General features: G+C 71.1%; 40 protein-coding genes and 4 tRNA genes. 34 read left to right on the plus strand and 10 right to left on the minus strand.

The window, feature by feature from the left end:
* A partial coding sequence (locus tag VE546_RS13680; protein ID WP_324922045.1) for a sensor histidine kinase occupies nt 1-770 on the minus strand: 770 nt, incomplete at its 3' end.
* 233 nt (nt 771-1,003) lie between these two features.
* On the opposite strand from VE546_RS13680, the gene VE546_RS13685 reads away from it, so the two are divergent.
* From VE546_RS13685 to htpX, 11 genes are all read left to right on the plus strand, one after another.
* A complete protein-coding gene (locus VE546_RS13685) occupies nt 1,004-1,375 on the plus strand; it encodes an NADH-quinone oxidoreductase subunit A (RefSeq protein ID WP_324922047.1) in 372 nt (123 codons plus the stop codon).
* Nucleotides 1,366-2,016, plus strand: a complete 651-nt coding sequence (locus VE546_RS13690) for an NADH-quinone oxidoreductase subunit B family protein (protein ID WP_324922049.1) — start codon at nt 1,366-1,368, stop codon at nt 2,014-2,016. The genes VE546_RS13685 and VE546_RS13690 overlap by 10 nt, the downstream gene beginning before the upstream one ends.
* Complete coding sequence (locus tag VE546_RS13695) at nt 2,013-3,104, plus strand: NADH-quinone oxidoreductase subunit C (RefSeq protein ID WP_324922050.1); 1,092 nt, start codon at nt 2,013-2,015, stop codon at nt 3,102-3,104. Before VE546_RS13690 ends, VE546_RS13695 begins: the two co-directional genes overlap by 4 nt.
* Nucleotides 3,101-4,063, plus strand: coding sequence for a complex I subunit 1 family protein (locus VE546_RS13700; RefSeq protein WP_324922102.1), 963 nt, complete (start codon nt 3,101-3,103; stop codon nt 4,061-4,063). The genes VE546_RS13695 and VE546_RS13700 overlap by 4 nt, the downstream gene beginning before the upstream one ends.
* Nucleotides 4,063-4,638, plus strand: a complete 576-nt coding sequence (locus VE546_RS13705; RefSeq protein ID WP_324922052.1) for an NADH-quinone oxidoreductase subunit I — start codon at nt 4,063-4,065, stop codon at nt 4,636-4,638. Before VE546_RS13700 ends, VE546_RS13705 begins: the two co-directional genes overlap by 1 nt.
* Nucleotides 4,635-5,204, plus strand: coding sequence for an NADH-quinone oxidoreductase subunit J (locus tag VE546_RS13710; RefSeq protein ID WP_324922054.1), 570 nt, complete (start codon nt 4,635-4,637; stop codon nt 5,202-5,204). The genes VE546_RS13705 and VE546_RS13710 overlap by 4 nt, the downstream gene beginning before the upstream one ends.
* Nucleotides 5,204-5,617, plus strand: a complete 414-nt coding sequence (gene nuoK / locus VE546_RS13715) for an NADH-quinone oxidoreductase subunit NuoK (protein ID WP_324922055.1) — start codon at nt 5,204-5,206, stop codon at nt 5,615-5,617. Before VE546_RS13710 ends, nuoK begins: the two co-directional genes overlap by 1 nt.
* On the plus strand, nt 5,614-7,635 hold the full coding sequence (locus VE546_RS13720) for an NADH-quinone oxidoreductase subunit L (RefSeq protein ID WP_324922057.1): 2,022 nt from the start codon (nt 5,614-5,616) through the stop codon (nt 7,633-7,635). Before nuoK ends, VE546_RS13720 begins: the two co-directional genes overlap by 4 nt.
* A 27-nt stretch (nt 7,636-7,662) precedes the next feature.
* Nucleotides 7,663-9,231 carry a complex I subunit 4 family protein gene (locus VE546_RS13725; RefSeq protein ID WP_414720478.1) on the plus strand — a complete coding sequence of 523 codons (1,569 nt, stop codon included), beginning with the start codon at nt 7,663-7,665 and terminating at the stop codon, nt 9,229-9,231.
* Nucleotides 9,228-10,772 carry an NADH-quinone oxidoreductase subunit N gene (locus tag VE546_RS13730; protein WP_324922060.1) on the plus strand — a complete coding sequence of 515 codons (1,545 nt, stop codon included), beginning with the start codon at nt 9,228-9,230 and terminating at the stop codon, nt 10,770-10,772. Before VE546_RS13725 ends, VE546_RS13730 begins: the two co-directional genes overlap by 4 nt.
* A gap of 140 nt (nt 10,773-10,912) precedes the next feature.
* A complete protein-coding gene (gene htpX / locus VE546_RS13735) occupies nt 10,913-11,776 on the plus strand; it encodes a zinc metalloprotease HtpX (protein WP_324922061.1) in 864 nt (287 codons plus the stop codon).
* Nucleotides 11,777-11,828: 52 nt separating this feature from the next.
* Here htpX and VE546_RS13740 read toward each other — a convergent pair whose 3' ends face one another.
* The 3 genes from VE546_RS13740 to VE546_RS13750 form a co-directional block, all read right to left on the minus strand.
* Nucleotides 11,829-12,683 carry a restriction endonuclease gene (locus VE546_RS13740; protein ID WP_324922062.1) on the minus strand — a complete coding sequence of 285 codons (855 nt, stop codon included), beginning with the start codon at nt 12,681-12,683 and terminating at the stop codon, nt 11,829-11,831.
* A gap of 125 nt (nt 12,684-12,808) precedes the next feature.
* Nucleotides 12,809-13,204: a hypothetical protein gene (locus VE546_RS13745; protein WP_324922064.1), complete on the minus strand. Its 396-nt coding sequence runs from the start codon at nt 13,202-13,204 to the stop codon at nt 12,809-12,811.
* 312 nt (nt 13,205-13,516) lie between these two features.
* Entirely contained in the window at nt 13,517-14,005 is a 489-nt protein-coding gene (locus tag VE546_RS13750; protein ID WP_324922065.1) for a YajQ family cyclic di-GMP-binding protein, read from the minus strand.
* Between the two features lie 178 nt (nt 14,006-14,183).
* On the opposite strand from VE546_RS13750, the gene VE546_RS13755 reads away from it, so the two are divergent.
* Nucleotides 14,184-14,265, plus strand: a tRNA-Tyr gene (locus VE546_RS13755).
* A gap of 85 nt (nt 14,266-14,350) precedes the next feature.
* Here VE546_RS13755 and VE546_RS13760 read toward each other — a convergent pair.
* Entirely contained in the window at nt 14,351-15,031 is a 681-nt protein-coding gene (locus tag VE546_RS13760) for an NAD(P)H-binding protein (protein WP_324922067.1), read from the minus strand.
* A 30-nt stretch (nt 15,032-15,061) separates the two neighbouring features.
* Complete coding sequence (locus tag VE546_RS13765) at nt 15,062-16,336, minus strand: hydrolase (RefSeq protein ID WP_324922069.1); 1,275 nt, start codon at nt 16,334-16,336, stop codon at nt 15,062-15,064.
* 212 nt (nt 16,337-16,548) lie between these two features.
* Here VE546_RS13765 and VE546_RS13770 point away from each other — a divergent pair.
* The 6 genes from VE546_RS13770 to VE546_RS13795 all read left to right on the plus strand — a co-directional run bounded on the left by VE546_RS13770 (nt 16,549) and on the right by VE546_RS13795 (nt 19,187).
* Nucleotides 16,549-16,621: transfer RNA gene (locus VE546_RS13770), tRNA-Thr, on the plus strand.
* Between the two features lie 47 nt (nt 16,622-16,668).
* A tRNA-Met gene (locus VE546_RS13775) sits at nt 16,669-16,741 on the plus strand.
* 87 nt (nt 16,742-16,828) lie between these two features.
* Complete coding sequence (rpmG, locus tag VE546_RS13780; protein WP_125496543.1) at nt 16,829-16,993, plus strand: 50S ribosomal protein L33; 165 nt, start codon at nt 16,829-16,831, stop codon at nt 16,991-16,993.
* Nucleotides 16,994-17,144: 151 nt separating this feature from the next.
* Entirely contained in the window at nt 17,145-17,618 is a 474-nt protein-coding gene (locus VE546_RS13785; protein WP_324922072.1) for a MaoC family dehydratase N-terminal domain-containing protein, read from the plus strand.
* Between the two features lie 5 nt (nt 17,619-17,623).
* On the plus strand, nt 17,624-18,058 hold the full coding sequence (locus tag VE546_RS13790) for a MaoC family dehydratase (RefSeq protein ID WP_324922074.1): 435 nt from the start codon (nt 17,624-17,626) through the stop codon (nt 18,056-18,058).
* A gap of 73 nt (nt 18,059-18,131) precedes the next feature.
* Nucleotides 18,132-19,187, plus strand: coding sequence for a UDP-N-acetylmuramate dehydrogenase (locus tag VE546_RS13795; protein WP_324922076.1), 1,056 nt, complete (start codon nt 18,132-18,134; stop codon nt 19,185-19,187).
* Here the strand turns inward: VE546_RS13795 and VE546_RS13800 are convergent.
* Nucleotides 19,153-20,253 (minus strand): adenosine deaminase, encoded by a 1,101-nt coding sequence (locus VE546_RS13800; protein WP_324922077.1) that lies wholly within the window; start codon nt 20,251-20,253, stop codon nt 19,153-19,155. The two genes, VE546_RS13795 and VE546_RS13800, sit on opposite strands and share 35 nt — an antisense overlap.
* Nucleotides 20,254-20,385: 132 nt before the next feature.
* On the minus strand, nt 20,386-21,624 hold the full coding sequence (locus VE546_RS13805; RefSeq protein ID WP_324922078.1) for a pyridoxal phosphate-dependent aminotransferase: 1,239 nt from the start codon (nt 21,622-21,624) through the stop codon (nt 20,386-20,388).
* Between the two features lie 222 nt (nt 21,625-21,846).
* Between VE546_RS13805 and VE546_RS13810 the strand changes: the two genes are divergently transcribed.
* The 16 genes from VE546_RS13810 to VE546_RS13885 all read left to right on the plus strand — a co-directional run bounded on the left by VE546_RS13810 (nt 21,847) and on the right by VE546_RS13885 (nt 41,284).
* Nucleotides 21,847-21,919 (plus strand) — tRNA-Trp (locus VE546_RS13810).
* Nucleotides 21,920-22,031: 112 nt separating this feature from the next.
* Nucleotides 22,032-22,313 (plus strand): preprotein translocase subunit SecE, encoded by a 282-nt coding sequence (secE, locus tag VE546_RS13815; RefSeq protein ID WP_324922080.1) that lies wholly within the window; start codon nt 22,032-22,034, stop codon nt 22,311-22,313.
* A gap of 74 nt (nt 22,314-22,387) precedes the next feature.
* Nucleotides 22,388-23,245 (plus strand): transcription termination/antitermination protein NusG, encoded by an 858-nt coding sequence (gene nusG, locus VE546_RS13820; protein WP_324922081.1) that lies wholly within the window; start codon nt 22,388-22,390, stop codon nt 23,243-23,245.
* A 174-nt stretch (nt 23,246-23,419) separates the two neighbouring features.
* Nucleotides 23,420-23,851: a 50S ribosomal protein L11 gene (gene rplK / locus VE546_RS13825; protein ID WP_324922082.1), complete on the plus strand. Its 432-nt coding sequence runs from the start codon at nt 23,420-23,422 to the stop codon at nt 23,849-23,851.
* A gap of 121 nt (nt 23,852-23,972) precedes the next feature.
* Nucleotides 23,973-24,692 carry a 50S ribosomal protein L1 gene (gene rplA, locus VE546_RS13830; RefSeq protein ID WP_324922084.1) on the plus strand — a complete coding sequence of 240 codons (720 nt, stop codon included), beginning with the start codon at nt 23,973-23,975 and terminating at the stop codon, nt 24,690-24,692.
* 124 nt (nt 24,693-24,816) lie between these two features.
* Entirely contained in the window at nt 24,817-25,725 is a 909-nt protein-coding gene (locus VE546_RS13835) for a hypothetical protein (protein ID WP_324922085.1), read from the plus strand.
* A 339-nt stretch (nt 25,726-26,064) separates the two neighbouring features.
* Nucleotides 26,065-26,616 (plus strand): 50S ribosomal protein L10, encoded by a 552-nt coding sequence (gene rplJ / locus VE546_RS13840; RefSeq protein ID WP_324922087.1) that lies wholly within the window; start codon nt 26,065-26,067, stop codon nt 26,614-26,616.
* A gap of 96 nt (nt 26,617-26,712) precedes the next feature.
* Entirely contained in the window at nt 26,713-27,102 is a 390-nt protein-coding gene (gene rplL, locus VE546_RS13845) for a 50S ribosomal protein L7/L12 (protein WP_324922089.1), read from the plus strand.
* 472 nt (nt 27,103-27,574) lie between these two features.
* Nucleotides 27,575-31,060, plus strand: coding sequence for a DNA-directed RNA polymerase subunit beta (gene rpoB, locus VE546_RS13850; RefSeq protein ID WP_324922091.1), 3,486 nt, complete (start codon nt 27,575-27,577; stop codon nt 31,058-31,060).
* Nucleotides 31,061-31,201: 141 nt separating this feature from the next.
* Nucleotides 31,202-35,101 (plus strand): DNA-directed RNA polymerase subunit beta', encoded by a 3,900-nt coding sequence (locus tag VE546_RS13855; protein ID WP_324922093.1) that lies wholly within the window; start codon nt 31,202-31,204, stop codon nt 35,099-35,101.
* Nucleotides 35,102-35,354: 253 nt separating this feature from the next.
* Nucleotides 35,355-35,831, plus strand: a complete 477-nt coding sequence (locus VE546_RS13860; protein WP_324922104.1) for a DUF1707 and DUF4190 domain-containing protein — start codon at nt 35,355-35,357, stop codon at nt 35,829-35,831.
* 387 nt (nt 35,832-36,218) lie between these two features.
* Nucleotides 36,219-36,590, plus strand: a complete 372-nt coding sequence (gene rpsL / locus VE546_RS13865) for a 30S ribosomal protein S12 (protein WP_003948652.1) — start codon at nt 36,219-36,221, stop codon at nt 36,588-36,590.
* A gap of 2 nt (nt 36,591-36,592) precedes the next feature.
* A complete protein-coding gene (gene rpsG, locus VE546_RS13870; RefSeq protein ID WP_031510640.1) occupies nt 36,593-37,063 on the plus strand; it encodes a 30S ribosomal protein S7 in 471 nt (156 codons plus the stop codon).
* A 38-nt stretch (nt 37,064-37,101) separates the two neighbouring features.
* Nucleotides 37,102-39,222, plus strand: a complete 2,121-nt coding sequence (gene fusA, locus VE546_RS13875) for an elongation factor G (protein WP_324922095.1) — start codon at nt 37,102-37,104, stop codon at nt 39,220-39,222.
* 226 nt (nt 39,223-39,448) lie between these two features.
* Nucleotides 39,449-40,642, plus strand: a complete 1,194-nt coding sequence (gene tuf, locus VE546_RS13880) for an elongation factor Tu (protein WP_324922097.1) — start codon at nt 39,449-39,451, stop codon at nt 40,640-40,642.
* Nucleotides 40,643-40,825: 183 nt separating this feature from the next.
* The gene (locus tag VE546_RS13885) at nt 40,826-41,284 is read left to right on the plus strand and encodes a hypothetical protein (protein ID WP_324922098.1); all 459 of its coding nucleotides are present in this window, start codon (nt 40,826-40,828) and stop codon (nt 41,282-41,284) included.
* A 234-nt stretch (nt 41,285-41,518) separates the two neighbouring features.
* Here VE546_RS13885 and VE546_RS13890 read toward each other — a convergent pair whose 3' ends face one another.
* Nucleotides 41,519-42,073 carry a PIN domain-containing protein gene (locus VE546_RS13890; RefSeq protein ID WP_324922099.1) on the minus strand — a complete coding sequence of 185 codons (555 nt, stop codon included), beginning with the start codon at nt 42,071-42,073 and terminating at the stop codon, nt 41,519-41,521.
* 3 nt (nt 42,074-42,076) lie between these two features.
* Nucleotides 42,077-42,287: helix-turn-helix domain-containing protein (locus VE546_RS13895; RefSeq protein WP_324922101.1), on the minus strand; the 211-nt coding region annotated here is incomplete at its 5' end.

Raw genomic sequence — 42,287 nt, forward strand, 5'->3', positions numbered from 1 at the left:
AGGAGTTTCTCCTTGGCCAGGCCGAGGTCCATGGCGAGGGCGACCAGGCGGGCCTGGGCGCCGTCGTGGAGGTCGCGTTCGATGCGGCGCAGGTCGGCGGAGGCGGTGTCGGTCACCGTCCGCCGGTCCGACTCCAGCTCCGCGATGCGCCGCTCCAGCTCGTCCGACGGCGACAGCAGCCCGCGCACCATCGCCCGGTCCACGCTGGCCAGCCCGCGCGCCAGCCACGGCAGGAGGGGCCAGGCGACGAAGAGGGAGACGAAGGTGACGGTGAAGGTGGTGATGCCCCAGGGGAGGCGGATGAAGGAGTAGAGCGCGTTCCGCCAGCCGACCGGGTCCTTCAGGCTCGTCCACAGCCAGGGGAAGAAACCGCCGTGCACCCGGTGCCGGATCGGCGTCGGCTCCTCGATCCGCACCCCGAGCAGCGCCCGGGCGCGGGCCCGCTCCAGCTTGCCGAACTGGCGGCACCCGACCAGGCCGAGCGCCAGCACCGGCAGGCCGACCACCGTCACCGACAGCAGCGCGCCGCAGTAGACCCACACGCAGACGTAGACGAAGCCGATGATGTCCGCCGGCATGTTGAGCAGGAGGTGCGCGATCTCCTTCCAGGTCGCGGCGCCGAGCGGGGGCCGCGGCGGGGGCAGCCGGTCGCGGCCGTCGCCGGACCTGGCGGACCCGGCGGATTCGCCGGGGCGGGAGGCGGGTGCGTCGTGCCGGGTGGGCGGGCCGTCGTGCGAGGTGCGGCCGGAGGTCGGGGGACTCGCGGTCATGGGCCCAAGACTGCCGGGCGCCGGGGTCCGCCGCCATGGGGTGTGTGGGTGGGGTGGAGGGGGGTTAACCCCACCCTCGGGCCGGACGGGCGGTTCCGGGGCCCGGGGCCGCCGCACCCACCGCCGGACCGCCGACCGCGTTCGGCCTCTGAGCACACCAGGACCACTCGTCTAGACTCCCCTTCCGAACGGAGCGTCGTACTGATGCGAACACCACACAGCGAGGGACGGACGTGCCGGACTACTTCCACGGCTATGCGGTCGTCGGGCTGGTGGCGGTCGTCGGGGTGCTCTTCGTGGCCGTGGCCTTCGGTGCCGGGCGGCTGCTGCGGCCGGTGGTGCCCACCCCGGAGAAGCTGCTGACGTACGAGTGCGGGGTCGACCCCGTCGGCGAGGGCTGGGCGCACACCCAGGTCCGCTACTACGTGTACGCCTTCCTCTACGTCGTCTTCGCCGTCGACTCGATCTTCCTCTTCCCGTGGGCGACGGTCTTCGCCGCGCCGGGTTTCGGCGGGGTGACACTGGTGGAGATGTTCGTCTTCCTCGGTTTCCTGGCCGTGGGACTGCTCTACGCCTGGAAGAAGGGCGTCCTGACATGGACGTGACCCCCCGCACCACCCCGCCCGCCGCTCCCTCACCGCCCCCGGCGGACCTGCCGGAGCCCCGCCGCCTGGGCGCGCTGGCCCGGCTGGCCCCGGAGCCGATGAAGGTGATCCTGAACTGGGGCCGCCGCTACAGCCTGTGGGTCTTCAACTTCGGGCTCGCCTGCTGCGCGATCGAGTTCATCGCCGCGTCGATGTCCCGCCACGACTTCATCCGCCTCGGCGTCATCCCCTTCGCGCCGGGCCCGCGCCAGGCCGACCTGATGGTCGTCTCGGGCACGGTCACCGACAAGATGGCCCCCGCGGTCAGGCGGCTCTACGAGCAGATGCCCGAGCCGAAGTACGTGATCTCCTTCGGCGCCTGCTCCAACTGCGGCGGCCCCTACTGGGACTCGTACTCCGTCACCAAGGGCGTGGACCAGATCATCCCGGTCGACGTCTACGTGCCCGGCTGCCCGCCGCGGCCCGAGGCGCTGCTCCAGGGCATCCTCAAGCTCCAGGAGAAGATCGCCCACGAGTCGCCGGCCGAGCGCTACGGGCACGGCACGGCCCCGGCCGCCCCCTCGGCCCCGTCGACGGCCGCCCTGACCAGCGGCCTGGTCGCCCCGCCGCCGGGGCGGACCGGAGAGGAGGGCGGCGCATGACCGGGCCCACCCCGCCCACCCCGTCCGCGGCCGGCTGGCTGCCCCGGCCGCCCGAGGAGCTCTTCGGCGAGGGCGCGAGCGCCGAGGAGGCGTACGGGCTGCTGACCGTCGACGTGCCGGCCGGGCGCTGGATCGAGGCGCTGACGGCCGCCCGCGACGGGCTGGGCTGCACGTACTTCGACTGGCTGAGCGCCGTGGACGAGCCGGGCACGGGCTTCCGCGTCTGCGCGCACCTGGCCGCGCTGGGCACGCCGGTGCGGCGGCTGCTGCTGCGGACCACCGTGCCGCACGAGGCGCCCGAGCTGCCCACCGCCACCGGGGTGTACGCGGGGGCGTCCTGGCACGAGCGGGAGACGCACGAGATGTTCGGCGTCGTCTTCACCGGCCACCCGAACCCGGCGCCGCTGCTGCTCCCCGACGGCTTCGAGGGGCATCCGCTGCGCAAGGACTTCGTGCTGGCGGCCCGGGTCGCCAAGGCGTGGCCCGGCGCCAAGGAGCCCGGCGAGCCCGCCGGCGGCGGACCCAAGCGGCGGCAGACGCTGCCGCCCGGGGTGCCCGACCCCAACGAGTGGGGTCCGCTCAAGGGCCAGCTTCCCCCGGCGCCCGCCCGTCCGGCCCGCGGCCGCGCGGCGGCGGGCGAGGCGGGCGAGAGGCCGCGCCGGATGCGCAGCGCGAGCGCCGGATCGGCGAGCCAGCGGGCGGCGGAGGGCGCCGCCCCCGAGCGCCCGGCCCGGCCGCCGCGCCGGATGCGCAGCGCCTCGCAGGGCTCGGCCAGCCAGCGCGCCGCGGCCGAGCCCGGCCGCCGCAGCACCGACGCCCCCTGGCACCAGCCGAAACCGGACGCCGGAGGCCCGGAGGCCGGGACGCCGGCGGACGAGACGTCGGCCGACGCCGCCCGCCGTGTGCACGAGCGGGACGAGCGGGCCGGTACGCCGCTCGCCGAGGGCGGCGGCGCCTCGGTGGCGAATGCCCCCGAGGCCCCCGAGGCGCCCGAGGCGCCCGAGGAGGACGCCCCGGAACCGGACCGCGGAACCCGCGGGACCGGCGGCGCCGGCGACCGGGACGGAACGACGGGAGGCGGCGCCTGATGGACGTGCTCGACGTCGCCTGGCGGCTGCTGGCCGTGCTGCTCGCCTTCCTCCTGCTGCCCCTGCTGGTGGGCCAGGCCGAGCACAAGGTGATGGCCCACATGCAGGGCCGCGTCGGACCGATGTACGCCGGCGGCTTCCACGGCTGGGCCCAGCTCGTCGCCGACGGCGTGAAGTTCGCGCAGAAGGAGGACGTCGTACCGGCGGGCGCCGACCGCAGGGTCTTCCAGCTCGCGCCCGCCGTCGCCCTCATCCCCTACCTGCTGGTGCTGGTCGCGATCCCGGTCGGGCCGGACGGCATGGTGGGCCAGGCCGTCGACGCGGGGATCTTCTTCGTGCTCGCCGTGATGGGCGTCGGCGTGCTCGGCTCCCTCATGGGCGGCTGGGCCTCGGCCAACAAGTTCTCCCTGCTCGGCGGTCTGCGGACCGCCGCCCAGCTCATGGCGTACGAGCTGCCGCTGCTGCTGGCCGCCGCCTCCGTCGCCATGGCCGCCGGGACGGTCTCGCTGACCGGCATCCTGGAGGCGTTCGAGTGGTGGTGGGTGCCGTGGCAGATCGTCGGTGCCCTGGTCTTCTTCACCGCCGGGCTCGCCGAGCTCCAGCGCCCGCCCTTCGACGCCCCCGTCGCCGACTCCGAGATCATCTTCGGCGCGTACACCGAGTACACGGGCCTGCGCTTCGCGCTCTTCCTGCTCGCCGAGTACGCGGGCATCGTCGTCCTGTGCGCGCTGACCACGGTGCTGTTCCTCGGCGGCTGGCACGGACCGTTCGCCGGCGACCTCGGCTGGCTGTGGACGCTGCTGAAGACGGCCGTCCTCGCCTTCGTCGTCATCTGGCTGCGGGTGAGCTACCCCCGGCTGCGCGAGGACCAGGTCCAGCGGTTCGCCTGGACCGTGCTCGTCCCCCTCGCCCTCCTCCAGATCGCGCTCACCGGCGTGGTGAAGGTGGTGATCCAGTAATGGCCCTGCCCGGCAGCGGCCTGGCCAAGGGCCTGGCCGTCACCCTCCGCACCATGACCCGGCGCTCGGTCACCGCGCACTATCCGGACGTCCAGCCCGAGCTGCCCCCGCGCAGCCGCGGGGTGATCGGGCTGTTCGAGGAGAACTGCACGGTCTGCATGCTGTGCGCCCGGGAGTGCCCCGACTGGTGCATCTACATCGACTCCCACAAGGAGACGGTGCCGCCCGCCGCACCCGGGGGACGCGAGCGCAGCCGCAACGTCCTCGACCGCTTCGCCATCGACTTCTCCCTCTGCATGTACTGCGGCATCTGCGTCGAGGTCTGCCCCTTCGACGCGCTCTTCTGGTCGCCGGAGTTCGAGTACGCCGAGACCGACATCCGCGACCTCACCCACGAGCGGGACCGGCTGCGCGCGTGGATGTGGACGGTGCCCGCGCCGCCGCCGCTGGACCCGGCCGCCGAGGAGCCCAAGGAGGTCGCCGCCGCCCGCAGGGCCGCCGAGAAGACGGAGAGGACCGGGACGGCCGGGACTGCGGAGACGGCCGGAACGCGGCGGCAGGAGGGCGGCGCGTGAGCACCGCGGTACGGCTCGCGGCCGACGCCCCCGGCTTCCTGTCGCCCACCGGCGTCGAGATCCTCTTCCTCCTCGTCGGCCTGCTCACCCTCGGCGCCGCCGTCGCCGCCGTCACCGGCAGGCAGCTCGTCCACGCCGCGCTGTGGCTGGTGGTGGCGCTCGGCGGGATCGCCGTCGAGTACCTCCTGCTGTCCGCCGAGTTCATCGCCTGGGTGCAGGTCCTGATCTACGTCGGGTCCGTCGTCGTCCTCATCCTCTTCGGCCTGATGCTCACCAAGGCCCCCATCGGCCGCTCCCCGGACGCCGACTCCGGCAACCGGCCCGTCGCCCTCGCCGTCGCCGCCGTGGCGGCCGCCACCCTGGTCACCGTGGTCGTGGACGCCTTCCGCACCGCCTGGATCGACCTGGACGGCGGCGGCCCGCAGGGCACCACCCGCGTCACCGGGGAGATGCTCTTCCGGCACTGGGTGCTGCCCTTCGAGGCCCTCTCCGTCCTCCTGCTCGCCGCGCTCGTCGGCGCGATCGTCCTGTCGCGCCGGAAGAGCCGGCGGAACGGAGCGCGCTGATGCACCTCGTCTACCCCGCCGTCCTCGCCGCGCTCCTGTTCTGCACCGGCCTGTACGGCGTCCTCGCCCGGCGCAACGCGATCCTCGTCCTGATGTCGGTCGAGCTGATGCTCAACGCCGTCAACCTCAACCTCGTCGCCTTCGACGCCTGGCTCCGCGACACCCTCCACGCGGGCCAGGCCCTCACGCTCTTCACCATCGCCATCGCCGCCGCCGAGATCGGCATCGGCCTGGCCATCGTGCTGCTCGTGTACCGCAACCGGGGCACCTCCGACATCGACCGGCTCCGCGCCCTCGCCGAGACGGACGGCGAGGACGGCACCGGCACCGCCGACTCCGCCGCCGCCCCCGCCGACAACACCGCCGACGCCCCCGCCGACACGCGCCTGACCAGGGGAGAGGCCACCGCGTGACCACCACGACCCTCGCCGTCCTCGTCCCGCTGCTGCCCTTCCTCGGCGCCCTCGCCGGCCTCCTCCTCGGCCGTCGCGCCCCCGGCTACGTCCGCCCCCTGGCCGTCCTGCCCACCCTCACCGCGACCGCGCTCGCCGTGGTCGTGGCCCTGCGGCAGGACGGGGGAGGCGCCCTGACCGGCGCCGCCCGGCTCGCCCCCACCGGCAACGACGCCCTGCCGATCGAGCTCGCCTTCCACCTCGACGGCTTCGCCGTCCTCGTCGCGGTCCTGGTCGGATTCGTCGCGTCCTGCGTGCAGGTCTACTCCACCGGCTACCTGCGCGACGACCCGCGCTACCCGTCGTACGCCGCGCTGGTCTCCCTCTTCACCGCCGCGATGCTGCTGGTCGTCTACAGCGACGACCTGATCGTGCTGCTGGTCGGCTGGGAGGTCATGGGCATCTGCTCGTACTTCCTGGTCGGCCACTACTGGGAGACCGCCGCCGCCCGCGCCGCCTCGCTGAAGGCGTTCCTCGTCACCAAACTCGGCGACGTCCCGTTCCTCATCGGCATCCTGGCGCTCGCCTCCGAGGCGGGCACCTTCCGGATCAGCACCATCGTCACCCGGATCACCTCGCCGCTGTCCGGCTTCGAGCTGAGCCACCCCACCGTCATCGCGCTGCTGCTGCTCGCCGGGGTGGCGGGGAAGTCCGCGCAGTTCCCGCTGCACACCTGGCTGCCCGACGCGATGGCGGGCCCCACCCCGGTCTCCGCGCTGATCCACGCCGCCACCATGGTCGCGGCCGGCGTCTACGTCGTCGCGCGGCTGCTGCCGGTCTTCACCGCCTCGGCCGCCGCGCTCGCCGTCCTGGCCGCGATGGCCGCCGTCACCATGGTCGGCTCGGCGCTGGCGGCCCTCGCCCAGGACGACATCAAACGCGTCCTGGCCTACTCCACGATCGGCCAGCTCGGCTACATGACCGGGGCGCTGGCCGTCGCCGACCGCGGCGCCGCCGTCTTCCACCTGATCTCGCACGGCGTGTTCAAGGCGCTGCTCTTCCTCGCCGCGGGCGTGGTCATCCACGCCGCCGGCACCAACTCGCTGGCCGCGCTCTCCCGCACCGGGGGCCTGGCCAAGCGCGTGCCGGACGCCTACTGGACGATGACCGTCGCCCTGCTCGCGCTCGCCGCCGCACCGCCCTTCGCCGGCTTCTTCTCCAAGGAGGCCGTCCTCGGCGCCGCCGAACACGCCATCACCGATCCCGCCGCCGGGAACTACGCCGTCCCGGCCGCCGTGGGCTGGACGGTCCTGCTCGCCGGGCTGCTGACCGCCCTGCTCACCGCCGCGTACGCCACCCGCCTGTGGCTGCTCGCCTTCCACGGCCGCGGCCCCGAGGCCCCCGAGCACGGCCGGCAGCCGGTCGCGATGAACGCCGTGCTGTGGGTGCTGGCCGGGCCCACCATCGCCGTCGGACTGCTCTACGGGGCCCTGCCCGACTGGTTCGACGGTCGTTCCCTCGCCCCCACCCTCACCACCTCCGTCCTGGCCACCGGCCTCGCCGCCGCCGGAGCCGTGATCATGTACGCCGCCTGGCGGCACAGCACCGCCCGGGCCGCCGCCCGCGTCCCGCTGGGCGCCGTGGCCGCCCACCCGTACGGAGAGCCGGCCGTCTCCGAGGCCGAGGCCATCGCCACCCACCAGCCGGCCTACGGCGACATCGCCGCGGCCGACGACCCGGCCGACCCCGGCCGCCTCCTGCTGGGCCCCCTGCACCGACACGCCGCCCGCGGCTTCCACCTCGACGCCCTCTACGCGGCCGTCGCCGTACGCCCCGTCCGGGCCGCCGCCCGGCTCGTCCGCTTCCTCGACCGCGAGGTCGTCGACACCTACGTGCACGGCGCGGGCGGTACGGCCCGGCTGCTGGGCGCGGCCGTGCGCCGCGCCCAGACCGGCAACGTGCAGACCTACCTCGGCGCCCTGCTCGCCGGCTCCTTCGTCCTGGCCGTGGCCGCCGTCCTCGTCGCCGCCGGAGCGTGACCAGTGATCCCCCTGAACGACACCGTGATGCGGCTGCTCCTCGCGGCCGTCGTCGTGCTGCCCCTGCTCGGCGCGGGCGCCGCCCTGCTGCCCGCCCCGCCCGGGCTAAAGGGCCGCGGCCCCGAGCAGGCCGTGCTGCGCCACGGCGTCACCGTCACCGGCGCCGTGCTCGCCGCGGCGGTGCTGCTGGCGCTCGGCTTCGACCACGACCGTCCGGGCACGGTGCAGGCCGAGACCGACATCGGCTGGATCCCGGCGCTGGACATCCGCATCCACCTCGGTGTCGACGGCGTCTCGCTCCCCCTGGTGGTGCTGACCGCGCTGCTGACCTTCCTGTGCGCGCTCCACAGCTACCACCGCGGGCCCGGGGGCCCGCGCCCGGCGGCGTTCGTCGCGCTCCTGCTCGTCCTGGAGGCGGGCACCCTGGCGACCTTCGCCGTGCTGGACCTGATGCTGTTCTTCCTGGCCTTCGAGACGGTCCTGATCCCGATGTACTTCCTCATCGCCCGCTGGGGCGGCGAGGGGCGGGAGGGCGCCGCGCGGAAGTTCGTCCTCTACACCCTGCTCGGCTCCGTGGTGATGCTGCTCGGGCTGCTGCTGCTCGGCCTGGACGCGCCGGGCGGCCCGACGTTCGACATGGTGGCGCTCGCCGAGGCCCACGGCCGGGGCCTGAGCCACACCACCCAGTTCCTGGCCGCCCTCGCCATCGGGATCGGCCTGGCCGTCAAGACGCCGATGTGGCCGCTGCACAGCTGGCTCCCCGACGCCCACACCGCCGCCCCGACCGTCGGCTCGGTGCTGCTGGCGGGCGTCCTGCTGAAGATGGGCACCTACGGCTTCGTCCGGATCGTCCTGCCGGCCGTGCCCGACGGCATCCACACCCTCGCCCCGTACCTGGCCGCCTTCGCCACCACCGGGATCGTCTACGGATCGCTGGCCTGCCTCTTCCTCGCCCGGCGCGGCAACGGCGGCGACCTCAAGCGGCTCATCGCCTACTCCTCCGTGGGCCACATGGGCTTCGTGCTGCTGGGCATCGCGACCCTCACCCGCACCGGCGTCAACGGCGCGCTGTTCGCCAACGTCGCCCACGGCCTGATCACCGGCCTGCTGTTCTTCCTCGTCGGCGCGGTGAAGGAACGCACCGGCACCACCGACCTGGACCGGCTCGCGCTCGACGGCGGCGGCGCGGCGCTGTACGGACGCGCCCCCCGCCTCGGCGGGCTGCTCGCCTTCGGCGCGGTGGCCTCCCTGGGACTGCCGGGGCTCGCCGGGTTCTGGGGCGAGATGCTCGCCCTGCTCGGCGCCTACCACCCCGCCGACGGCCTCAGCCGTCCCGCCTACCTGGTCTGCATGGCCGCCGGCGCCCTCGGCACCCTGCTGACCGCCGCCTACCTGCTCGTGGTCGTGCGCCGCGTCTGCATGGGGCAGCCGCCCACCTCCGGCGCCACCCTCGCCCTCGCCGACGTGCGCGCCCACGAGTTCGCCGCCTGGACCCCGCTCGTCGTCCTCACCGTCCTGGCCGGACTGTGGCCCGCGCTCCTCCTCGGGCTCACCGACCCGGCCGTGCAGAACCTCCTCCCGGGAGTCAGCCGATGACCGTGCTCGCCCAGGAGTCCGCCCGGAGCGTGGTCCAGTCCGTCGACTGGGCGGCCATCGCCCCGCCCACCGTCGCGGCCCTGGGCGCCGTCGCCGTCCTGGTCGCCGACCTGTTCCTGCCCGAGCACCGCAAGCCGCTGCTCGGCCGGCTCGCCACCGCCTTCCTCGCACTCGCCGCGCTGTCGCTGCTGCCGCTGCTCGACGGCGACCGCGCCACCTTCTGCCTCACCGACGACCCGGCGGTGTGCAGCTACGTCGCCGACCCGTTCGCCCTGGCCGTGCAGCTCGTGGTGCTGGGGGCCGCGCTGCTGGCCGCCCTGCTGTCGGTGACGGCCGTACGGGACGAGGGGCTGCCGTCCGGCGAGTACTGGTTCCTGCTGCTGTCCTCCGCCGCGGGCGCCGCCCTGCTGCCCGCCGCCCGCGACCTGGCGACCCTGATCGTGGCCCTGGAGGTCGCCTCCCTGCCGTCGTTCGCCCTGGTCGGGCTGCGCCGCGGGGAGGGCCGTTCCTCCGAGGCGGCGCTGAAGTTCTTCCTCTCCTCGGTCACCGCCACCGCCGTCAGCCTGCTGGGCGTCAGCTTCGTCTACGCCGCCACCGGCGGGATGCACCTGAGCCGGGTCGCCGAGGGGCTGCGCGGGGTGGACCCCGCCCTGGGCACCCTGGCCACCGCCGGCGTCGTCCTCACCCTGGTCGGCTTCGCCTTCAAGACCGCCGCCGTCCCCTTCCACTTCTGGGTGCCGGACACCTACGCCGGCGCGCCGGTCCCGGTGGCCGCCTACCTGTCCGTCATCGGCAAGGCGGTGGGCTTCTCCGGGCTGATCCTGGTGACCGTGCTGGCCTTCCCGGCGTACGACCACGTCTGGGGCCCGGTCCTGGCCGTCCTGGCGGCCCTCACCATGACCGCGGGCAACGTCGCCGCCCTGCGGCAGCGCCCCGAGCGCGCGCACAGCGCGGTGCGCCTGCTGGCGTGGTCCTCGGTGGGCCAGGCCGGCTACCTGCTGGTGCCCGTCGCGGCCGCCGCCTCCACCGACGACCCGGCCACCACCGTCGGCGCGACCGTCGCGTACGCCCTGATGTACGCCGCCGTGAACCTCGGCGCCTTCGGCGTCGCGGCCCACGTCGGCCGCACCGCCGCCGCCAACCGGATCACCGACTACCGCGGCCTGTACGCCGCCCACCCCCTGGCCGCCCTCGCCCTCGCCTTCTTCCTGCTCTGCCTGGCCGGGCTCCCCCCGGGGATCATCGGCCTGTTCGCCAAGGTCGCGGTCTTCTCGGCGGCCGTGGAGGCGGGCCTGGGCTGGCTGGCGGTGGTGATGGCGGTGAACGTCGTGATCGCCCTGTACTACTACCTGGCGTGGACGGCCGTCCTCTTCCGCGCCCCCGCCGCCCCCGCCGGGGCCGGGCCGGAGGCCGCCGCCCGCCCCCGCCCGCGCGTCGCCGGGCCGCTCGCCGCCGCGATCGGCCTGGCCTTCGCCGCCGGCGTGGTCCTTTCGGGTGCTCCTCAGCTCGCACTGCGCTTCGCGGCGGACGCGCTGCTTTAAGCGGAGGGCCGCCGGGAACCCAGCACCCCCACGTGGCGTTGGCCTTTCAGGAAGGGTCCACCGAATCCGCCACAAGGCGGAGACACCGCCACACGAGCCACCCGAAGGGTTCCCCTGCCGCACCATCTGGAGGGCGTACCGTGCACCGCCGGCACAACGGGCTGAAGACCGCCCTGCTTCTCGGGGGACTGTCCGCACTCATCATCGTCATCGGCGGCTTCTTCGGCCGTACGGGCCTGGTCATCGCGCTCGTCCTCGCGCTCGGCACCAACGCCTACGCCTACTGGAACAGCGACAAGCTGGCCCTGCGAGCGATGCGGGCCCGCCCGGTCAGCGAGTTCGAGGCCCCGGAGCTCTACCGCATGGTGCGGGAGCTGTCCACGGCGGCCCGCCAGCCCATGCCGCGCCTGTACATCTCCCCGACGCAGGCGCCCAACGCGTTCGCCACCGGCCGCAACCCGCGCAACGCCGCGGTCTGCTGCACCGAGGGCATCCTGCGCCTGCTCGACGAGCGCGAGCTGCGCGGCGTCCTCGGGCACGAGCTGAGCCACGTCTACAACCGCGACATCCTCGTCTCCTCCGTCGCGGGCGCACTGGCCTCGGTGGTGATGTTCCTGGTCAACTTCGCCTGGCTGATCCCGGTGGGCCGGTCGGACGACGACGAGGGCCCCGGCCTGGTGGGCATGCTGCTGATCATGCTGCTCGGCCCGCTCGCCGCGTCCCTGATCCAGCTCGCGGTCAGCCGCTCCCGGGAGTACGAGGCGGACGCCTCCGGGGCCCAGCTCACCGGCGATCCGCTCGCCCTCGCCTCCGCCCTGGGCAAGCTGGAGGCCGGCACGAAGCAGCTTCCGCTGCCGCCGGAGCCCCGGCTGGAGACGGCGAGCCACATGATGATCGCCAACCCGTTCCGCCCCGGCGACGGGCTGTCCAAGCTGTTCTCCACCCACCCGCCGATGGCCGAGCGCATCGCCCGGCTCGAACGCATGGCGGGGCGGCACCCGTGAGGACGCCGAGGGGCCGGGGTCCGCGCCACCGGGCCCGCCGCCGAGGAGGCGCCTAGACCCCGGGCCCTCCGGCGTCCGGCCGGCCGGTGCGGGCCGGGTCCGCGCCGGGGCCGGCCCAGGGCGCCGGTCCGGTGCCGTCGCTCCAGGCCAGCAGCGCCCGGCGGTCGACGCACAGGATGCCGCACCGGTCGGCGTACTCGGCGGCGGGCGCCGTGAAGTCGCTGGTGGTCACCACGGCCGCCACCTGGGCGTCGTGGACGGACCAGCAGGTGCCGCCGAAGCGCTGCACGTCCTGCGAGCCGACCTTGTTGGTGTCGCTGTAGTGCTTGCACTGGATGACCACGCGCCGCCCGTCCGGGGCGGTGGCGACGACGTCGGCGCCGAGGTCGCCGGCCCCGCCCACGACCCGGACGTCCCGGCAGCCGTCCCGCTCGCACAGGGCCGCGACGGCCTGTTCGAACTGCTCCGCGTCCATGGCGTCGTAGTCCACGAGGTCCGAGATGTCCGCGGGGTCCGCGTAGTCCACGGGGTCCGCGGGGACCGCCCGGCCCACCGGGGCCTCCCGGTCCGGCGCGGTGGCGGGCCCGGCGCCGGCGGGTGCCGTCTCCTCCAGGGTCTCCAGGGCGGTCTCGGCGCCCTCGGCCAGGGCCTCGGCGGCCCGGCGCGCGGCCCTGGCCGCCCGGAAGCGGCGCCCGCCGCGCAGGAGGCCGACGGCCGCCGGTGCGGCGAGCAGGCAGAGGGCGACGGCCGCGACCGGGTGCCGTCCGGCGGCCTCGGCCACCGTACGCGCGGCGAACCCCGCGCCGACCAGGACGATGGCGGCCAGTCCGAAGGCCAGGGCGGTCAGCCGGAGGTCGAAGGCGGGCCCGCGGTCCGTCGGGCGCGTCCGGCGGATGGGTGCGGCCATCGGCGGTGATCCCCCCTCGGTGGTTCGGCGCGGCTCGGTTCCGGCACTGATCGTTGGGCCGTCTGCCCCGTATCGCCGCGTTCAGCCGCGCCCGGCGGCGTTCCCCCGTGCCGCGGGTGCGGCGGTCAGCAGCCGACGCCGATGCAGCCCTTCTTCTTGATCACCTGGTTGCCGTCCACCGTGCCGACGACCTCGAAGCCCTCGATCCTGACCCCGCCGCTGGTGTTGATCTCCGGGTTCCGGTCGGCCTCGGCGGTCAGCCTGGCCTCCCCGCCGTCCCGGGTCCTCCCGTCGCACGTGATCCGCAGGTTCTCGCCGCTGCCCTCGTCGGCGCAGTCGAGGCCGCCCTCGATGGGGTGCCCGGCCTGTTCGAAGGCGGCCTCCCCGGCCTGGGCGGCGGCGGTACGGACGGCAGCTCCGGTGAGTTCGTTGTTCCCGCCGTCCTCCCCGCAGGCGGCGAGCGCGAACGCGCCGCACAGCAGCGCGGCCGGCAGGACGGTCCGTACGGTCTTCTTCCTCATGCGTCCTCCAGGGCCCGTACGCGCGGGACGGTCCGCGCCCGGGTTCCCGGGGCCGGGCGTTCCCCAACCTCCCGGAGCCTCCTTCCCCGGGTGCCCGGAGGCCCACTGCCGGGGCGTCAGGAGGCCGCCGGCCCGCCCCCTGCCCGGCGACCGCCCCGGGAGGGACGGGAGGGGCGGACAGCAGAAGGCGCGGAGGAGCCGTGGGAACCGGTGAGCGCCGAGGGCTGACGGTCCGCCGCGGACACCCGACGGACCGGCGGGCGTCCGGTACGCGGGGACCGGTCCGGGGCGCTCCCGGGGCGGCCCCGCCGCTCAGCGGTAGTTGGTGAACTGGATCGCGAAGTCGAAGTCCTTGCCCTTGAGCAGGGCGATGACCTCCTGCAGCGCGTCCCGGCTCTTGGAGCTGACCCGCAGCTCGTCGCCCTGCACCTGCGCCTTGACGCCCTTGGGGCCCTCGTCGCGGATGATCTTCGCGATCTTCTTGGCGTTCTCCTGGGAGATGCCCTCCTGGATCGACGCGACGAGCTTGTACTCCTTGCCGGACGCCTGCGGCTCCCCGGCCTCCAGCGCCTTGAGGGAGATGCCGCGCTTGATCAGCTTGGACTGGAAGACGTCGAGGATCGCCTTGACCCGCTCCTCGGAGTTGGCACGCATCTCGATCTTCTCGCCCGACCAGGCGATGGAGGCGCCCACGCCCTTGAAGTCGTAGCGCTGGGAGATCTCCTTGGCGGCCTGGTTGAGGGCGTTGTCGACCTCCTGCCGCTCGACCTTCGAGACGATGTCGAAACTGGAGTCGGCCATCGTGGATTGGCTCCTCGTGCGTAGATCCGTCAGGGTGCGGCCGTCGCGCGGCACGCCCCCGTCAGCCTAGTCATCCGCCACGGTGATCCACTGCGGGACGACCAGGTGGCGAACCACCCCCCACCATCGGGTATGGTTATGCGCGTTGCCACGGAGCGCGGCTCCGGGCGGCAAACCCGGCGGTGTGCCCGAGCGGCCAAAGGGAGCAGACTGTAAATCTGCCGGCTCAGCCTTCCTAGGTTCGAATCCTAGCGCCGCCACTCACGGGAACGGCCCCCGACCAGTCCGACTGGTCGGGGGCCGTCGCCGTTCCCGGGCCGGCCGCCCGGGCCCCGGCGGGCCCGCTCAGTCCGGCACCTCCGTCGCCTGCACGCCCAGCGTCGCCACCGCTTGGTCGATCGGGGTGTCGCCGCCGATCAGCTCCAGCGTCACCCGCGCGGCGCGGGGGTCGTCGAGGAGGGCGAGGAGGACGGCGGCCACGTCGTCGCGCGGGACGTCGCCGCGGCCCGTCTGGGGCCCCAGCGTCACGCGGCCGGTGCCCGGCCCGTTCGTCAGGCGCCCGGGGCGCAGGATCGTCCAGTCCAGGTTGACGCGCCGGCGCACGTCGTCGTCCGCGGCGCCCTTGGCGCGCAGGTACGCGGCGAAGACGGGGTCCGTCCCGGCCGGCGGCTCGCCGTCCACGCCCATCGCCGAGACGACCAGGAAGCGGCGCACCCCGGCGCGCTCGGCGGCGTCCGCGAAGAGGATCGCGGCCGCGCGGTCCACGGTGTCCTTGCGGGCCGCGCCGCTGCCCGGCCCGGCGCCCGCCGCGAAGACCGCCGCGTCGGCGCCCTCCAGGTGCCGGGCCACCTCCTCCACGGATGCCGACTCCAGGTCGCAGACGATCGGCTCGGCGCCCGCCGAGCGCAGGTCGTCCGCGTGCTCGGGCCGCCGGATGAGTCCCGCGACCTCGTCCCCGCGCCCGGCGAGCAGCCGCTCCAGCCGCAGCGCGATCTGACCGTGTCCACCAGCGATGACTGTGCGCATGCTCCGACCGTACGCCGCCGGGGCCCCGGATCAGCGCTGTGACTGGCGGGGAAGCCCCAGTTCGGCGGCCGGGCCGTCCGCCGCGTCGGCCGTGTCGCAGTACTCCCGCACCGCGCTGGTCCGGGCGACCACCCGGCCGCGGTGGACGACCAGCCGGCTGTACGCCAGGGACAGCGCCCCGGCGAGCGTGTCGCCGCGCACGGCGAGCAGCTCCGCCGGGGAACCCGCCTCGATCCGCGCCTCCGGCAGCCCCAGGACCGCCCGCGCCCGCGCGCTCACCGCCCCGTACGCCGCCTCCGGGGAGGCCCGGTGGCGCGAGACCAGCAGGTGGGCGGCCTCCAGCGGGTCGCCGCGCCCCACCGGGTTGGCCGCGTCGCGCAGCGCGCCGCCGCCCGCGGCGACCCGTACGCCCGCCGCCTCCAGCAGCCGTACGGGCGTCGCCGCCGGGGAGCCGCCGGACACCGGCCGGGGCGGCAGCCCGCAGCCGCCCTGCGGCAGGCAGACCACCGCGATCCCGGCCGCCGCGAGCGCCTCGGCCGCTCCCGCCGCGACCCCGTGCGGCAGCCGGGCCAGGCCGTCGCACGGCCCGACGGTCACCCCCGTCCGCAGCCCGCTCGCCGCCGCGGCGAACCGGGTCAGCCGGGCCGGACTGCCGCCGTCGGTGTGCAGGTCCACCGCGCGGCCGTGCTCGGCCGCCACCGCCAGCACGGCCTCCAGGTGGCCGGCCGGGTCGGGGTCGAGGTCCGGGCAGCCGCCCACCGCCGAGGCGCCCATCGCCACCGCGTCGCGCAGCATCGCCCGGCCGTCCGCCCCCGCCGCGCCGGTGAGCACCCCGGGAACGGCGACGGCGGTGAGGTCGGCCAGGCCGTCCAGGGCGCGGCCGGCCCGGAGCACGGCCCGCAGGGTCCGCAGTCCGGCGGCGCCGCCGATCCGCACGTGGGTGCGCAGGGCGGTCGCGCCGTGGCCGAGCTGGAGCAGGGCGGCCTCGCAGACGCGGCGCTGGAGGTGCCGGTCCGGTCCGCCGGGGCCGTACGGGGGCGGGGCGGGGCCCGGAGCTGCGGTCAGCGCGGTGTCGTAGTGGGCGTGGGGCTCGGCGGGCGCCGGCAGCAGGAGGTAGCCGGTGAGGTCGACGCGGGCGGTCCGGGAAGGGGGTGGGGGCGGCAGGCTGCCCGCGGTGCCGACCGCCTCGATCCGCCCGCCGCCGATCCGCACGTCCACGGTGCGGCCGTCGGCGAGCCGGGCGCCGCACAGGACGAGTGCGGCCGGCCCGGGTTCCGCCGGTTCCTGCGGCTGGCTGTCGGGCATGGGGCTCCCGCGGTTCGCTCATGATCGCTGGCGGGCACCGAGCCTAGGACCGGACCGGGACGGCGGGGCGTCGGCAGCGCACGGGAGCCCAATAGTCGTACCGGCGGCCGCACGACTACGCCGTCAGGAGGGCGGGGGAGACGGCCGTGGGGGGACGTGACCGATACGGATTTCACGTTCGGCGCCCTGAGCGTGTAATGTCTTCATCGCTCGCCCCAATAGCTCAGTCGGCAGAGCGTCTCCATGGTAAGGAGAAGGTCTACGGTTCGATTCCGTATTGGGGCTCTGATGTGAGAGGTCCCCCGTTCACCGACGGGGGGCACCCGCATCGCGGCGGTGTAGCTCAGTCGGTAGAGCAAACGGCTCATAATCGTTGTGTCACCGGTTCGAGTCCGGTCACCGCTACCTCATTCAGTAGCCGATTGCGGGGTCGGTCCTCCGATCGGCTACTCTTCCTGCGTTAAACCGTCTCGTTCGTCAAGGAGCACTCACGTGGCTGCCACCGACGTCCGCCCGAAGATCACGCTGGCCTGCGTGGAGTGCAAGGAGCGGAACTACATCACCAAGAAGAACCGGCGCAACAACCCGGATCGCCTGGAGATGAAGAAGCACTGCCCGCGCTGCAACGCGCACACCACGCACCGCGAGACGCGATAAGCCGCGACCGGCGAGGCCGCCGCGCATAGACACGTCAGCCCGAGGCCGTCCCCGTTGCGGGGGGCGGCCTCGTGGCGTTGACGGGCGCGCGGCGGCCGGGGAAGCACCCATCGCAAGCCGTCCACAGCAAGCCGTATGGAGGTACCGGGCCATGGCGCTCGACCAGTCCTTCGTGGGGCGGAGCTATCCACCCACCGCACCGTACGAGGTGGGCCGGGAGAAGATCCGCGAGTTCGCCGAGGCGATCGGCGACCCCCACCCCGCGTACACGGACCCGGAGGCGGCCAGGGCCCTGGGCCACCCCGACGTGATCGCCCCGCCCACCTTCGTCTTCGCCATCACCTTCAAGGCGGCCGAGGAGGTCGTCCGGGACCCGCGGCTGGGGCTGGACTACAGCCGGGTGGTGCACGGCGACCAGAAGTTCGCCTACACGCGCCCGGTGCGCGCCGGGGACCGGCTCACGGTGACCTCCACGATCGAGTCGGTCAAGTCGCTCGCCGGGAACGACGTCCTGGACGTCCGCGGCGAGGTGCACGACGAGGCCGGTGAGCACGTGGTGACCGCCTGGACCAAGCTGGTGGCCCGTGCTCCCCAGGACGAGCCGGCCCGGAAGCAGGGGGAGTGACGAAGATGACAGCGAGGATCGCGTACGCGGACGTCGAGGTCGGCACCGAACTCCCCGCGCGGAGCTTCCCCGTGACCCGCGCCACACTCGTGCGGTACGCGGGCGCCTCCGGCGACTTCAACCCGATCCACTGGAACGAGCGGTTCGCGCGCGAGGTCGGCCTCCCCGACGTCATCGCCCACGGCATGTTCACCATGGCCGAGGCGGCCCGCGTGGTCACCGACTGGGCCGGCGACCCGGGCGCGCTCGTGGAGTACGGCGTCCGCTTCACCAAGCCCGTCGTCGTCCCCGACGACGACAAGGGCGCCACCATCGAGGTCTCCGGCAAGGTCGCCGCCAAGCTCGACGACGACGCCCGCACCGTCCGGGTGGACCTGACGGTGACGAGCGCGGGCCAGAAGGTGCTGGGCATGTCCCGCGCGGTGGTCCGGCTCGCCTGATCCCGGACCGCCCGGTGCCGCGGGGAGCGGCCGTGCCCGGGAGGCGCACGGCCGCTCTCGTACTCTTGAGCCCGTGCAGGAACTCCACGACGCCCCCCTCGCCCCGCTGACCACCTTCCGGCTGGGCGGCCCGGCGAGACGCCTGGTCACGGCCACCACCGACGAGGAGGTGACCGAGGCGGTACGGGCCGCCGACGCCGACGGCACACCGCTGCTGCTCATCGGCGGCGGCAGCAACCTCGTCATCGCCGACGAGGGCTTCGACGGCACCGCCCTCCGCATCGCCACCACCGGCTTCCGCCTGGAGGGCACCCGGCTGGAGCTGGCCGCGGGCGAGAACTGGTCCGACGCCGTGGCCCGCACCGTCGAGGCGGGGCTCGCGGGCATCGAGTGCATGGCCGGAATCCCCGGCTCCGCGGGCGCCACGCCCATCCAGAACGTCGGCGCGTACGGCCAGGAGGTCGCCTCCACCATCACCGAGGTCGTCGCCTACGACCGCCGCAGCGGCTCCACCGTCACCATCCCCGGCTCCGAGTGCGGCTTCTCCTACCGGCACAGCCGCTTCAAGGCCGACCCCACCCGCTTCGTCGTGCTGCGCGTCCGCTTCGAGCTGGAGGACGCCGGCGGCCTCTCGGCGCCCGTCCGCTACGCCGAGACCGCCCGGGCCCTGGGCGTGGAGGTGGGCGAGCGGGTGCCCGTGGCGCGGGCCCGCGAGACCGTCCTCAAACTCCGCGCAGGCAAGGGCATGGTGCTCGACCCGGAGGACCACGACACCTGGTCCGCGGGCTCCTTCTTCACCAACCCCGTCCTCACCGAGGCCGAGTACGCGGCCTTCCTCGCCCGCGTCGCCGAGCGGCTGGGCCCGGACGTCACCCCGCCCGCCTACCCGGCGGGCGAGGGCCTGGTGAAGACCTCCGCCGCCTGGCTGATCGACAGGGCGGGCTTCGCCAAGGGGTACGGCGACGGCCCGGCCCGCATCTCCACCAAGCACACCCTCGCCCTGACCAACCGGGGCTCGGCCACCACCGCCGACCTGCTCGCCCTGGCCCGGGAGGTCCGCGACGGCGTCCGCGCCGCCTTCGGCGTGACGCTCGTCAACGAACCGGTGACCGTCGGCTGCTCCCTGTGAGCCGCGCCGGGACCGGCTGCCGGACCACGGGCTCCGGCGCGTCCGGAGGCGCCGCCAGCCAGGCGTCGATGTCCGCCAGGAGTTCCTTGCGGACCTCCTCCGGCGCGCACGAGCCGCGCACCGACTGCCGGGCCAGCTCCGCCAGTTCCCCGTCCGTGAAGCCGTGGTGTCTGCGCGCGACCTCGTACTGCGCCGCCAGCCGGGAGCCGAACAGCAGCGGGTCGTCGGCGCCCAGCGCCATCGGCACCCCCGCCTCGAACAGCGTCCGCAGCGGCACCTCCTCGTACGTGTCGTAGACCCCCAGCGCCACGTTGGACGCCGGGCAGACCTCGCAGGTCACCCCCTGCTCGGCCAGCCGGGACAGCAGCCGCGGGTCCTCGGCGGCACGCACCCCGTGCCCGATGCGGCGCGCGCGGAGGTCGTCCAGGCAGTCGGCGACGCTGGCCGGCCCCGACAGCTCGCCGCCGTGCGGGGCCGCCAGCAGGCCGGCCCCGCGGGCGATGGCGAAGGCCCGGTCGAAGTCGCGGGCGAAACCGCGCCGTTCGTCGTTGGAGAGGCCGAAGCCCACCACCCCGCGGTCGGCGTAGCGCACGGCCAGCCGGGCCAGGGTGCGGGCCTCCAGCGGGTGCTTCACGCGGTTCGCGGCGACCAGCACCCGCATCCCGAGCCCGGTCTCCCGGCTCGCGGTCTCCACCGCGTCCAGGATGACCTCCATCGCCGGGATCAGCCCGCCCAGGCGCGGCGCGTACGAGGTGGGGTCGACCTGGATCTCCAGCCAGCGCGACCCGTCCCGGACGTCCTCCTCGGCGGCCTCGCGGACCAGCCGCTGGATGTCCTCCGGCGAGCGCAGGCAGGAGCGCGCGATGTCGTACAGCCGCTGGAAGCGGAACCAGCCCCGCTCGTCCGTGGCCCGCAGTCTCGGCGGACGGCCGCCGTTCAGCGCGTCCGGCAGGTGGACGCCGTACTTGTCGGCGAGTTCCAGCAGGGTGCTGGGCCGCATCGATCCGGTGAAGTGCAGGTGCAGATGGGCCTTGGGCAGCTTGCGGACGTCACGAACGCTTTCCATCCCCGGATTTTGCCGTACGCCCCGACACGCCCGGAAGCCGCGGGCCACGCCCGGGGGCCGTCCTGAACACGCGAGCGGGCCCTGCCGCGGGACACGTCCCGCGGCAGGGCCCGCTCACGCACGGCCGTGCGGTCAGTCCCGGGCCTCGGCCAGCAGCTTCTGGATCCGGGAGACGCCCTCGACCAGGTCCTCGTCGCCCAGCGCGTACGACAGCCGCAGGTAGCCCTGGGTGCCGAACGCCTCGCCGGGGACGACCGCGACCTCGGCCTCCTCCAGGATCACCTCGGCCAGTTCCACGCTCGTCGCCGGCCGCCTGCCGCGGATCTCCTTGCCGAGCACGCCCTTGACCGACGGGTACGCGTAGAAGGCGCCCTCCGGCTCCGGGCAGGTGACGCCGTCGATCTCGCCCAGCATCCGCACGATCGTCCTCCGGCGGCGGTCGAACGCCTCGCGCATCTCCGCCACGGCCTCCAGACCGCCGGAGACGGCCGCCAGCGCGGCGGCCTGCGCCACGTTGGAGACGTTGGAGGTGGCGTGCGACTGGAGGTTGGTGGCGGCCTTCACCACGTCCTTGGGGCCGATGACCCAGCCCACCCGCCAGCCGGTCATGGCGTACGTCTTCGCCACGCCGTTGACCACGACGCACCGGTCGGCCAGCTCCGGGACGAGCACCGGCAGCGAGGAGAACTCCGCGTCGCCGTAGACCAGGTGCTCGTAGATCTCGTCGGTGAGCACCCACAGCCCGTGCCCGGCGGCCCAGCGGCCGATCTCCTCGACCTGCGCGCGGGAGTAGACCGCGCCGGTCGGGTTCGACGGGGAGACGAACAGCAGCACCTTGGTGCGCTCGGTGCGCGCCGCCTCCAACTGCTCCACGGAGACGCGGTAGCCGGTCGTCTCGTCGGCGACCACGGGCACCGGCACGCCGCCCGCGAGCCTGATCGACTCGGGGTAGGTGGTCCAGTACGGCGCGGGGACGATGACCTCGTCGCCCGGGTCGAGGAGCGCGGCGAAGGCCTCGTAGATGGCCTGCTTGCCGCCGTTGGTGATCAGCACCTGGGAGGGGTCGACCGCGTAGCCGGAGTCGCGCAGCGTCTTCGCGGCGACGGCCTCCTTCAGCTCGGGGAGCCCGCCGGCCGGGGTGTAGCGGTGGAAGCGCGGGTTCCGGCAGGCCTCCACGGCGGCCTCGACGATGTAGTCGGGCGTGGGGAAGTCGGGCTCGCCCGCGCCGAAACCGATCACCGGCCGTCCGGCGGCCTTGAGGGCCTTGGCCTTGGCGTCGACGGCGAGGGTGGCGGACTCGGAGATCGAACCGATCCGGGCCGAGACCCGGCGCTCGGTGGGTGACTGGTTGGGAGGGGTTGCAGCGGTCATAGGGGCATCGTCGCAGACCGCGGACGCTCCCGGCACGCGGGTTGCGGACGGGTTTGGGTGGAAAGGCGCCCGGGGAACGGGGGAGGTCCGCGGCGGTTCGGGGTTACGTGTTCGACGGCGGCGCGCGAAGCACGTACACTCACCGTCGTTGGTCCCGGCCGATCATCCGCGAACCGCGTACTCCGCGGGTCCGTTCGGATGCTGTAGGTTGGGGGACGACAGAGGGTCGTAGCTCAATTGGTAGAGCACCGGTCTCCAAAACCGGCGGTTGGGGGTTCAAGTCCCTCCGGCCCTGCTACACGCATCTGCACCAGGTGCGTGCACGTGTACGTACTGGACGCACCGCCGTACGGCCGGGCCGGACGCGGCACGGCACGCGGCCAGGACCCGGATGCAGGTGAGGACGAGTGGCGGAGATCACGGACTCCATCGAGGTCCCCGAGCCCGGGCGGTCGCAGGACGACAAGAAGCCCCGGCGCGGTGGCAAGCGCGGGAAGAAGGGCCCCCTGGGCCGCCTCGCGCTCTTCTACCGCCAGATCGTCGCGGAACTGCGCAAGGTCGTCTGGCCCACGAAGCGCCAGCTCTCGACGTACACCACCGTGGTGATCATCTTCGTCGTCATCGTCATCGGCCTGGTGACCGTGATTGACTGGGGGTTCACCGAGGTCGTCAAGTACGTCTTCGGCTGATCCGCCCGCGGAGGGACCCTCCGGGGCACCTTTCCGCATGTTCGACCCCTTGAAGCCAGGAAGAAGCAGCCACCGTGTCTGACCCGAACCTGAACGACGCCGTCGACCCTGCCGAGGGCGATGACACCGCGCCCGACGTCGTCGAGGCGGAGGACAGCGTCGACCGGGACGAAGCTGCCGACGCCGCCGGGGAGGACGAGCCGACCGAGGAGTCGGGCGTCCGCGCCGGGTCCGACGAGTCCGCGGCAGACGACGCCGAGGCCGAGTCCGGGACCGAATCCGCCGCCGACGAGGTGGAGGAGGAGGCGGAGGAGGAGGCGACCGACCCGGTCGCGGCCCTCCGCGAGGAGCTGAGCAGCCTCCCCGGCGAGTGGTACGTCATCCACACCTACGCGGGTTACGAGAAGCGCGTGAAGGCCAACCTGGAGCAGCGCGCCGTCTCGCTGAACGTCGAGGACTACATCTACCAGGCCGAGGTGCCCGAGGAAGAGATCGTCCAGATCAAGAACGGCGAGCGCAAGAACGTCCGCCAGAACAAGCTTCCCGGCTACGTCCTGGTGCGCATGGACCTGACGAACGAGTCGTGGGGCGTCGTCCGCAACACCCCGGGCGTCACCGGCTTCGTGGGCAACGCCTACGACCCGTACCCGCTGACCCTGGACGAGGTCGTCAAGATGCTCGCCCCCGAGGCCGAGGAGAGGGCCGCCGCGGAGGCCGGCGAGGGCGCCCCGGCGCCGAGCCGCAAGGTCGAGGTCCAGGTGCTGGACTTCGAGGTCGGCGACTCGGTCACCGTCACCGACGGCCCGTTCGCGACCCTCCAGGCGACGATCAACGAGATCAACCCCGACTCGAAGAAGGTCAAGGGCCTCGTCGAGATCTTCGGCCGCGAGACCCCGGTCGAGCTGAGCTTCGACCAGATCCAGAAGAACTGACCCGGTTCTTCCGGTCACCCGCTCCCGGCCAGGTCGGGCAGGTCCAGGGCCTGTCCGACCTGGCCGGTTTCCTACCTCGCCGCGATACCGGCTATCGTGGCGCGGTATGCCTCCGTACGGGTGGATCGGCCCGGCGGGGGATTTCACCACCTCTCACTAGGACCCGGAGAGAACATGCCTCCCAAGAAGAAGGTCACGGGGCTGATCAAGCTCCAGATCCAGGCCGGTGCCGCGAACCCGGCCCCGCCGGTCGGCCCCGCGCTGGGCCAGCACGGCGTCAACATCATGGAGTTCTGCAAGGCCTACAACGCCGCGACCGAGTCGCAGCGTGGCTGGGTCATCCCGGTGGAGATCACGGTCTACGAGGACCGCTCCTTCACCTTCGTCACCAAGACCCCGCCGGCCGCGAAGATGATCCTGAAGGCCGCGGGCATCGAGAAGGGCTCCGGCGAGCCGCACAGCAAGAAGGTCGCGAAGATCACGCGCGAGCAGGTGCGGGAGATCGCCACCACCAAGATGCCCGACCTCAACGCCAACGACCTGGACGCCGCCGAGAAGATCATCGCCGGTACCGCCCGTTCCATGGGTGTGACGATCGAGGGCTGATCCGCTTCCTCCGCGGTGCCCCGCGGAGCGGACCGAGCACACCGAGCACACAAGGAAGTGGCAGGGTCAGGCGCTGGCCCCCTGGACCACGACTCCTCAACCGAAGACATCTGGAGCAGAAGTGAAGCGCAGCAAGGCTCTCCGCAGTGCGGACGCCAAGGTCGACCGGACGCGGCTCTACGCCCCGCTGGAGGCCGTACGTCTCGCCAAGGAGACCTCCCCGACCAAGTTCGACGCGACCGTCGAGGTCGCCATGCGCCTGGGCGTCGACCCGCGCAAGGCCGACCAGATGGTGCGCGGCACCGTGAACCTCCCGCACGGCACCGGTAAGACCGCCCGGGTCCTGGTCTTCGCGACCGGCGACCGTGCCGCGGCCGCGGAAGCCGCGGGGGCCGACATCGTCGGCTCCGACGAACTGATCGAGGAGGTCGCGGGCGGCCGTCTGGACTTCGACGCCGTCGTCGCCACCCCGGACCTGATGGGCAAGGTCGGCCGCCTCGGCCGTGTGCTCGGTCCCCGTGGCCTGATGCCGAACCCGAAGACCGGCACCGTCACCCCGGACGTCGCCAAGGCCGTCAGCGACATCAAGGGCGGCAAGATCGAGTTCCGCGTGGACAAGCACGCGAACCTCCACTTCATCATCGGCAAGGTCTCGTTCGACGAGAAGAAGCTGGTGGAGAACTACGCGGCGGCGCTGGACGAGATCCTGCGGCTGAAGCCGTCGGCCGCCAAGGGCCGGTACATCAAGAAGGCCGTCATCACCACCACGATGGGCCCCGGCATCCCGGTCGACCCCAACCGCACCCGCAACCTCCTGGCCGAGGAGGAGGCCGCCGCCTGATCCAGGCGCGTCCCGGCACAAGGGCCGGATCCCGCTCGCGAGTTGAGCGGGATCCGGCCCTCCCGCTGTCAGGGGGAGTCGGTAGGGTGAGCCGACATCACCACCACACCGACATGGGGGGAACATGCGTCTCATTCGCAAGGCCGCGCTGGGAGCCACGGCTCTGACGGCGGCAGTGGCGCTCTCGGGGTGCTCCGGCGGGGGAAGCGACAAGGCGGCCGGGGAGCGGAACGCGGAGCCGCGCTCGATCGTCCAGGCGCTGCGGGCGGTCGCCAAGAAGACCGACGAGGCGAGGACCGCCAAGGTCGAGATGACCATGTCGATGCCCGGCGCGGCGGGCGGCGAGATGAAGATGTCCGGCGTGACGGGCTGGAACCCGACCGTCATGGACGTGACCGCCACCGGCAGCGCGCTCGCCCAGGACGGAGGCCCGGGCGAGATGCGCATGCTCTGGGTCGACAACGTGATGTACATGCAGGTCGACGAGGAGTCCGCCGAATCCTTCGGCGGCAAGCCCTGGCTGAAGATGGACCTCCAGGCGATGGCGGAGAAGTCCGGGGACGAGAACCTGGTCAAGTCGATGACGGGCGGCTTGCAGGACATGAACCAGGACCCGGCCCAGCAGATGGGTCTGCTGCTGGACTCGCCCAACATCAAGCGGGTCGGCAAGGAGACGATCGACGGCGTCGCCACCGAGCACTACAGCGGCACGCTCACCATGAAGGAGGCCCTGGAGGCCAACTCCTCCACGGACTTCCTCACCGAGGAGGAGCGCAAGGAGCTGCTGGACGGCATGGAGAAGTCCGGGGTGAAGGGCTTCGACATCGAGGTCTGGGTCGACGAGCGGGACTACCCGGCGAAGATCGACATGACCATGGACAGCCCCGAGGGCACGATGACCATCTCCCAGCGCTACAGCGACTACGGCACCCCGGTCTCCGTGAAGGCGCCGCCCGCGGGCGAGACGACCGACCTGATGGAGATGTTCGAGGAGCTGGGCAAGGCGGGCCAGGAGCAGCCCAGCGGCTTCTGAGGCCGGCCCGCGAGTCCCGGATTTGCTTGACGCGACGGCGTTCGCGTACTCTGCCACGGAAGCCAAAGACCGCTGGTCGTTGCCGTGTCCCTGAGGATCTGCCACAGATCCCGGGGTGCGGTGGCCGAAGGATCCGCTGGAGCGGGCGACCTGCGCAGGTGACCGTGGAGGACTCCCGGACGTCGTGTCCGGTCGAGTCACGCCCCGTGCGCCTGCGCCGGGGCGTTTCGTTTTGCGCAAGTCCCCTTCCTCGTGCGCCCGACGTGGGCGGTCCGGCGTCATGACCTGCCGAAAGGCACGGTTGAGGATCGCATCACCCGGAAAGGAGGGCCGAGGCTCATGGCGAGTCCCGACAAGGTCGCAACCGTCGCGGAGATCAAGGAGAAGTTCCAGAACTCCAACGCGGCGGTCGTGACCGCGTACACCGGTCTCAGCGTCGCACAGCTCAAGGACCTGCGCCGTTCTCTCGGTGAGAACGCCCAGTACCGAGTGGCGAAGAACACACTGACCAAGATCGCGGCCAACGAGGCCGGGGTCACCGAGCTCGACGAGTTCTTCGTCGGCTCGACGGCGGTCGCCTTTGTGACCGGTGACCCGGTCGAGGCGGCGAAGAGTCTGCGTGACTTCGCCAAGGACAACCCCCAGCTCGTCATCAAGGGCGGTGTCCTTGAGGGCAAGGCGCTGTCCGCCGACGACATCAAGAAGCTCGCGGACCTGGAGTCCCGCGAGGTGCTGCTCGCCAAGCTGGCCGGTGGCATGAAGGCGACCATGGCGAAGGCCGCGGCGACCTTCCAGGCCCCGCTCTCGAAGTTCGTCCGCACCGCGGACGCCCTTCGCAGCAAGGTCGAGCAGGGCGGTGCCGGTGCGCCGGCTCCCGCCGAGGCCGAGTGACCGACCCGTTCGCCGCTCTCGGTCGCAGCGGGCCACTGTACGCCCGCCGACTATGTACAACCCGGCACCAGCCGACTTAGTGGAAGGACCGCCACCATGGCGAAGCTCAGCCAGGAAGAGCTGCTCGAGCAGTTCAGCGAGATGACCCTCATCGAGCTCTCCGAGTTCGTGAAGGCCTTCGAGGAGAAGTTCGACGTCGAGGCCGCCGCTCCGGTCGCCGTCGCCGCCGCGCCGGCCCAGGGTGGTGGCGAGGGCGCCGCCCAGGCCGAGGAGAAGGACGAGTTCGACGTCATCCTCGCCGGCGCCGGCGACAAGAAGATCCAGGTCATCAAGGTCGTGCGCGAGCTGACCTCCCTGGGCCTGAAGGAGGCCAAGGACCTGGTCGACGGCGCTCCGAAGCCGGTTCTGGAGAAGGTCAACAAGGAGACCGCGGACAAGGCCAAGGAGGCCCTGGAGGGCGCCGGCGCCTCCGTCGAGGTCAAGTGACCCCGGTCGCTCCCGGAGTCCGCTGACTCCTCTCCTGCCGAGGGCGATCACCCGTGCGGGTGGTCGCCCTCGGTCGTTTCCGCCACGGTCGGCTTGCCTGACGGAGTACGGCAGGTATGGTGATCATCGCTGTCCGGCCGTACGCCTCCTGAATGATCTCCAGGGGGTGGGGGCCTTGACGAACAGCACGTAGCGCGCAATTCTCAGGACGCGTCGTCACACCGGTCCATGTTCCGAGGCATGGATCGCCGACGAAGTGGGAAACCTTGCGGCAGGCGTTGAACAACAACGAGGGGCTCGCCCCTCCCGGAGGGAGAGATTGGTACTGCGTGCCGGTCTCCGGAATCTGCTCTGGACATCAGTGGGCCTTGTGGCTACACTGACCCTTTGCGCTGCCTATTAACTGCCCCCTGCCCGTCACCAGGGGCACGGCATGCGCGTAGTGAGTCCGAGCCCTCGGAAGGACCCCCTCTTGGCCGCCTCGCGCAACGCCTCGACTGCCCATTCGACCAACGGCGCCAGCACCGCCCCGCTGCGCATCTCCTTTGCGAAGATCAAGGAGCCTCTCGAGGTTCCGAACCTCCTTGCGCTGCAGACCGAGAGTTTTGACTGGCTGCTCGGCAACGACGCCTGGAAGGCTCGCGTCGAGGCCGCGCTGGCCCGTGGTGAGGACGTCCCCACCAAGTCCGGTCTGGAGGAGATCTTCGAGGAGATCTCCCCGATCGAGGACTTCTCGGGGTCGATGTCGCTGACCTTCCGCGACCACCGTTTCGAGCCGCCGAAGAACTCGATCGACGAGTGCAAGGAGCGCGACTTCACCTACGCCGCGCCGCTGTTCGTCACCGCCGAGTTCACCAACAACGAGACCGGCGAGATCAAGTCCCAGACGGTCTTCATGGGCGACTTCCCGCTCATGACCAACAAGGGCACCTTCGTCATCAACGGCACCGAGCGTGTCGTGGTCTCGCAGCTGGTGCGCTCGCCGGGCGTGTACTTCGACAGCACCATCGACAAGACCTCCGACAAGGACATCTTCTCCGCCAAGATCATCCCCTCGCGGGGCGCCTGGCTGGAGATGGAGATCGACAAGCGCGACATGGTCGGTGTCCGCATCGACCGCAAGCGCAAGCAGTCCGTCACCGTCCTCCTCAAGGCCCTGGGCTGGACCAACGACCAGATCCTGGAGGAGTTCGGCCAGTACGAGTCCATGCGCGCCACCCTGGAGAAGGACCACACCCAGGGGCAGGACGACGCGCTGCTCGACATCTACCGCAAGCTGCGCCCGGGCGAGCCGCCGACCCGCGAGGCCGCGCAGACGCTGCTGGAGAACCTCTACTTCAACCCCAAGCGCTACGACCTGGCCAAGGTCGGCCGGTACAAGATCAACCGCAAGCTCGGCATCGACCAGCCGCTGGACGCCGGCGTGCTGACCGTCGAGGACATCATCGCGACGATCAAGTACCTGGTGAAGCTGCACGCCGGCGAGACCGAGACGGTCGGCGACAACGGCGACACGATCATGGTCGAGACCGACGACATCGACCACTTCGGCAACCGCCGCATCCGCAGCGTCGGCGAGCTGATCCAGAACCAGGTCCGTACGGGTCTCGCCCGTATGGAGCGCGTCGTGCGCGAGCGCATGACCACCCAGGACGTCGAGGCGATCACGCCGCAGACCCTGATCAACATCCGGCCGGTCGTCGCCTCCATCAAGGAGTTCTTCGGCACCAGCCAGCTCTCCCAGTTCATGGACCAGACGAACCCGCTGTCGGGGCTGACGCACAAGCGTCGTCTCAACGCCCTCGGCCCGGGTGGTCTCTCCCGTGAGCGGGCCGGCTTCGAGGTCCGCGACGTGCACCCGTCGCACTACGGCCGCATGTGCCCGATCGAGACCCCCGAGGGTCCGAACATCGGTCTGATCGGCTCGCTGGCCTCCTACGGCCGGGTCAACGCGTTCGGCTTCATCGAGACCCCGTACCGCAGGGTCGTCGACGGCGTGGTCACCGACGAGGTGCACTACCTGACCGCCGACGAGGAGGACCGCTACGTCATCGCGCAGGCCAACGCGCCGCTGACCGACGACATGCGGTTCGCCGAGGACCGCGTGCTGGTCCGCCGCCGCGGCGGCGAGATCGACTACGTCCCGGGCGGCGAGGTCAACTACATGGACGTCTCGCCGCGCCAGATGGTGTCGGTCGCGACCGCCATGATCCCGTTCCTGGAGCACGACGACGCCAACCGCGCGCTCATGGGCTCGAACATGATGCGCCAGGCCGTCCCGCTGATCCGGGCCGAGGCCCCGCTGGTCGGCACCGGCATGGAGTACCGCTCCGCGGTCGACGCCGGTGACGTCATCAAGGCCGAGAAGGACGGCGTGGTCCAGGAGGTCTCCGCCGACTACATCACGGTGGCCAACGACGACGGCACGTACATCACGTACCGGGTCGCCAAGTTCTTCCGCTCCAACCAGGGCACCTCCTTCAACCAGAAGGTGATCGTGGACGAGGGCGACCGCGTCGTCGAGGGCCAGGTCCTCGCCGACGGCCCCTCGACCGACAAGGGCGAGATGGCGCTCGGCAAGAACCTGCTCGTGGCGTTCATGCCGTGGGAGGGCCACAACTACGAGGACGCGATCATCCTGTCGCAGCGCCTCGTCCAGGACGACGTCCTCTCCTCGATCCACATCGAGGAGCACGAGGTCGACGCCCGGGACACCAAGCTCGGCCCCGAGGAGATCACCCGGGACATCCCGAACGTCTCCGAGGAGGTCCTGGCGGACCTCGACGAGCGCGGCATCATCCGCATCGGCGCCGAGGTCGAGGCCGGCGACATCCTGGTCGGCAAGGTCACCCCGAAGGGTGAGACCGAGCTGACCCCGGAGGAGCGGCTGCTCCGCGCGATCTTCGGCGAGAAGGCCCGCGAGGTCCGCGACACCTCGCTGAAGGTGCCGCACGGCGAGACCGGCAAGGTCATCGGCGTCCGCGTCTTCGACCGCGAGGAGGGCGACGAGCTGCCTCCGGGCGTCAACCAGCTCGTCCGCGTCTACGTGGCCCAGAAGCGCAAGATCACCGACGGTGACAAGCTGGCGGGCCGCCACGGCAACAAGGGCGTCATCTCCAAGATCCTGCCGATCGAGGACATGCCGTTCATGGAGGACGGCACCCCGGTCGACGTCATCCTCAACCCGCTCGGCGTCCCGTCCCGGATGAACCCGGGCCAGGTCCTGGAGATCCACCTGGGCTGGCTCGCCTCCCAGGGCTGGAAGATCGACGGGCTCGAAGAGGAGTGGAAGAAGCGCCTGGCCGCGATCGGCGCCGACGAGGTCGCCCCCGGCACCAACGTCGCCACCCCGGTGTTCGACGGTGCCCGCGAGGACGAGATCGCCGGCCTGTTCGAGGCCACCCTGCCCAACCGCGACGGGGACCGGCTGGTCCTGCCCTCCGGCAAGGCCCGGCTGTTCGACGGCCGCTCCGGCGAGCCGTTCCCGGAGCCGATCTCGGTCGGCTACATGTACATCCTCAAGCTGCACCACCTGGTCGACGACAAGCTGCACGCCCGCTCGACCGGTCCGTACTCCATGATCACCCAGCAGCCGCTGGGCGGTAAGGCTCAGTTCGGTGGCCAGCGCTTCGGTGAGATGGAGGTGTGGGCGCTGGAGGCCTACGGCGCCGCGTACGCCCTCCAGGAGCTGCTGACCATCAAGTCCGACGACGTCACCGGCCGCGTGAAGGTCTACGAGGCCATCGTCAAGGGCGAGAACATCCCCGAGCCGGGCATCCCCGAGTCCTTCAAGGTGCTCATCAAGGAGATGCAGTCCCTGTGCCTCAACGTGGAGGTGCTGTCCAGCGACGGTATGTCCATCGAGATGCGTGACACCGACGAGGACGTCTTCCGCGCCGCGGAAGAGCTCGGTATCGACCTGTCCCGGCGAGAGCCGAGCAGCGTCGAAGAGGTCTGACGGGCTGGCCGGGGCGCCGTACCCCTCCCCTTGAGGAGGAAGGGCGGTTCCCCGGCTCTCCCCGGGACCCCCGTTCAGACCATTACAGAGCCCCTTGTCTCGCTGACGCGAGGGGCACAACCCTGAGAGGGATTGACGAGAGTGCTCGACGTCAACTTCTTCGACGAGCTGCGAATTGGCCTGGCCACCGCTGACGACATCCGTCAGTGGTCCCACGGCGAGGTCAAGAAGCCGGAGACCATCAACTACCGCACCCTGAAGCCCGAGAAGGACGGACTCTTCTGCGAGAAGATCTTCGGTCCGACCCGGGACTGGGAGTGCTACTGCGGCAAGTACAAGCGCGTCCGCTTCAAGGGCATCATCTGCGAGCGCTGCGGCGTCGAGGTGACCCGCGCCAAGGTGCGCCGTGAGCGGATGGGCCACATCGAACTGGCCGCCCCCGTCACCCACATCTGGTACTTCAAGGGCGTGCCCTCCCGTCTGGGCTACCTCCTCGACCTCGCCCCGAAGGACCTGGAGAAGGTCATCTACTTCGCCGCCTACATGATCACGTGGGTGGACGAGGAGCGCCGTGCGCGCGACCTGCCCTCGCTGGAGGCCCACGTCTCCGTGGAGCGCCAGCAGATCGAGCAGCGCCGCGACGCCGACCTGGAGGCCCGTGCCAAGAAGCTCGAGTCCGACCTGGCCGAGCTGGAGGCCGAGGGCGCCAAGGCCGACGCCCGCCGCAAGGTGCGCGAGAGCGCCGAGCGCGAGATGAAGCAGATCCGCGACCGCGCCCAGCGCGAGATCGACCGCCTGGACGAGGTGTGGAACCGCTTCAAGAACCTCAAGGTCCAGGACCTGGAGGGCGACGAGCTGCTCTACCGCGAGCTGCGCGACCGCTTCGGGACCTACTTCGACGGCTCGATGGGTGCCGCGGCGCTGCAGAAGCGCCTGGAGACCTTCGACCTGGAGGAGGAGGCCGAGAAGCTCCGCGAGATCATCCGGACCGGCAAGGGCCAGAAGAAGACCCGCGCCCTCAAGCGCCTCAAGGTCGTCTCCGCCTTCCTGAACACCCGCAACAGCCCCAAGGGCATGGTGCTGGACTGCGTCCCGGTGATCCCGCCGGACCTGCGCCCCATGGTGCAGCTCGACGGTGGCCGCTTCGCGACCAGTGACCTGAACGACCTGTACCGCCGCGTCATCAACCGCAACAACCGCCTCAAGAGGCTTCTCGACCTCGGCGCGCCCGAGATCATCGTGAACAACGAGAAGCGGATGCTGCAGGAGGCCGTCGACGCGCTGTTCGACAACGGCCGCCGCGGCCGGCCGGTGACGGGTCCGGGCAACCGCCCGCTGAAGTCGCTGTCCGACATGCTCAAGGGCAAGCAGGGCCGCTTCCGCCAGAACCTGCTGGGCAAGCGCGTCGACTACTCGGCCCGTTCCGTGATCGTCGTCGGCCCGCAGCTCAAGCTGCACCAGTGCGGCCTGCCCAAGGCCATGGCGCTGGAGCTGTTCAAGCCGTTCGTGATGAAGCGCCTGGTGGACCTCAACCACGCGCAGAACATCAAGTCGGCCAAGCGCATGGTCGAGCGCGGCCGCACGGTCGTGTACGACGTGCTGGAAGAGGTCATCGCCGAGCACCCGGTGCTGCTCAACCGCGCGCCGACGCTGCACCGCCTCGGCATCCAGGCGTTCGAGCCGCAGCTGGTCGAGGGCAAGGCCATCCAGATCCACCCGCTCGTCTGCACCGCGTTCAACGCGGACTTCGACGGCGACCAGATGGCCGTGCACCTGCCGCTGTCCGCGGAGGCGCAGGCCGAGGCCCGCATCCTGATGCTGTCCTCGAACAACATCCTCAAGCCGGCGGACGGCCGCCCGGTGACCATGCCGACCCAGGACATGGTGCTGGGGCTGTTCTTCCTCACCACCGACGAGGTCGAGGGCGAGCTCAAGGGCGAGGGACGGTCCTTCAACTCCGTCGCCGAGGCGATCATGGCGTTCGACGCCAAGGAGCTGTCGCTCCAGGCGAAGGTCGACATCCGCTTCCCCGTCGGCTCCGTCCCGCCCCGCGGCTGGACCCCGCCGGCCTCCGAGGAGGGCGAGGCGGAGTGGCAGCCCGGTGACAGCTTCCGGCTGCGCACCACCCTGGGCCGCGCGCTCTTCAACGAGCTGCTGCCCGAGGACTACCCGTTCGTCGACTACACCGTGGGCAAGAAGCAGCTCTCCGGGATCGTCAACGACCTCGCCGAGCGCTACCCCAAGGTCGTCGTCGCCGCCACGCTGGACAACCTCAAGTCGGCCGGTTTCCACTGGGCGACCCGCTCCGGTGTCACCATCGCGATCTCCGACGTCGTGGTCCCCGAGGCCAAGAAGGAGATCATCGCGCGCTACGAGGCACAGGACGAGAAGGTCCAGAAGCAGTACGAGCGCGGTCTCATCACGAAGGACGAGCGGTCCCAGGAGCTCATCGCCATCTGGACCAAGGCGACCAACGAGGTCGCCGAGGCCATGGCGGAGAACTTCCCGAAGACCAACCCGATCTTCATGATGGTCGACTCGGGTGCGCGCGGAAACATGATGCAGATGCGCCAGATCGCGGGTATGCGCGGTCTGGTGTCCAACGCCAAGAACGAGACCATCCCGCGGCCGATCAAGGCGTCGTTCCGCGAGGGTCTGTCGGTGCTGGAGTACTTCATCTCCACGCACGGCGCCCGCAAGGGTCTGGCGGACACCGCGCTGCGCACCGCCGACTCGGGTTACCTGACCCGTCGTCTGGTGGACGTCTCGCAGGACGTGATCATCCGCGAGGAGGACTGCGGCACCGACCGCGGCCTGCGCCTGGTGATCGCGTCCAAGGACTCCGACGGTGTGCTGCGCAAGGCGGACAACGTCGAGACCAGCGTGTACGCCCGCTGCCTCGCCGAGGACGTCGTCGTGGACGGCAAGGTGCTGGCCCCGGCCGGCACCGACCTGGGCGACGTGCTCATCGACGAGCTGATCCAGCACGGCGTCGAGACGGTCAAGACCCGCTCGGTCCTCACCTGCGAGTCCGCCGTCGGCACCTGCGCCATGTGCTACGGCCGCTCGCTGGCGACCGGCAAGCTGGTGGACATCGGCGAGGCGGTCGGCATCATCGCCGCCCAGTCCATCGGTGAGCCCGGCACCCAGCTGACGATGCGTACCTTCCACACCGGTGGTGTGGCCGGTGACGACATCACGCAGGGTCTGCCGCGTGTCGTCGAGCTGTTCGAGGCCCGTACGCCCAAGGGTGTCGCCCCGATCTCCGAGGCCGCCGGCCGCGTGCGGATCGAGGAGACCGAGAAGACCAAGAAGATCATCGTCACCCCGGACGACGGCTCCGACGAGACCTCCTACGGCGTGTCCAAGCGCGCCCGCCTGCTGGTCTCCGAGGGCGACCACGTCGAGGTCGGCCAGCCGCTGACCGTCGGTGCCACCAACCCGCACGACGTGCTGCGCATCCTCGGCCAGCGCGCGGTCCAGGTGCACCTGGTGGGCGAGGTCCAGAAGGTCTACAACTCGCAGGGCGTGTCGATCCACGACAAGCACATCGAGATCATCATCCGGCAGATGCTGCGCCGGGTGACGATCATCGAGTCCGGCGACGCCGAGCTGCTGCCCGGCGAGCTGGTGGAGCGTTCGAAGTTCGAGGCCGAGAACCGCCGCGTGGTGGCGGAGGGCGGCCAGCCGGCTTCCGGACGTCCGCAGCTCATGGGTATCACCAAGGCCTCGCTGGCCACCGAGTCCTGGCTGTCGGCGGCGTCCTTCCAGGAGACGACCAGGGTCCTGACCGACGCGGCGATCAACGCCAAGTCGGACTCCCTGATCGGCCTCAAGGAGAACGTCATCATCGGTAAGCTCATCCCGGCCGGTACGGGTCTGTCCCGCTACCGCAACATCCGGGTCGAGCCGACCGAGGAGGCCAAGGCCGCGATGTACTCGGCCGTCGGCTACGACGACATCGACTACTCGCCCTTCGGCACCGGCTCCGGCCAGGCGGTCCCGCTGGAGGACTACGACTACGGCCCGTACAACGGCTGACGTCTCCGGCCGGGCCTGATGAGGGCCCATGCCACGCCCGCGGGGCGGTCGTTCCTTCCGGAACGGCCGCCCCGCGGTGTTGTTCCTTGTCCAGGAACTCCCCGCCGGGGGTGAACGTCATGGATGATGGGGGAACGGCCCGAGGTGGGAGGTGGAGCCGGTGTCGTACCAGCCGTGGGATCCGCGCGGGCTGCCGGGACAGGCGGGGCCGCAGCCGCCGCAGGCGGCGCACCAGATGTCCCAGATGCCGATGATGCGGGCGTCCCATGCGGACCGCGAGCGCACGATCGACGTGCTCAAGGCCGGTTTCGTCGAGGGGCGGCTGAGCAAGACGGAGTACGAGCAGCGGCTGGCCCGCGCCCAACAGGCGCAGACGTACGGGGAGTTGCACGCGCTCATCGCCGATCTGCCGCAGGGGCCGATGGCGGTGCCCGCGCCGGCGCCGCAGCAGTACCCGCAGCCGTACCAGCCGGTGGTGCCGCGCACCTTCCTGCCGCCCCCTCCCCAGACCAACAGCTCCGCCACCGCCGCCCTCATCTGTGGCATCCTGACTCCTCTCTACGGGATCACCGCCATTCCCGCCGTGATCCTCGGGCACAAGGCGCGCGCGGAGATCCGCCGGACCGGGGAGAAGGGCGATGGACTGGCCGTGGCCGGGCTGGTCCTGGGCTGGCTGGCGATCGGATTCGGTGTGCTGCTGGTGCTGGCGGTGATCGTCGCCACCGTGTAGCCCCACAACGGCCCTCCAAGGGCGTCGAAGCCCCTCCGGAGGGCGGGACGGGGGCGGGGCGCGGAGGGGGCCGTGGACGGGTTGTGGAAGCCTCTGAGGCGCTCTTCCGCTCCTGGTGCGGGCGCACTACGGTGGCGTGGGCATTTGTTTTGACCGGAGCCGATGCGGTAGGTACGCTCTGACCTTGTGCCTGGGGTATCCCCTGCGCTCCCGTACGCGCCAAGACGCACAGGGAAGTGAGGACGGGGACACCGAAATCTGCATGCTTCTCACCCAGAGGGCCCCGTGCTGACGGGAGTGTGCAGCCTTCGACACACCCGACCGCGTGGGTCGGTGAGTGGCCCGGGTTAGTTGTACCGAGACTGGCACACAGAAACCGGAGAAACGGTGCCTACGATCCAGCAGTTGGTCCGCAAGGGCCGGCAGGACAAGGTCGAGAAGAACAAGACGCCGGCCCTTGAGGGCTCCCCTCAGCGCCGTGGTGTCTGCACGCGCGTTTTCACCACCACCCCCAAGAAGCCGAACTCGGCCCTGCGTAAGGTCGCGCGTGTGCGTCTGACCAGTGGCATCGAGGTCACCGCTTACATTCCGGGTGAAGGCCACAACCTGCAGGAGCACTCCATCGTGCTCGTGCGCGGTGGCCGTGTGAAGGACCTGCCGGGTGTTCGCTACAAGATCATCCGCGGTTCCCTCGACACCCAGGGCGTCAAGAACCGCAAGCAGGCTCGCAGCCGCTACGGCGCCAAGAAGGAGAAGTAAGCATGCCTCGTAAGGGCCCCGCCCCGAAGCGACCGGTCATCGTCGACCCGGTCTACGGCTCTCCTCTGGTGACCTCCCTCATCAACAAGGTGCTGCTGCACGGCAAGCGCTCCACCGCCGAGCGCATCGTCTACGGCGCCATGGAGGGCCTGCGTGAGAAGACCGGCAACGACCCGGTCATCACGCTCAAGCGCGCACTCGAGAACGTGAAGCCGACCCTTGAGGTCCGCTCCCGCCGCGTCGGTGGCGCCACCTACCAGGTTCCGGTCGAGGTGCGCCCCGGCCGTTCCTCCACTCTCGCGCTGCGTTGGATCGTGGGCTACGCCCGCGCGCGTCGCGAGAAGACCATGACCGAGCGTCTGATGAACGAGCTGCTCGATGCCTCCAACGGCCTCGGCGCCGCCGTGAAGAAGCGCGAGGACACTCACAAGATGGCCGAGTCCAACAAGGCCTTCGCGCACTACCGCTGGTAGTCGCTTCCCCATCGAGAACCGAGAGAAGACTGAGCCTTATGGCTACCACTTCACTTGACCTGGCCAAGGTCCGGAACATCGGGATCATGGCCCACATCGACGCGGGCAAGACGACCACCACCGAGCGGATCCTGTTCTACACCGGTGTGAGCTACAAGATCGGTGAGGTCCACGACGGCGCTGCCACCATGGACTGGATGGAGCAGGAGCAGGAGCGCGGCATCACCATCACGTCGGCCGCGACGACCTGCCACTGGTCGCTCGACAACGTTGATCACACCATCAACATCATCGACACCCCGGGCCACGTCGACTTCACCGTCGAGGTGGAGCGCTCGCTGCGCGTGCTCGACGGTGCGGTGACGGTGTTCGACGGCGTCGCCGGTGTTGAGCCGCAGTCCGAGACGGTGTGGCGTCAGGCGGACCGCTACGGCGTTCCGCGCATCTGCTTCGTCAACAAGCTCGACCGCACCGGTGCGGACTTCCACCGCTGCGTCGACATGATCTCCGACCGCCTGGGCGCGCAGCCGCTGGTCATGCAGCTCCCGATCGGTGCCGAGGCCGACTTCAAGGGCGTGGTGGACCTCGTCCGCATGAAGGCCCTGGTGTGGTCGGCGGAGGCGGCCAAGGGCGAGATGTACGACGTCGTCGACATCCCGGCCGAGCTCGCCGAGGCCGCCGAGGAGTGGCGCGGCAAGCTGGTCGAGGCCGTGGCCGAGAACGACGAGGAGCTGATGGAGCTGTACCTGGAGGGCGAGGAGCCCACCGAGGAGCAGCTGTACGCGGCGATCCGCCGCATCACCATCAACTCCGGCAAGGGCACCGGCACCACCGTCACCCCGGTGTTCTGCGGCACCGCGTTCAAGAACAAGGGCGTCCAGCCCCTGCTCGACGCGGTCGTGCGCTACCTGCCCTCGCCGGTCGACATCGAGGCGATCGAGGGCCACGCGCCGAGCGACACCGAGGAGATCCTGCGGCGCAAGCCGACCGAGGACGAGCCGCTGGCCGCTCTCGCCTTCAAGATCATGAGCGACCCGCACCTCGGCAAGCTCACCTTCGTCCGGGTCTACTCCGGCCGCATGGAGTCCGGCACCCAGGTGCTGAACTCCGTCAAGGGCAAGAAGGAGCGCATCGGCAAGATCTACCGGATGCACGCGAACAAGCGTGAGGAGATCGACAGCGTGGGCGCCGGCGACATCGTCGCCGTCATGGGCCTGAAGCAGACCACCACGGGCGAGACCCTCTGCGACGCGTCGGCTCCGGTGATCCTGGAGTCCATGGACTTCCCGGCCCCGGTGATCGAGGTCGCCATCGAGCCGAAGTCCAAGGGCGACCAGGAGAAGCTGGGTGTCGCCATCCAGCGCCTTGCCGAGGAGGACCCGTCCTTCCAGGTCAAGACGAACGAGGAGACCGGCCAGACCATCATCGCGGGCATGGGCGAGCTGCACCTTGAGGTGCTGGTCGACCGCATGAAGCGCGAGTTCAAGGTCGAGGCCAACGTCGGCAAGCCGCAGGTCGCCTACCGGGAGACCCTGCGCAAGTCCGTCGAGAAGGTCGACTACACGCACAAGAAGCAGACTGGTGGTTCCGGCCAGTTCGCGAAGGTGCAGATCTCGGTCGAGCCCCTGGAGGGCGACGGCTACGAGTTCGTCAACAAGATCACCGGTGGCCGCATCCCGAAGGAGTACATCCCCTCCGTGGACGCCGGCTGCCAGGAGGCGATGGAGTTCGGCGTGCTGGCGGGCTACCCGCTCACCGGTGTGCGGGTGACGCTGCTCGACGGCGCCTACCACGAGGTCGACTCCTCCGAGATGGCGTTCAAGATCGCCGGTTCCATGGCCTTCAAGGAGGCCGCCCGCAAGGCCAGCCCGGCCCTGCTGGAGCCGATGATGGCCGTCGAGGTCACCACGCCCGAGGAGTACATGGGCGATGTGATCGGTGACATCAACTCCCGCCGTGGCCAGATCCAGGCCATGGAGGACCGCGCCGGATCCAAGGTCGTCAAGGGCCTGGTTCCGCTGTCGGAGATGTTCGGTTACGTCGGTGACCTCCGCAGCAAGACCTCCGGTCGCGCGAGCTACTCGATGCAGTTCGACTCCTACGCCGAGGTTCCCAAGAACGTGGCCGAGGAGATCGTCGCGAAGGCCAAGGGCGAGTAGCGTACGTTTCGTGTAGCTATCCACCCTTATAGGCTGGAGCACAACAAGGCATTCGGGGCGTCCGCCGCCGAGCCGTACCGGTTCGGTGGCGGGCCCCCGGCGGCCCGCCCCAGATACGAAACGGTCAAGGGCGTCCCCCTCGGGGTCCTGACCGGTTCGGCACGACCATCTGAACCCCTTCCGCAGAGCGCGGGGGAGTACAGCACCAGTCCACAGGAGGACCCCAGTGGCGAAGGCGAAGTTCGAGCGGACTAAGCCGCACGTCAACATCGGCACCATCGGTCACATCGACCACGGTAAGACCACTCTTACCGCGGCGATCACCAAGGTGCTGCACGACGCCTACCCGGACGTCAACGAGGTCTCGGCGTTCGAGAACATCGACAAGGCTCCCGAGGAGCGCCAGCGCGGTATCACCATCTCCATCGCGCACGTCGAGTACCAGACGGAGAGCCGTCACTACGCCCACGTCGACTGCCCGGGTCACGCGGACTACATCAAGAACATGATCACCGGTGCTGCCCAGATGGACGGTGCCATCCTCGTGGTCGCCGCGACCGACGGCCCGATGCCGCAGACCAAGGAGCACGTGCTCCTGGCCCGCCAGGTCGGCGTTCCGTACATCGTCGTCGCCCTGAACAAGGCCGACATGGTGGACGACGAGGAGATCATGGAGCTCGTCGAGCTCGAGGTCCGTGAGCTGCTCTCCGAGTACGAGTTCCCGGGTGACGAGGTTCCGGTCGTCCGCGTCTCGGCGCTCAAGGCGCTTGAGGGCGACGAGAAGTGGGCGCAGTCCGTCCTCGACCTGATGAAGGCCGTCGACGAGTCCATCCCGGAGCCGGAGCGCGACACCGACAAGCCGTTCCTCATGCCGATCGAGGACGTCTTCACCATCACCGGTCGCGGTACGGTCGTCACCGGCCGTATCGAGCGCGGTGTGCTCAAGGTGAACGAGGAAGTCGAGATCATCGGCATCAAGCCGGAGAAGACGAAGACCACCGTCACCGGCATCGAGATGTTCCGCAAGCTGCTCGACGAGGGCCAGGCCGGTGAGAACGTCGGTCTGCTCCTCCGCGGCATCAAGCGCGAGGACGTCGAGCGCGGCCAGGTCATCATCAAGCCGGGTTCGGTCACCCCGCACACCGAGTTCGAGGCCCAGGCCTACATCCTGTCGAAGGACGAGGGTGGCCGCCACACCCCGTTCTTCAACAACTACCGTCCGCAGTTCTACTTCCGGACCACGGACGTGACCGGTGTCGTCCAGCTGCCCGAGGGCACCGAGATGGTCATGCCGGGCGACAACACCACCATGACCGTCCAGCTGATCCAGCCGGTCGCCATGGAGGAGGGCCTGAAGTTCGCCATCCGCGAGGGTGGCCGGACCGTGGGCGCCGGCCAGGTCACCAAGATCATCAAGTGACCCGGTCCGCTGCCTGAAGGCGGCTGCCGGCTTCGGCCGGTGAAAGGGCCCGTACGACTTCGGTCGTACGGGCCCTTTCCGCGTCTCCGGGCGCGCGGCCGGGTGGTCGCCGGCGGCTAGGATCGCCGGATGGTCCGGGCGGGGCGCCCGGGCCGGTTCCGACGTACGAGGGGGAAGACAGACATGCGCAAGACGGTCGCCGGGCTGGCCCTGGTCGTGGCCGCCACCCTGCTGACGGCCTGCGGCGGCGGTGGCGGCGAGGACGGGGACGGGAAGAAGAAGGACGGCTCGGCCGCGTCGTCCGCCCCGGACGAACGGCCGGAGGAGGACGGCGCCGGGGGCGACGGGGTGACGCGCGAGGTGACCCTCGAGGTCCAGGGCAAGGGCACGACGCAGATCGCCTACGTCGCGGGCAGCAACGCGACCGAGCAGGTCACGCTCCCGTGGAAGAAGACGGTCAAGGTCACTCTGAAGGGCGCGGAGCGGAAGCTCGGCGTCCCGGTGACCATCGTGCCGGGCTCGGTGCAGGGCCCGGACGGGCAGCTCCGGCCCGCATCCTGCACCATCACGGTCGACGGCGAGAAGGTCGCCGACAACAAGGACGGCAAGGACGTCACGGGCTGCAAGCACATGCTGAAGTAGCGGACGCCCGTCCCCGCCGCGCCGGCAGTGGCGGGGACGGGCGTTCCATCACCACGGAGCCGTCATCGCGCCGACGGCGTCGTGACCGTCGTCACCGGCGCGGGGTTCGAGCGGAGGGAACGCCGCTATCCGCTCTGCCGTGTCCCTGCGGGGCCGCCGGCCGCCACCGGGCCGGGGTGTGGCCGGATACGTGGCAGCCTCCGCCTGCCACGGCAGGCGGAGGCTGCCACACGCTCAGAGCGCCCGTAAGGCCGCGGCCGAGGCGACCATGCCGTCCCGCTCCAGTGAGCCGAGCACGTCCTGCACGGTCCCCGGCGGGTTCTTCCATCTGTCCGCGATCCGGCGTACCGCCGCGTACACGGTGGCCGGATCCAGATCGATCTGGTCCTCGATGAACGCGTCGGGGTGCTTGGCCTCCATGTCCCATGGCGACAGGGCGCCGGGAGGGAAGTCCTTGAGATTGAACGTGACGATGACTTGTGCTTTCGCCCGGATGGCCGCCGCGAGGACGTGGCGGTCATCCGGATCGGGGAGTTCAAGGGCCTCTATGAGCGGCTCGTAGCCCTTGATCATGCAGTCGCGCACGGCCCTCATCATGGCTTCCCTGGTCCGGTCGAGCCGGACAGGATCGAGGTCGGGCCGTTTGGCTTTCAGGTTGCCGAACGTCTCGTCGAGGATACGAGCAGTCCACTTGGCCTGTACGAGGCCGTCCTGCGCTATGCATATGAGCAGGTCGCGCAGGGTGCTTGGGTAGAGCACGTTGGCGTCGTACAGGGCAACGAAAGCCATGTTTCAGATCAGTCCCATCTCCTGGCCCAGTTGGGTGAGTTCCTCCGCGGCCTCGCGGCGGCGTTCGTCGTCTCGCCGCTTGTACTCCATCAGCGATGACGCCGGAATCCTTCGGTGTTTGCCGACCTTGCGGTACTCGATCTCTCCGGCCTGTAGGAGCCCGATGAGGAATGGCCTGGAGACATTGAGCAGGTCGGCCGCTTGCTGAGTGGTG

It is taken from the genome of Streptomyces sp., from assembly GCF_035644915.1.
In the GTDB taxonomy this organism is placed as follows: Bacteria; Actinomycetota; Actinomycetes; order Streptomycetales; family Streptomycetaceae; genus Streptomyces.

Coding starts and splice junctions, on each gene's coding strand:
- nuoK (WP_324922055.1), top strand. CDS start 5,204: ATGCACCTCGTCTACCCCGCCGTCCTCGCCGCGCTCCTGTTCTGCACC.
- VE546_RS13885 (WP_324922098.1), top strand. CDS start 40,826: ATGCGCAAGACGGTCGCCGGGCTGGCCCTGGTCGTGGCCGCCACCCTG.
- VE546_RS13800 (WP_324922077.1), bottom strand. CDS start 20,253: ATGGAAAGCGTTCGTGACGTCCGCAAGCTGCCCAAGGCCCATCTGCAC.
- VE546_RS13860 (WP_324922104.1), top strand. CDS start 35,355: ATGCGGGCGTCCCATGCGGACCGCGAGCGCACGATCGACGTGCTCAAG.
- VE546_RS13790 (WP_324922074.1), top strand. CDS start 17,624: ATGACAGCGAGGATCGCGTACGCGGACGTCGAGGTCGGCACCGAACTC.
- VE546_RS13785 (WP_324922072.1), top strand. CDS start 17,145: ATGGCGCTCGACCAGTCCTTCGTGGGGCGGAGCTATCCACCCACCGCA.
- VE546_RS13745 (WP_324922064.1), bottom strand. CDS start 13,204: ATGAGGAAGAAGACCGTACGGACCGTCCTGCCGGCCGCGCTGCTGTGC.
- rpsG (WP_031510640.1), top strand. CDS start 36,593: ATGCCTCGTAAGGGCCCCGCCCCGAAGCGACCGGTCATCGTCGACCCG.
- VE546_RS13805 (WP_324922078.1), bottom strand. CDS start 21,624: ATGACCGCTGCAACCCCTCCCAACCAGTCACCCACCGAGCGCCGGGTC.
- VE546_RS13765 (WP_324922069.1), bottom strand. CDS start 16,336: ATGCCCGACAGCCAGCCGCAGGAACCGGCGGAACCCGGGCCGGCCGCA.
- VE546_RS13750 (WP_324922065.1), bottom strand. CDS start 14,005: ATGGCCGACTCCAGTTTCGACATCGTCTCGAAGGTCGAGCGGCAGGAG.
- VE546_RS13705 (WP_324922052.1), top strand. CDS start 4,063: ATGGCCCTGCCCGGCAGCGGCCTGGCCAAGGGCCTGGCCGTCACCCTC.
- rplJ (WP_324922087.1), top strand. CDS start 26,065: ATGGCGAGTCCCGACAAGGTCGCAACCGTCGCGGAGATCAAGGAGAAG.
- rplK (WP_324922082.1), top strand. CDS start 23,420: ATGCCTCCCAAGAAGAAGGTCACGGGGCTGATCAAGCTCCAGATCCAG.
- VE546_RS13835 (WP_324922085.1), top strand. CDS start 24,817: ATGCGTCTCATTCGCAAGGCCGCGCTGGGAGCCACGGCTCTGACGGCG.
- VE546_RS13695 (WP_324922050.1), top strand. CDS start 2,013: ATGACCGGGCCCACCCCGCCCACCCCGTCCGCGGCCGGCTGGCTGCCC.
- VE546_RS13730 (WP_324922060.1), top strand. CDS start 9,228: ATGACCGTGCTCGCCCAGGAGTCCGCCCGGAGCGTGGTCCAGTCCGTC.
- fusA (WP_324922095.1), top strand. CDS start 37,102: ATGGCTACCACTTCACTTGACCTGGCCAAGGTCCGGAACATCGGGATC.
- rplL (WP_324922089.1), top strand. CDS start 26,713: ATGGCGAAGCTCAGCCAGGAAGAGCTGCTCGAGCAGTTCAGCGAGATG.
- VE546_RS13740 (WP_324922062.1), bottom strand. CDS start 12,683: ATGGCCGCACCCATCCGCCGGACGCGCCCGACGGACCGCGGGCCCGCC.
- VE546_RS13890 (WP_324922099.1), bottom strand. CDS start 42,073: ATGGCTTTCGTTGCCCTGTACGACGCCAACGTGCTCTACCCAAGCACC.
- VE546_RS13760 (WP_324922067.1), bottom strand. CDS start 15,031: ATGCGCACAGTCATCGCTGGTGGACACGGTCAGATCGCGCTGCGGCTG.
- VE546_RS13725 (WP_414720478.1), top strand. CDS start 7,663: ATGCGGCTGCTCCTCGCGGCCGTCGTCGTGCTGCCCCTGCTCGGCGCG.
- VE546_RS13690 (WP_324922049.1), top strand. CDS start 1,366: ATGGACGTGACCCCCCGCACCACCCCGCCCGCCGCTCCCTCACCGCCC.